This is a genomic window from Pseudomonas sp. AKS31 (assembly GCF_023634765.1).
Taxonomy (GTDB): Bacteria; Pseudomonadota; Gammaproteobacteria; order Pseudomonadales; family Pseudomonadaceae; genus Aquipseudomonas.
Genome location: NZ_JAMLFX010000003.1, coordinates 452,417 through 509,727, shown reverse-complemented (window position 1 = coordinate 509,727; position 57,311 = coordinate 452,417). Strand labels below are relative to the sequence as shown.

Sequence of the window (57,311 nt, the reverse complement as noted above, 5' to 3'; positions counted from 1 at the left end):
GACGACTTCGGCGAACTGCTTGCGCAGCACTTCGCTCGGGTTGGTGTAAACCTCGCCGCGTGTGCCGTCGACGATCATTTCGATGCCGTCGACCTTGGCGTACGGCAGGTCGACCAGACCCATGACCGTCGGAATGCCCATCGCACGGGCGAGGATCGCGACGTGGGAGTTACCCGAGCCGAGTACCGAAACCAGACCGACCAGCGTGCCTTCCGGCACCTCGCCGAGCATCGCCGGCGTCAGCTCTTCGCTGACCAGAATGGTTTTTTCCGGGTAGACCAGGTTCTGCTGGCGCTCTTCCTGCAAATAGGCGAGCAGGCGGCGACCCAGGTCTTTGACGTCTGAGGCACGCTCACGCAGGTAGGCGTCGTCCATCAGTTCGAAACGGTTGACGTGCTCAGTGACCACCTGACGCAGCGCGCCCTGCGCCCACTGGCCGGTCTTGATCACGGTGGTGATTTCGCTGCCGAGCGAGGCATCGTCGAGCATCATCAGGTAGACGTCGAACAGCGCGCGCTCTTCCGGGCGCAACTGGGTCGCGAGCTTGGCGGACAACGCGCGCATGTCGGCGCGCACGCCTTCGATGGCGGTCTTGAACAGCGCCAGCTCAGCGTCGATGTCGGTGATGGTCTTGTCCGGCACCACGTCGAGATCGGCCGGCGGCAGCATGACCACGGCGGTACCGACGGCGGCACCCGGCGAACCCGGCACGCCAACGAACTTGGCTTCCTGAATCCCTTTGCCCTGACGGCCCAGACCACGGATCGAACCGGTGGCCTCGGCGTGGGCGATAACCCCGGCGAGCTGCGCGCTCATGGTCACGAGGAAGGCTTCTTCACCTTCGTCGAACTGGCGGCGTTCTTTTTGCTGGATGACCAACACGCCGACGACGCGGCGGTGGTGAATGATCGGTGCGCCGAGGAACGAGGCGTAACGCTCTTCACCGGTTTCGGCGAAGTAGCGGTAGCGCGGGTGATCCGCGGCGTTTTCGAGGTTCAGGGGTTCTTCACGCGTGCCGACCAGACCGACCAGACCTTCGTTGGGTGCCATGCTGACCTTGCCGATCGAGCGCTTGTTCAAGCCCTCGGTAGCCATCAGGACGAAGCGGTTGGTCTCGGGATCAAGCAGGTAGACCGAGCAGACCTGGCTGCCCATGGCCTCTTTGACGCGCAACACAATAATCCCCAACGCCGCCTTGAGATCCTTGGCGGAGTTAACTTCCTGGACGATCTTGCGCAGCGTATTGAGCATGGCTCGGGGTCGAACTCCGTCGTCAGTCGCGCGCTAAAAGGCGCGGGGCAAGCTCTTTGAGGGCGCGGCGATACACCTCGCGCTTGAATGTCACCACCTGGCCCAACGGATACCAATAGCTGACCCAGCGCCAGCCATCGAACTCCGGTTTACCGGTCAAATCCATCCGCACCCGCTGCTCGTTGGAGATCAGGCGCAGGAGAAACCATTTCTGTTTCTGGCCGATGCACAGCGGTTGGCTGTGCGTACGCACCAGACGTTGCGGCAAACGATAGCGCAACCAGCCCCGGGTACAGGCCAGTATTTCAACATCTTCACGTTCCAGGCCAACTTCTTCGTTCAGCTCGCGGTACAAGGCGTCTTCCGGCGTCTCTTCAGGGTTGATTCCCCCTTGCGGAAACTGCCAGGCATCTTGATTGATACGGCGAGCCCATAGCACCTGGCCGGCGTCATTCGTCAGAATGATCCCGACATTGGGGCGGAAACCATCGGGGTCGATCACGGCAACAACCTCGCAAACGCATGTCGCCGCATTGTTCCACAAAGGTTGATAAGGCGGCAACGAGGCTTCCTACCTTATGTGCACTCTTGTGAAAAGACCGTATTCTTGTCGCCTTTTTACTGACTTTTCAGCGGGTAACTGCAATGCGCCTGGCTCTATTCGATTTGGACAACACCCTTCTGGGCGGCGACAGCGATCACGCCTGGGGCGACTATCTTTGTGAACGCGGCTTCCTCGACCCGGTTGCGTACAAGGCGCGCAACGACGAGTTCTATCAGGATTACCTGGCCGGCCAACTGGATAACGCCGCGTACCTGAACTTCTGCCTGGAGATCCTCGGCCGCACCGAAATGGCCGTGCTCGAGCAATGGCACAACGATTACATGCGCGACTGCATCGAACCGATCGTGCTGCCGAAGGCGCTGGAACTGCTGAAACAACACCGCGATGCCGGCGACAAACTGGTGATCATCACCGCGACCAACCGCTTCGTCACCGCGCCGATTGCCGTGCGCCTGGGCGTTGAAACCCTGATCGCCACCGAATGCGAAATGATCGACGGCCGCTACAGCGGACGCAGCACCGATGTCCCGTGCTTCCGCGAAGGCAAGGTAACGCGCCTGAACCGTTGGCTGGACGAGACCGGGCATTCGCTGGATGACAGCTATTTCTACAGCGATTCGATGAATGATTTGCCGCTGCTGGAGCAGGTGGCGAATCCCGTCGCGGTTGATCCGGATCCGAATTTGCGTGCCGAAGCCGAAAAGCGTGGCTGGCCGGTGATCAGTCTGCGCAACTGATTACGCCATCGCTGGCAAGCCAGCTCCCACAGGTTTCGCGGGCGTTCACAAAATCTGTGCTCACCGAAAAGCCCTGTGGGAGCTGGCTTGCCAGCGATTGGAGCAAATCGGTCTCAAGCCTTAAACAGGCTTGGCCCCCATCAACGCCGCAACGGCGAGAAATCCGACGCCGCTGACAATCGCCAGTGCCAGATTGAATTTCCGATTGCCGACCCCGCTCGTCCACAGCCGATTCAGCCGAACCAGCAGCCAGACCGCACTGAACGTGGCCACGGCATAGATCACGCTGGAACCCAGAATCCACAACTGCCCCAATGGCCAGCCAATCAGATGCACCAACCACCAGCCGGTGAAGGGCATGCTGAACATGCCGATCAGCATCAAACACCAGATAAACAGCCAGGGACGCTGCATCGTGCTGGCCGGCCCTTCGCTGCGATTACGCCAGGTCAGGGCGGCGAGCCCCAGCCCGCTCGCGAGGATCACCACGGTCGCCGCGACGTGAAGGACTTTCAGGGTGGTCAGGGTTTCCATGTGTTCGTCTTCCTTGGGCCATGCCCATCAGCGTAGCCGCTCAGCCAAGAAACAGCTGATAGGCCGGGTTCTCGCTTTCGTCCCAGTACGGGTAGCCGATTTCCTCAAGCGCTGCCGGCACCAGATGACGCTCATCGTGCGGGACTTGCAGACCGGCGACCACGCGGCCATCGGCAGCACCGTGGTTGCGGTAGTGAAACATCGAGATATTCCAGCGCCCACCGAGCTTGTTGAGGAAGTTAAAGAGCGCGCCCGGACGCTCCGGGAACTCGAAGCGGAACACCACTTCGTCAATCACGTGCGCCGCGTGGCCGCCGACCATGTGGCGGATGTGCAGCTTGGCCAGTTCGTTGTCGGTCAGGTCGAGCACCGGGAAACCCTGTTCGGTGAGGCTCGCCAGCAATGCACTGCGCGGGTCGTTTTCCGGGTGGGTCTGCACGCCAACGAAGATGTGCGCTTCGCTGCCGGTGTTGTAGCGGTAGTTGAATTCGGTGATCTGGCGCTTGCCGATCGCTTCGCAGAATGCCTTGAAGCTGCCGGCCTTCTCGGGGATGGTCACGGCAATGATCGCTTCGCGGCCCTCGCCCAGTTCGGCGCGCTCGGCGACGTGGCGCAGGCGGTCGAAGTTGACGTTGGCGCCGGAATCGATGGCTACGAAGGTCTGGCCGCTGACGCCGCGCAACTCGACGTATTTCTTGATCCCGGCCACGCCCAAGGCGCCGGCAGGTTCGGTGATCGAGCGGGTATCGTCGTAGATATCCTTGATCGCTGCGCAGATCTCGTCGGTGCTGACGGTGATCACTTCATCGACGTAGTCTTTGCAGATATCGAAGGTGTGCTGGCCGATCTGCGCCACTGCTACGCCGTCCGCGAAGATGCCCACGGTCGGCAGCACCACGCGCTCGCCGGCAGCCATCGCCGCTTGCAGGCAGTTGGAATCATCCGGTTCAACGCCGATGACTTTGATGTCCGGGCGCAGGTATTTCACATACGCAGCGATGCCGGCGATCAGACCACCGCCGCCGACCGGAACGAAAATCGCGTCCAGCGGCTGCGGGTGCTGGCGCAGAATCTCCATCGCCACGGTGCCCTGCCCGGCAATGGTGTGCGGATCATCGTATGGGTGGATGTAGACGTAGCCTTTTTCATCGACCAGTTTCAGCGAATAAGCCAGGGCTTCCGGGAAGGAATCACCGTGCAGCACCACCTTGCCACCACGCGAACGCACGCCTTCGACTTTGATCTCCGGGGTGGTCTTGGGCATGACGATGGTGGCTTTGACGCCCAGCACTTTCGCCGCCAGGGCCAGACCTTGCGCATGGTTGCCCGCCGACGCGGTGACCACGCCACGGGCGCGCTCTTCGTCAGTCAGTTGGGTCAGCTTGTTGTAGGCGCCGCGAATCTTGAACGAGAACACCGGCTGCAAGTCTTCACGCTTGAGCCAAATGTCATTGCCCAGCCGCTCGGAGAGCTGACGAGCGTTCTGCAACGGGGTTTCTACGGCAACGTCATAAACGCGCGAGGTGAGGATCTTCTTGACGTACTGTTCGAGCATCGGAAAGCATCACTGAGCGGGTTGGGCAGGGCCAAGGAGTCTAACCCGGCTTTTGCCCGGACGACCACACGAATCCAGAGGTTTTAGCCGCGCTTGCGGCTATAATGCCGGCCTTTCCGTTATCACCTTGCCCGCTTCCGGAGCCCGCATGACCCAGGATCAACTCAAACAGGCAGTGGCTCAGGCCGCCGTCGACTTCATCCTTCCGAAACTCGACGACAAGAGCATCGTTGGGGTCGGCACCGGCTCCACCGCCAACTGCTTCATCGACGCGCTGGCCCAGCACAAGGGCGCATTCGATGGCGCCGTCGCCAGTTCCGAAGCCACCGCCGCGCGCCTCAAGGGTCACGGAATTCCGGTGTATGAACTGAACACCGTCAGCGACCTGGAGTTCTACGTCGACGGCGCTGACGAAAGCGACGCGCACCTGAACCTGATCAAGGGCGGCGGCGCCGCATTGACCCGCGAGAAGATCGTTGCCGCCGTGGCCAAGACCTTCATCTGCATCGCCGACGCCAGCAAACTGGTGCCGGTACTGGGCGAGTTCCCGCTGCCGGTCGAAGTGATCCCGATGGCCCGCAGCCACGTTGCCCGCCAACTGGTGAAACTGGGCGGCGATCCGGTGTACCGCGAAGGCGTGCTGACGGACAACGGCAACATCATCCTGGACGTGTTCAACCTGCAGATCACCAACCCGGTGGAGCTGGAAGCGCAGATCAATGCAATCGTCGGCGTGGTGACCAACGGGCTGTTCGCGGCGCGTCCGGCGGACCTGTTGTTGCTGGGTACCAGTGAAGGTGTGAAAACCCTCAAGGCTGAGTAAGCCCAGACTGCCCACCCTTTATTGGCAGACGAATAAACCTGTGGGAGCTGCGGTGCGACGATTCGACTTGCCAGCGATGAGGCCGTCAGATTCAACAACAATGTTGACTGACAGACCGCCATCGCTGGCAAGCCAGCTCCCACAGTTTTTTGTATTGTTGGTTAGTTCGGGGCTGGTTTTTTGAAGACGTAAAACAGGTTCGGCTCACTCACCAGATACAACGCTCCGTCATCATCCATCGCAATGCCTTCGGCCTGCGGCACGGTTTTCTTCAAACCCTGCCGGCCGCCACTGATGGACATGGTGCTCAACGGGCGCCCGTCAACATCCAGTTCCAGAATCAGCCGTGACTCATCCGACAGCGCCAGCAGATGCCCGCTGCGCTCGTCGTACTGCAGACTCGACAGATCGCGCACAAACATCCCGGCGTCACGCTTTGGATCGTTGATCACATGCACCGCGTAAGACTTCTCCGGATTGAAGTGCGGAAAACCGTGCACTTCGTAGATCAGCATCGGATTACGCTCTTTCGCAACAAACAGACGCTTGCCCACCGAGTCGTAAGCCAGGCCTTCGAAGCCCTTGTTGCCGGCCATGTGCACGCCGAGGGTCATCTGCTCGGCGTCCGCCGCGTCGAGGAAGGTGGTGTCGTCCTCCAGGTGAATCTTGATCAGCCGCTGCTGACGCTCGTCAGTGATCACGTAAGTGTCAGCGCTGATGTACTCGACCGCCTCAGGATCGCCGAAGCCAATCAGGGCGATGCGCCGCAGGATCTTGCCTTCCAGCGACAACTCGACCAGCTCGGCATTCTTGTTGGTCACGGTGAACAGGCTTTTGCGCACCGGATCGAAGGTCAGCGCCGAAACATCGGCCTCCAGCCCATCGATCACCCGTGCTTCGATGTCTACCCGATATTGATCCAGGCCGATGGCCTGACTGTTCAGCGGCTGCCACAGAGTATGCAGGTTGAACCAGGCGCGCTCGAAAAGGCGCATGTATTGGCCGATCGCGATCAACGCGATCAGGGCAATCACCGACAGGATGATAATCAAAGGCTTGGGGCGGGCAAGTCGACGCATTCGGGCGGGCTCGGAATCAAAACAGGCGGATGAAATATCACGCCTGTCTGAACTGAAGCTTAATGGCCACTTGCCTGTCAGGACAATCAGACTTGTCTGAAATTGCCGCGAGGACAGTTATTGCTGTTTTTCGAAGCGATAAAACAAGTTCGGCTCGCTGACCATGTACAGCGTGCCCGCCTCGTCCATGGTCACGCCTTCGGCGCGGGGGATGGTGTTTTTCAGACCGTTGAAGCCACCGAGCAGGGTCATGAAGCTGACCTGCTCGCCCTTCTCGTCCAGTTCCAGCAGCAAGTGCGAATCAGCAGACAGCACCAGCGTATGACGCGTGCGCGGATCGATTTCCAGCGCCGAGAGGTTGCGAATATCCAGTTCATCACTGGCGAGTTTTTGCTTGTCGCCCTTGAGGATCTGGCTGCCATCGCTTTTCCAGGTAAACAGCGCTGGTGGCCGCTCCTCACCCAGCAGTAATTGCTGGTTGTGCGAATCCCAGGTAATTGCCTCGAAGGCCTTGTTCTGATCTTTCGAAGGGCCGAGATCGTATTTCGGGAAATCGGCGATGTTCAATTCGCGGGTGTCAGCGTCGACCTTGACGATCGACAGCATGTGCTGACGCTCATCGACGATGGCCATCAGGCCATTTTCCATGACGGTCAGGCCTTCCGGATTGCTCCAGCCCACCAGCGGCATCTTGCGCAACACCTCGCCTTGCAGCGTCAGCTCGGCGAGAAACGGGTTTTTACCCATCACCGAAAACAGTGTTTTGGTCTGCGGGTTGTACGACAGATCCGAGGCTTCGTCCTTCTCCATACCCGTCAACGGCTTGGCATCGATCACTACCCGGTAGTCCGGCAGCCAGATGCTGTCTTTCTGCTCGGCCTGGCTTTCGAAGCGCTCCTGCAGCCACAACACACCGCGATCATCCCAATGCATGGCAAACGCCAGGGCATAGGCGGCGGCAAGCACCAGCAATAGCCAGACATACCAACGCAGGGCGAAACGTGAACGGCGGGTGGGCTTGAGCTGAGTTTGAGATGACATCGATGGACGCGTTCCGAAAATTCAGGCTATGGGTAATAGCACAAAGAGGCCGGCTCAGACGCCAGAATGAGAGGAATTATCCGTACACGATGTGAAAAAAACGGCAAATGGCGGGATTGTCGTGTGTTGCCCGCCATCTTCAGGGCATCACAAAACAATGTGGGAGCGAGCCTGCTCGCGAAGGCAGAGTGTCAGTCAACGATGATGTCGACTGACCTGACGCTTTCGCGAGCAGGCTCGCTCCCACAGGGGATTTGCAGTGTGGCGATTAGCGCACGCTGCTGGTGAAGCTGCTCGCGCCGACCAGTTCGAGGACGATGTCATCACCAACGTTCAGCGGGCCGACACCCACTGGCGTGCCGGTGAGGATCACGTCACCGGCCTGCAGCGAGAAGCAACCCGCCATGTGCTGGATCATCGGCACGATCGGGTTGAGCATCGCGCTGCTGTTGCCGTCCTGACGCACTTCGCCGTTGATGGTCAAGCGAATGCCAATGTCGGTCAGGTCAGCGAAGGTGCTGCCGACCACGAACGGGGCAAGCACCGCCGCGCCGTCGAACGACTTGGCGATTTCCCACGGCAGGCCTTTGGCTTTCAGTTCGGCTTGCTTGTCACGCAGGGTCAGGTCGAGCGCCGGGGCGAAACCGGAAATAGCGTCGAGCACTTCTTCACGGCTCGGCCTGGTCGACAACGGTTTGCCGATCAACACGGCGATTTCCGCTTCGTAGTGCACAGAACCGCGTTCGGTCGGAATGCTGAAACCACCTTCAAGCGGCACCACGCAACTGCCCGGCTTGATGAACAGCAGAGGTTCGGTAGGCACCGGGTTGTCCAGTTCCTTGGCGTGTTCGGCGTAATTGCGGCCAATGCACACGACTTTCCCGATCGGGAAGTGAATGCGCGTGCCGTCGACGTACTGGTGCTGATAGCTCATTTACCGACTCCTGCCTTCATTGATTCATCAAAGATTGCCGATCAAACCGCGAAAATCTTGCCCGGGTTCATGATGCCGTTCGGGTCGAACACCGCTTTCACCGCTTTCATGTACTCGATCTCGACCGGGGAGCGGCTGTAGGTCAAGTAATCGCGCTTGGTCATGCCGACACCGTGTTCGGCGGAGATCGAGCCGTTGTACTTCTCAACGGTTTCGAACACCCACTTGTTGACGGTCGCGCACTTGGCGAAGAACTCGTCCTTGCTCAGGTTATCCGGCTTGAGGATGTTCAAGTGCAGGTTGCCGTCGCCGATGTGGCCGAACCAGACGATCTCGAAATCCGGATAGTGCTCACCGACGATCGCGTCGATTTCCTGCAAGAACGCTGGCACTTTCGACACGGTGACCGAGATGTCGTTCTTGTACGGGGTCCAGTGCGAGATGGTTTCAGAGATGTACTCGCGCAGCTTCCACAGGTTCTGCAACTGGGTTTCGCTCTGGCTCATCACGCCGTCCAGCACCCAGCCCTGCTCGACGCAATGCTCGAAGGTTTCCAGTGCGCTGTTGGCCACTTCTTCAGTAGTCGCTTCAAATTCCAGCAGCGCGTAGAACGGGCAGTCGGTTTCGAATGGCGCCGGTACGTCGCCACGGCCCATGACCTTGGCCAGTGCCTTGTCGGAGAAGAATTCAAACGCGGTCAGGTCGAGCTTGCCCTGGAACGCGTGCAGCACCGGCATGATCGAGTCGAAATCAGCGGTGCCGAGCACCATGGCAGTGAGGTTTTTCGGCGCGCGATCCAGGCGCATGGTCGCTTCGACGACAAAACCGAGGGTGCCTTCGGCGCCGATGAACAACTGACGCAGGTCGTAACCGGTGGCGTTCTTGATCAGGTCTTTGTTCAGTTCCAGCACATCGCCTTTGCCGGTGACGACTTTCATGCCGGCGACCCAGTTGCGGGTCATGCCGTAGCGAATCACTTTGATCCCGCCGGCATTGGTGCCGATATTGCCGCCAATCTGGCTGGAACCTGCCGAAGCGAAGTCCACCGGGTAGTACAGGCCGTTTTCTTCGGCGACATTCTGCAAATGCTCGGTGACCACGCCCGGCTGACAAACGGCGGTGCGGTCGGTGAGGTTCACGTCGAGAATCTGATTCATGTAGTCGAACGAGACGACCACTTCGCCGTTGGCCGCCACCGCAGCGGCGGAAAGGCCGGTGCGCCCGCCCGATGGCACCAGCGCAATCTTGTGGGTGTTGGCCCAGCGGACCACGGCCTGCACCTGCTCGATGGTCTTGGGAAATACGATGGCACTCGGCGCCGGGGCGAAGTGTTTGGTCCAATCCTTGCCGTACGCATTCAGGGAGTCGGCGTCGGTCAGGACCTTGCCAGGCTCGACCAGGGTCTTCAGTTCATCAATCAGGGCAGGATTGGTCATCGACAGAACTCTCGAACAATTCATGGTCATCCTGAGAACGCTTCACGTCGCAGGAATGAGTGTTTAGCAGGGCGGCTATGCTAGCATACCGACCCCGCAGGCCAGTGCCCAAGGCCAGTTCTGCGGTAACGGCTTTCCTGCCGTTTGGGTCAGCTCCAGGCTGCTCCCCTCCCTGCCATTTTTCTCCGGGATACAGGTTTACGCAGATGAGCAAGACTTCTCTCGATAAGAGCAAGATCAAGTTCCTTCTTCTCGAAGGCGTCCACCAATCGGCTGTCGACGTCCTCAAGGCGGCGGGCTACACCAGCATCGAATACCTGACAGGTTCCTTGCCGGAAGCCCAGCTCAAGGAAAAGATCGCTGACGCTCACTTCATCGGCATTCGTTCGCGCACCCAACTGACCGAAGAGATCTTCGATCACGCGAAGAAGCTGGTCGCGGTCGGCTGTTTCTGCATCGGCACCAACCAGGTTGACCTGAGTGCTGCCCGTGAGCGCGGCATCGCCGTGTTCAACGCGCCGTACTCCAACACCCGCTCCGTAGCGGAACTGGTGCTGGCCGAAGCGATCCTGCTGCTGCGCGGCATCCCTGAGAAAAACGCTTCCTGCCACCGTGGCGGCTGGATCAAGTCCGCAGCCAACTCCTTCGAGATCCGTGGCAAGAAACTCGGCATCGTCGGCTATGGCTCGATCGGTACGCAGCTGTCGGTTCTGGCGGAAGGTCTGGGCATGCAGGTGTTCTTCTACGACACCGTGACCAAGCTGCCACTGGGCAACGCCACGCAGGTCGGCAACCTGCACGAGCTGCTGGGCATGTCCGACATCGTCACCCTGCACGTTCCGGAAACCGCTGCGACCCAGTGGATGATCGGCGAGAAGGAAATCCGCGCCATCAAGAAGGGCGGCATTCTGATCAACGCGGCGCGCGGCACCGTGGTCGAACTGGACGCCCTGGCGGACGCGATCAAGGACAAGCACCTGATCGGCGCGGCCATCGACGTATTCCCGGTGGAGCCACGCTCCAACGACGAGGAGTTCGAAAGCCCGCTGCGTGGCCTCGACAACGTCATCCTGACCCCGCACATCGGTGGTTCGACCGCCGAAGCGCAAGCCAACATCGGTCTGGAAGTGGCGGAAAAACTGGTCAAGTACAGCGACAACGGCACCTCCGTTTCGTCGGTGAACTTCCCGGAAGTGGCCCTGCCGGCTCACCCTGGCAAGCACCGCCTGCTGCACATCCACGAAAACATCCCGGGTGTGATGAGCGAGATCAACAAGGTCTTCGCCGAAAACGGCATCAACATCTCCGGTCAATTCCTGCAGACCAACGAGAAGGTTGGCTACGTGGTGATCGACGTCGACGCCGAGTACTCGGACCTGGCGCAAGAGAAGCTGCAGCACATCAACGGCACCATCCGTAGCCGGGTTCTTTTTTAAGAACTGCTACAAGCCTCAAGTTACAAGCGGCAAGTGATGTTTGCTTTTACTTGAAGCTTTCAGCTTGAAGCTTGCAGCGATAAAAAAGGGAGCCCCGAAGGGCTCCCTTTTTTATTCCACGTTGACGGTGATTTTCTTCGAGACGATTGGCGGATCGAACGGCATGTGGCCGCTGTCGCCCAGCTCCAGTTGCAGGGTGTGCTTGCCGGGTGCCAGCTTGACGTCGGCCTGGGTTTGCGCCTTGCCGAAGTGCATGTGGTTGGCATCATTCGGAATCGGAGCGCCGGCCGCTGGCAGCTTGTCGACGTCGATCAGCAGGTGGTGGTGACCGGTGTTTTTGGTGACATCACCGGCCGGTGCCAGTGCAACGTCCTTGGTACCGAACTTGACGGTGAAGGTCTGCGAAACCGTGGCCCCGTCTTCGGGAGAAACGATGAACACTTCGGCGCCTTTAGGGGCCGGTGTCGCCGCACTGGCCAGCACCGAAACACCCATCAACACACCCGCCAACGCTGCACGTGACATAAAGCTTTTCATTTTCTTCTCCAGTTTTTCCGTAAAATCCGTATGGTCATGACAACTTCACGACCATTCGTTGTCGAAGGCACTCGACAACCATAGCAAAGCGAGCCTGACTCAGAGCGTCGCGATAATGATTTCAAAGGAGTGACCATGCGTTTTCTGCCTGGCCTGATCTGCCTGCTACCCCTTCTGAGCCCTTTGGCTCATGCCGAACTGATTGATGACGTCAACGACCGTGGCGAGCTGCGCATAGCCCTTGAGGCTAATACACCGCCCTTCAACTTCAAGGAAGGCGACACACTCACGGGGTTCGAGGTCGAGCTTGGGCAACTGCTGGCCAACGAGCTGGATGTGCGCGCCGACTTCATCGTCACGGATGAGGCCGACCTGCTCCAGGGCGTTGAAAGCGGCAAGTACGACGTCGCGCTCAACCACATAGCACTGACACCCGAACTCAAGGATCGTTTCGACTTCAGCGAGTCTTACGGCAAGGTCGATGCGCAATTGCTGGCGAAGAAAGATGAGCAGCCACGGCCGATGGTGCTGGTGCAGGCGTTGACGGAAGAGAAGCCGAAAGCGACAGAGCCGGTGGATTTGGCGATTCCGTTTCAGAAGGGCAATCCGGCGTTTCAGGCCAGCCTTGCGAGCGCGATGCAGCGGATCAAGGCGGATGGGCGCCTGGCAGCGCTGACCGAGAAGTGGTTGAAACCTTAGAAGCCCCTCACTAGCCCTCTCCCGGAGGGAGAGGGGACTGATTTGGGGTTGCTTTAGAGATACGCCGACCTGGGATGGCTATACCGAATCCGAAATCGACTGGTCATGGCTTTGTCGAATCCATAGTCGATCGGTCATGGCTGTGTCGAATCCATAGTCGATCGGTCATGGCTGTGTCGAAGCCATAATCGCCAAGGTCTTTCAGGTCGATGGACAGCGCCAGACACTTCGGTCGGCCCCCTCTCCCTCCGGGAGAGGGCTGGGGTGAGGGTAACGATTCAGGATCAGTCCAAAGCAGCCAGTGCCAGCGCGGCCTGCGGCAATTCCAGTTCACTGAACACCTGCACACCATGGCGCTTGAGCAACGCGGCCGTCACCCCTTCGCCACTGACTTTGACGCCACTGAACGTCCCGTCGTAAGTCAGTAGATTGCCGCAAGAGGGACTGTTGGCCTTGAGCACCGCCACCCGAATGCCGTGCTTCTGCACCAGCGCCAACGCCTGCCGCGCACCGTCGAGAAACTGCGCACTGACATCCTCCCCCTCGGTGGTTATAACCGAGGCGACACCATCAAGCACTTCACCACCCTGCCCGCCCGGAATCTCCGCCGCCGCCCGTGGCGTCGGCAATCCCCCCGCGACCTCCGGGCACAACGGCACCACCCGCCCTTCGGCAATCCACTGCTCGAGCACATCAAAAGGCCCACTCGCACCACCGTCATAACGCACGCGATGGCCCAACAGGCAACGGCTGACCAGAATCTTCTGCATATCAGAACGGCTCGTTGCCACGGCGACGGAACCAGCCGGTCAGCGACAGGCGCTCGCGGTTCGCCGGCAGCACTTCGTGGGGCACTTCACCGGAGAGAAACACCACCAGACAACCGCCAACAGGCAGCACGTCGTGCACACGGTCGTCTTTCAGATACATGCGCAACTGACCGCCATCTTCCGGCAGCCACGCGTCATTGAGGTAGACCACCACCGAGACCATGCGCTTGTCGTCGTCGCGAAAACGGTCGACGTGCTTGCGATAAAAAGCACCCGGCGGATACAGCGCGAAATGGCATTCAAAGTCCTCAAGACCAAGAAACAAGTCTCGGTTGAGCGCCTCGCGCAGGCTCTCCATCAGATTCAGATAGCGGTCGCTGGAATCGGCCTGGCCTGGGTCGATCCACTGAATGTGGTCGCCGCGAATACCCTCGCGAATCTCTGAAAACGGCCCACGGCCCACCGCCGCCGGCGCCAGTTCACCCTCGGCTTCACGTTTGCGGCACTCGGCCGCCAGCTCGCGGGTCAAACCGGCGGGCAGGAATATGTTCTGCTGCGACCAGCCGTGTTCGGCCAGGTCGTCGACAATGCGTAACAGCAGTGGGTGTTCAGAGGATATTTGCATGGCGCGCATAGTATGTCGGCGGCAAGAAATCCGACAGAGCCACGCGGCGGCTTGCTACGAATTCTCGACAAGTACCGGCACCGCACGGAGAATAGTCCGCTGCTGACAGGAGTCCCTATGCGCCGTTTGCTTTTTTCACTGTTGATGTTCTGCGTTTTGCCCGCCTGGGCGGACGGCCACGATCAGTTGTACAAGATCGCCGGCTGGCCAGATCAACGTGCGCATTTCAATGACGCCCTGAGTGCCGCGCAGCAGCGCTATCAGAACAGCCTGCCGCCCGCCGTGTTTCAAGCGCTGGTGAACAACAGCAACCAGCGCTTTGCCCCCCAGGCCATGGATCAACGTGCCGAGGCGCAACTGCGACAGAACCTCGCCGATCCGAAACCGTCCCTGACTTTCTTTCAATCGCCGCTGGGCAAGAAAATCGTCGCTGCCGAATTGCTCGCGACCCGCCGCGATCAACTGGCAAAGAACGCCAAAGGCCTGCCCAAGATGCAGGCCAGCGACAGCCGTCTGCTGATCATCGGCCACCTCGCCCAGGCCTTGCCGGCCCGTGAGGCTGGCGCCGAAGTGAGCCTGGCGATTGCGGGAGTGGCGGCGGACAGCTTGAGTTCGATGATCCCGGGACTGCTTGGCGGCGGTCAGGCGCAAGGCATGCTCAATGGTCAGCGCCAGCGCTTGATGGATCAGATCGGCGCGGACATGAACAACACGCTGCTCTACGTCTATCGCGATCTGTCGGATGAAGAGCTGGAAGAGTTTGCGACGTTTGCCGAATCGGCTGAGGGCAAGGCCTATTACCAGGCCGCGCTGGCAGCGATTCGCGCAGGGTTGGCGGTCGGGCAATGATCTTCAGCGCCTGACCGGCCGCCATCGCTGGCAAGCCTGCTCCCACAGGGTTTTACGTCGATCACAAATAATGTGAACACCAGAGAAACCTGTGGGAGCTGGCTTGCCAGCGATGGGGCCTTAAAATCCACTACAGGTTTCGGCCCCTGATCCGCTTGCTCAAGAACTCGAAATACTCCTCGCGCATCTCCACCGTTTCATTCGCCAGATGATGCCGCGCCTCGGCCAGCAGCAAGATCTGTGGCCGGTCGAACTTCCACTTCAACACCTGCAAATTGTGCTGCCAGTCCACCGTCATGTCCGCCTGCCCCTGAATGATCAGCGGCCGTCGCGGACTTTTTTTCGCGTGTTCGACGCGGATGATCCAGCGTGACAGCGCGCCCACCCACTGGGTCGGCAAGCGCCGTGGCTGCAATGGATCGGCCTGCAGAAACGGCAGGAAATCCGGATCGTTGGAGTTCTCGCTGAAGCGCCGCGTGACCCCTCTGACAAAGGGTCTGAGCAAGTAATAACTCAGTTGCGACCAGCCCCACGCCCGTGGCCGCACCAGTGGCGCCAGCAAAATCACCTGGCCCTGCGCCGGGCTGTTTTCACCATGGTTGAGCAGATGATCGACCACAATCGCCCCGCCGGTGCTCTGCCCGCACAGATGCCACGGCTGCGGCAGCGCGATCGACTGTGCCTCGGCGAACAAACCCTGCAAGACATCCTGATACTCGGAGAAATCACGGATGCTCGCGCGCGGCCCGCTCGACAGGCCATGCCCCGGCAAGTCGCAGGCGATCACTGCGAAGTCCTGATCCAGTGCCCACTCGATCACGTGCCGATACAACCCGGTGTGATCGTAGTAACCGTGCAGCAGAAACAGCGTCGCCTTGACCTTTTCCGGCCACCAGCAATGACTGACCAGTTCATAACCATCGACCTCGAAACGGCCCATGCCACGCCAGACATCCCGCTCGGGAAAGTCGGTTTGGTAAAAGCGCTGATAGGCCTTGGCCTCGTCCGACAACGGCTGCCACTCGGCCAATGGCTTGAGGCTGGCGCGTAAATGATCGGGATCGAAAGTGGCAGGCATGCGGGAATTCCAAAGCGGTAAACAGACTTTATCGGCCTGCGATATTCATCTGTAGAGGCAGACATGGCAAGCTAGCCCGCCTCTGAGGAACCAAATCCATGCGTTCGCCCTACCGCACCGCACTGTTTGCCAGCCTGCTCGCGCTGATTTGCGCCGGGGTGTTGTGGGCGGCGTACGACTGGTTTCAGGGGCGTTATCTGCGCGCATTCAGCGAACACACGGCGGTGTTTTCCGGTGATCCGCTGCGTCTGCCGGACAATCTCGCCGGTCCCGGCAAAATCCGTCTGGTGCATTTCTGGGACCCGGCCTGCCCGTGCAACGTCGGCAACCAACAGCACCTGACCGAGATGGTCGAGCAGTTCAGCGCCAAAGGCGTTGAGTTCTTCGCCGTGCAAAAAGCCGGCAGCCACGGCCAGTTACCCGCGACCCTCAGCAGCCTGAAAACCATCACGCTATTGCCCGGCTCCGAACAGGTTCCGGCCAGCCCGGCTGTGGCGATCTGGGACCGCAGCGGCAAACTGGCGTACTTCGGCCCCTACAGCGAAGGCCTGACCTGCAACTCCAGCAACAGTTTTATCGAACCGATTTTGAATGCCCTGACGGAAGATCGTCCGGTCAATGCCACGCACACCCTGGCGGTCGGTTGTTACTGCCCGTGGCCGGTGGAAACGCCGTAAGGCATTCCGGACTTTTCAAGGACAGCGCAGCACAGCACGGAAGGTCTGTGCTAATTGTTTGCAGTCCGACGGGCGGCAATCCCGCTTGCACAAGGAGTCACCATGAAGCGTGTGTTCACCGTTCTTGCCTTGCTCATCGTTGTGCTGCTTGCCGGCGTCGGCGGGTATATCTACAGCAAACAACCCACGCGCCAGGGCCAGGTCGAACTGCGCAACCTGCAGGGATCGGTGACCGTGCGCTACGACGAGCGCGGCGTGCCACACATTCGTGCCGAGAACGAAACCGACCTGTACCGCGCCCTCGGTTATGTGCATGCCCAGGATCGCCTGTTCCAGATGGAAGCCATGCGCCGCCTCGCTCGCGGCGAACTGGCCGAAGTGCTCGGGCCGAAACTGCTCGACACCGACAAACTGTTCCGCAGCCTGCGCATCCGTGAGCGCGCCACCAGTTACGTCGCCAGCCTCGACAAGCAGTCACCGGCGTGGAAGGGTCTGCAAGCCTATCTGGATGGCATTAACCAGTATCAGGACACCCACGCCGCGCCAATCGAGTTTGACGTGCTGGGCATCCCCAAACGGCCGTTCACCGCAGAAGACAGCATCAGCGTCGCCGGCTATATGGCCTACAGCTTTGCTGCGGCGTTTCGCACCGAGCCGTTGCTGACTTATGTGCGCGATCAACTCGGCGCCGATTACCTCAAGGTCTTCGATCTCGACTGGCAACCCAACGGGGTGCTGACCAGCCGTCACGCCAAGCCAGCGCCGGCCCTCGCCGCCGGCGACTGGAAAGACCTCAACGCCCTCGCCCGCCTTAGCGAACAGGCGTTGATCGATCATGGCCTGCCACAATTCGAAGGCAGCAACGCCTGGGTCATCGCCGGCAGCCGCAGCCAGAGCGGCAAGCCTCTGCTGGCAGGTGATCCGCACATTCGTTTCTCGGTGCCGTCGGTGTGGTACGAGGCGCAATTGTCGGCGCCGGGCTTTGAGTTGTACGGTCATCATCAGGCGCTGGTGCCGTTCGCGTTTTTAGGACACAACCTGGATTTCGGCTGGAGCCTGACCATGTTCCAGAACGACGATCTGGACTTGATCGCCGAGAAGGTCAATCCGGATAACCCGAATCAGGTCTGGTATCGCGGCCAGTGGACCGACATGCTCGTCACGCAGCAGCAGATCAATGTAAAGGGCGAGCCACCGGTGACCCTCACCCTGCGCCAATCGCCCCACGGCCCGATCGTCAACGATGCACTGGGGACTGCTGCCGGGAAAACGCCGATTGCGATGTGGTGGGCCTTCCTCGAAACGCCGAACCCGATCCTTGAGGGCTTCTACCAACTCAATCGCGCCGACACCCTGGCCAAGGCCCGCGCCGCAGCGGCGAAAGTCCAGGCGCCGGGGCTGAACCTGGTTTACGCCAACGCCAAGGGCGATATCGCCTGGTGGGCCTCGGCGCTGCTGCCCAAGCGTCCGGCCGGGGTGCGCCCGGAATTCATTCTCGACGGCAGCAGCAATCAGGCGGACAAGGACGGCTTCTACCCGTTCAGCGCCAACCCGCAGGAAGAGAACCCGGCACGCGGCTACATCGTCTCGGCCAACTTCCAGCCCGTGTCGCCGACCGGGATGGAGATTCCCGGCTACTACAACCTCGCCGATCGCGGCCAGCAACTCAATCGCCAGCTCAGCGACAAGAGCGTGAAGTGGACCAACGAGGCCAATCAGAAGCTGCAACTGGGCACCGCCACCGATTACGGCCCGCGCTTGCTCGCGCCGTTGCTGCGAGTATTGCGTGAAGTCGTCAGCGATCCGGCGCAACTGAAACTGGTCGAGCAACTGGCGCAGTGGCCGGGCGACTATCCGCTCGACTCAGTCAGCGCGACGCTGTTCAACCAGTTCCTCTACGACCTCGCCGATGCGGCAATGCGCGATGAGTTGGGCAACGACTTCTTCGAGACATTGCTGTCGACGCGGGTGATCGATGCGGCGCTGCCGAAACTGGCGGCGAATGCCGATTCGCCATGGTGGGATAACCGCAGCACACCGAACAAGGAGACCCGCGCCGATATCGTCCGCACGGCGTGGCAGGCGAGCATGCAGCACCTGAAGCTGACCCTCGGCGACAACACTGCGGAGTGGAAGTGGGGCGTGGCACATACCCTGACCCATGGCCATCCGCTGGGGCAGCAGAAGCCGCTGGATCAGGTTTTCAATGTCGGTCCGTTTGCGGCGCCGGGCAGTCATGAAGTGCCGAACAACCTCTCGGCGAAGATCGGTCCCGCGCCGTGGCCGGTGACGTATGGGCCGTCGACGCGGCGCTTGGTGGATTTTGCCGATCCGGCGCATGGCCTGACGATCAACCCGGTCGGTCAGAGCGGTGTGCCGTTCGACAGTCACTATGATGATCAGGCTGAAGCGTATGTCGACGGGATGTATGTGCAGGCGCATTTCACTGCCGAAGAGGTGACGGCGAATACGCGCAGTACCTTGAAGCTGTTGCCGGCGCGGGCTGCGCCTTAAGAGCCCCTCACCCTAGCCCTCTCCCAGAGGGAGAGGGGACTGACCGAGGTGTCTTTCGCTATGCACCGACCTGAGATATCGAGTCGATTATGGATTCGGTACAGCAACATCACTTCGGCGTATCTCCCCAATATCCCCGAATCGGCCCCCTCTCCCTCTGGGAGAGGGCTGGGGTGAGGGTCACAGCCTCAACGCAAAATTCAGCCGAAACTGCTGCGGCGTCACCCCCAGCCGGCGGTTGAACACAGTGCGCATATGTTGCGCATCACGAAACCCGCACTGATACGCCACGGTCTTCAACGGCGCCGCCGTGCTTTCCAGCATCACCCGCGCCGCATCCACTCGCGCCCGCTCGACAAACTCCGCCGGCGTCACCTTGGCCTCCCGAGCAAACACCCGCGAGAAATTGCGCGCACTCATGTTCGCCGCATTGGCCAGATCGGCAATCGTCAGATCACCCGTCAGATTCGCCAGCACATACAACTGCACCAGTGCCACCGCCGAAGTCGGTTCCGCGTGCGGCGTGAGGAACGGGCTGAACTGCGACTGGCCACCCGAACGCTGGGTGAACACCACCAACCGTTTGGCCACACTCAGCGCCACTTCAGCGCCGTGATCCCGCGCCAGCAGGTACAGCGACAGATCAATCCCCGCTGTGACCCCGGCCGAGGTGTAGAGCGTGCCGTCCTCGACATACAGGCGATCCGCTTCGACCTGCGTTGTCGGGCACAACTGCGCCAGCGCCTCGGCATCGTTCCAGTGCGTGGTGACGGTGCGCCCGGCGAGCAATCCGGCCCGCGCGAGCATGAACGCGCCATTGCAGATCGAACCGAAGCGCTGCGCCCGTGCACAGGTCCCGCGCAGCCAATCATCAAACGTCGCGCCAAAATCCATGAATGGCAGTTGCGGGCCGCCAGCGACCAGCAACAGGTCGTAGGCGTCGAGTGCTTCGCTGAAATGCCGATGGGCATTCAGGGTCAAACCGTTGGAACAGGCCATCGGCCCGTGCTCGACGCCGATTACGTCGAGCCGATAGTGAGCCTCGGGCGCCAGGAAGCGATTGGCCTCGGCGAACACATCCATCGGGCCGCTGACGTCCAGCGACTGCACGCCTGGGAACACGACGATGGCGACGGTTTTGGTCATGACTGTGGATTCCCTTTCAAGAGCAAAAGATCGCGGCCTTCGGCAGCTCCTACAGGGGAATGCGGGCTTCTGTAAGAGCTGCCGCAGGCTGCGATCTTTTAGCTTGGCACGATTTGCAGGCGGATTGGCAAGGATCGCAGCCATGGATCGATTGTCCGCATCCAGCGTCGGGAACAGACTTTTCCCATCAGCGCCACCACGGCGTTTCAGTGAGGAAACTTGCCATGACCACGACCATCGCCGGCATCAAAATCCCCGACAGCGCCCTCGCCCGGGCCACCACCGAGTACATCCGCGACATCGAATCCGACCTGCTCTATCACCACTCGCGCCGGGTCTTTCTGTTCGGCGCACTGAGCGGCGAGCGCCAGCAACTGGCTTACGATCCGGAGTTGCTCTACGTCGGCGCAATGTTCCACGACCTCGGTCTGGTCGAAGGCCACCGCAGTGATGACGAGCGTTTTGAAGTCGACGGTGCCAATGCAGCGGCGGCGTTTCTCAAACCGTACGGGGTGAGTGATGACGACATCGAACAAGTCTGGCTGTCGATTGCCCTGCACACCACGCCCGGCGTGCCGAAGCATCTGCGTCCGACCGTGGCGCTGGTGACCGCTGGTGTGGAAATGGATGTGCTGGGCATGGACTACGCAGCGTTCAGCACCGTGCAGCGTGAGGCAGTGGTGCATGCGCATCCGCGTGGGGACGGTTTCAAGGAGTGCATCATCTGCGCGTTTGCCGACGGCTTGCGCCATCGTCCGCAGACCACGTTCGGCAATGTGAAGACCGATGTGCTGAAGGATCAGCAGCCGGGGTTCAAGCCGATAAACTTTGTTGAAGTCATCCGCCAATCTCCCTGGACTGCATAAAACAAAATGTGGGAGCGAGCCTGCTCGCTCCCACATTGGGATTTGGGTTGGCCTAGAGATTGAGGCCAACCCGATATGGCTTACGCCGCTTCCGGCGCCGGTGCGCGACGCACGTCCGGCTGCTTCCACGAATCGGCTGCGCTTTCTTCGATGGCTTGCTGGATGGCTTTCTTGCGCGCTTCTTCGGCACGGCGACTGAAGAACCAGACCATGAAGGTCACGATCGACACCGCCAGCAGAATCAGACTGGCCACGGCATTGATCTCGGGCTTCACGCCCAGACGTACCGCCGAGAACACTTCCATCGGCAGGGTCGTCGACCCCGGACCGGAGACGAAGCTCGCCAGCACCAGGTCATCCAGCGACAGCGCGAACGACATCATGCCGCCCGCCGCCAGCGATGGCGCGATCATCGGGATGGTGATCAGGAAGAACACCTTCCACGGCCGTGCACCAAGGTCCATGGCCGCTTCTTCGATCGACAGGTCCAGCTCACGCAGACGCGCCGACACCACCACCGCCACATACGCCGCGCAGAACGTGGTGTGAGCGATCCAGATGGTGACGATGCCACGTTCCTGCGGCCAGCCGATCATCTGCGCCATGGCCACGAACAGCAGCAACAGCGACAGACCGGTGATCACTTCCGGCATCACCAACGGCGCCGTCACCAGACCGCCGAACAGCGTGCGGCCCTTGAAACGGGTGATGCGGGTCAGCACAAACGCTGCCAGCGTGCCCAGCGCCACCGCCGCGACGGCGGTGTAGCAGGCGATTTCCAGCGAGCGCAGCACCGAGCCCATCAGTTGCGTGTTGTCGAGCAGGCCGACGTACCACTTGATCGACCAGCCGCCCCACACCGTCACCAGTTTCGAGGCGTTGAACGAGTAGATCACCAGGATCAGCATCGGCAGGTAGATGAACAACAAACCCAGAACCAGCATCAGGCTGGAGAAACGGATGCGCTTCATTCTTTGCCCTCCATTTCTTTGGCCTGACTGCGGTTGAACAGAATGATCGGCACAATCAGGATCGCCAGCATCACCACCGCCAGCGCGGACGCCACCGGCCAGTCACGGTTGTTGAAGAACTCTTGCCAGAGCACTTTACCGATCATCAGGGTTTCCGGACCGCCGAGCAGTTCCGGGATCACGAACTCGCCCACCACCGGGATGAACACCAGCATGCAGCCGGCAATGATCCCGTTCTTGGACAGCGGAATAGTGATTTTCCAGAAGCTGTTGAAGGTACTCGAACCGAGGTCGGAAGCCGCTTCGAGCAGACTGTTGTCGTGCTTCACCAGGTTGGCGTACAGCGGCAGGATCATGAATGGCAGATACGAATAAACAACACCGATGTACACCGCGAGGTTGGTGTTGAGGATCTGCAGCGGCTCGTCGATCAAGCCCATGCTCATCAGGAAACCGTTGAGCAGGCCGTTGTTGCTGAGGATGCCCATCCACGCGTAAACGCGGATCAGGATCGCTGTCCAGGTCGGCATCATGATCAGCAGTACCAGCACCGTTTGCAGCTCTTTACGGGCGGTGGCAATGGCGTAGGCCATCGGGTAACCGATCAACAGGCACAACAGCGTGCTGATAAATGCCATTTTCAGCGAGCCGAGATAAGCGGCGATGTACAACTCGTCGCCCGCCAACATCGCGTAGTTGCCCAGGTTCAGCAGCAGTTGCAGCTTCTGCTCGGCGTACGTGTAGATCTCGGTGTACGGCGGGATGGCCACGTCGGCTTCGGCGAAGCTGATCTTCAGGACGATGAAGAACGGCAACATGAAGAACAGAAACAGCCAGATGAACGGAACCCCGATGACCAGTTGCCGGCCATTGGGGATTATTCGGTTGATGCGGCGTTTGAATTTGCGCATGTTCATGAGCGGAGTACCACGCCGCTGTCGTCTTCCCACCACACGTAAACCTGATCGCCCCAGGTCGGACGCGCGCCGCGACGTTCGGCGTTGGCGACGAACGACTGCACCAGCTTGCCGCTCGGCAATTCAACGTAGAACACCGAGTGCCCGCCGAGGTAGGCGATGTCGTGGACTTTGCCGCTCGACCAGTTGTATTCGCAGGTCGGCTGGTCGGCGGTGACCAGCAGCTTCTCCGGACGGATCGCGTAGGTTACGGACTTGTCCTGCACCGAGGTGCTGATGCCGTGGCCAACGTAGATCTGTCGGTCGAGGTCTTTGCAGGTGATGGTCGCGTGGCCTTCGGCGTCGTCGATCACTTCACCTTCGAAGATGTTGACGTTGCCGATGAATTCGCAGACCAGACGGCTGGTCGGGGTTTCGTAGATGTCGATCGGGCTGCCGATCTGGGCGATCCAGCCCAGGTGCATGATCGCGATGCGCTCGGCCATGGTCATGGCCTCTTCCTGGTCGTGGGTCACCATCACGCAGGTCACGCCGACGCGCTCGATGATTTCCACCAGTTCCAGCTGCATCTGCGAACGCAGTTTCTTGTCCAGTGCGCCCATCGGCTCATCGAGCAGCAGCAGCTTCGGCCGCTTGGCCAGCGAACGCGCCAGCGCCACCCGCTGACGCTGACCGCCAGACAGTTGGTGCGGCTTGCGCTTGGCGTACTGGCTCATCTGCACCAGCTTGAGCATCTCGGCCACACGAGCGTCGATCTCGGCCTTGGGGATTTTGTCCTGCTGCAGGCCGAAAGCGATGTTCTGCGCCACGGTCATGTGCGGGAACAAGGCGTACGACTGGAACATCATGTTGATCGGACGTTCGTACGGCGGCATGTCGGTGATGTCGACGCCGTCGAGAAAAATGCGCCCCTCCGTGGGCCGTTCGAACCCTGCCAGCATCCGCAACAGAGTGGATTTGCCCGATCCCGAACCGCCGAGCAGGGCGAAAATCTCGCCTTTCTTGATTTCCAGGGACACATCGTCCACGGCAATCGTCTCGTCGAACTTCTTCGTGACCCGGTCGATTTTGACCAACACCTGTTTAGGTGTCTGGTCGCCCTCGAGGGCTTTCTTATAGGCGCCGGAGGCAACTGCCATTTACGAAACTCCCAGAAAAAAAGAGTGCAGTTCGCCCAATGCGGACGAACCCAGGATAGTTGTGCCTTATTTGCCCGACTTGACCTTGGTCCAGCTGCGGGTCATCAAACGTTGAATATTGGGCGGCAACTCGGTCGACACGTAGGTCTTGTCGAGGACTGCTTGCGGTGGATAAACCGCTTCATCGGTGCGAATGGACTGTTCCATCAGCTTGTCCGAACCCGGGTTGGGGTTGGCGTACCCGACGTAATCACTGACCTGGGCAATCACCTCAGGTTTCAGCAAATAGTTGATGAAGGCGTGGGCCTCTTTGACGTTGGACGAATCCTTCGGAATCGCCAGCATGTCGAACCACAGCGCGCCGCCTTCTTTGGGGATCGAATAGGCGATGTTGACGCCCTTCTTGGCTTCCTCGGCGCGGTGCTTGGCCTGGAAGATGTCGCCGGAGAAACCGATGGCCACACAGATGTCGCCGTTGGCCAGATCGCCGATGTACTTGGACGAGTGGAAGTAGGTCACGTACGGACGCACGGCGAGCAGTTTGGCCGTGGCCTTTTCGTAGTCCTTGGTGTTGGTGCTGTTGGCGTTCAGGCCCATGTAGTTGAGCACGGTCGGCATCATTTCATCGGCCGAATCGAGGAACGCGACGCCGCAGCTGTGCAGTTTCTTGATGTTCTCGGGTTCGAACAGCACGCCCCAGGAATCGATCTTGTCGACGCCGAGCACTTCCTTGACCTTGTCGACGTTGTAACCGATGCCGTTGGTGCCCCACAGGTACGGCACGGCGTACAGGTTGCCCGGGTCGTTCTGTTCCAGACGCTTAAGCAGCACCGGGTCGAGGTTGGCATAGTTCGGCAGCTGCGACTTGTCGAGCTTCTGGAACGCACCCGCCTTGATCTGCTTGCCAAGGAAGTGGTTCGACGGCACGACCACGTCGTAACCGGTACGCCCGGCCAGCAGCTTGCCTTCCAGGGTTTCGTTGGAATCGAAGACGTCGTAGACCGGTTTGATCCCGGTTTCTTTCTGAAAATCGGCCAGCGTGGTCTCGCCGATGTAATCGGACCAGTTATAAATATGCACCGTACCGGCGGCCTGGGCTCCGACAGCGATCGTCAGGCCGGCAGTGGCCAGCAGGGCTTTGCGCAAAGAAGAAAAAATAGGCAAGTGGAGGTCCTCTAAATTAGTTGGGCCCAAGTTGCCCCGCGCTGCATGACAGCCATGACTGCCCGGCAACAAAACCGGCGCGCAACTTACCCTCGAAAAACCGTTCCTGCAAAACTTCCTGTCATTTAATTAATCCGCTGGCCGCCCTCGCGGGGAATGACGGCCAGCGGTTGTTGCATCAAACCGGCTTATTTACCGGATTTGATCTTGGTCCAGCTACGAGTGATCAGGCGCAGGGTCGCTGCGTCCAGGTCGCTGATCGCGTAGAGCTGTTTTTTCACTTCAGCCGACGGGTAGATGCTCGGATCGCTGGTGATGTCCTTATCCACCAGTGGCGTGGCAGCTTTGTTACCGTTCGGGAAACGCACGGCGTTGGTGATGCCCGCCATCACTTGCGGCTCAAGCAGGTAGTTCATGAACTTGTAGGCGGCTTCGACGTTTTCGGCATCCTTGGGAATGGCGACCATGTCGTAGAAAGTGCCAGCGCCTTCTTTTGGAATGGTGTAGGCCAGCTTGACCTTGTCACCGGCTTCCTGGGCGCGGGTCTTGGATTGTTCCAGGTCACCCGAGTAACCGACGGCGACGCAGATGTTGCCGTTGGCCAGGTCAGAGATGTACTTGGAGGAATGGAAGTAGGCAACCGAAGGACGAATCTTCAGGAACAGGTCTTCGGCGGCCTTCAGGTCAGCCTTGTCCTTGCTGTTGGTCGGTTTGCCCAGATAGTGCAACGCCGCCGGAATCATTTCGGTCGGCGCGTCGAGGAAGCTTACGCCGCAGCTTTTGAGCTTCTCGATGTTTTCAGGCTTGAACACCACGTCCCAGGAATCGATCTTGTCGATGCCCAGCGCTGCCTTGACCTTGGCCGGGTTGTAGCCGATGCCGATTGAGCCCCACATGTACGGGAATGCGTGCTTGTTGCCTTGGTCGCTGGCATCGCCAACAGCCTTGAGCAGGTCTTCGTCGAGGTTCTTCCAGTTCGGCAGCTTGGACTTGTCCAGCTCCTGGTAGACACCGGCCTTGATCTGCTTGGCGAGGAAGTTGTTGGAAGGCACCACAATGTCGTAACCGGACTTGCCGGCCAGCAACTTGGCTTCCAGGGTTTCGTTGCTGTCGAAGACGTCGTAGACGACTTTGATCCCGGTGGCTTTTTCGAAATTGGCCACGGTATCTGGCGCAATGTAGTCGGACCAGTTGTAGACGTGCAGTACCTTGTCGTCCGCGTGAACCGCACCCGCCATCATGCCCGCCACGGACAGCGCGAGAAGTGTCTTGCCAGCAAGCTTTTTACCTAATGCCTTCATGCGTCATGCTCCAAATTTTTCTTTTTTGAACCACTTTGTTCAGCGGCCGAACCCGGACAACTGGAACCGCGGCTAGTCTGGCAAGATCCGAGGCGGTCTTTCAAGAAAAGACCGGCCTTTCTGACAGCTTTGAGCGAGAGCGCCGCAGCTCCCCCGCTCAGAGCCTAGCACTTAGCCTTGCAACGCACTGAGGGTCAGGTCCAGACACTTGCGTGCCTTTGTAACCAGCTCATCGATCTCGGCTTTGCTGATCACCAGCGGCGGCGCGATGATCATGGTGTCGCCCACAGCGCGCATGATCAGGCCATTGTCGAAGCAGAACTGGCGGCAGATCATGCCGACGCCCTTGCCTTCGTAACGCTTGCGCGCGGCCTTGTCCTGCACCAGCTCGATCGCGCCCAACAGACCGACTCCGCGAACTTCACCCACCAACGGGTGATCGTTCAGTTCCCGCAGACGTTTCTGCAAATACGGTGCCGTTTCGTTGTGCACGTTCTCGATAATTTTTTCGTCGCGCAGGATGCGGATGTTTTCCAGACCCACCGCTGCCGCCACCGGATGACCGGAGTAAGTGAAGCCGTGGTTGAAATCGCCACCTTCATTGAGCACCGCCACCACCGAGTCGCGGACGATCAGGCCACCCATCGGGATGTAGCCGGAGGTCAGGCCTTTGGCGATGGTCATCATGTCCGGCTTGAGGTCGTAGAAATCGCTGCCGAACCACTCACCGGTGCGACCGAAACCGCAGATCACTTCGTCCGCCACGAACAGGATGTCGTACTTGGCGAGGATTTCCTTGATGCGCGGCCAGTAGCTGTCGGGCGGAATGATCACGCCACCGGCACCCTGGATCGGCTCGGCAATAAAGGCACCGACGTTGTCGACGCCGACTTCGAGAATCTTCTCTTCCAACTGATTGGCCGCCCAGATGCCGAACTCTTCCGGGGACATGTCGCCGCCCTCGGCGAACCAGTACGGCTGCGCGATGTGGACGATGCCCGGGATCGGCAAGTCGCCTTGTTCGTGCATATACGTCATGCCACCCAGGCTCGCGCCGGCCACGGTCGAACCGTGATAACCGTTCTTGCGGCTGATGATGACTTTCTTGTTCGGCTGGCCCTTGATCGCCCAGTAGTGGCGAACCATGCGCAGCATGGTGTCGTTGCCTTCGGAGCCGGAACCGGTGAAGAACACGTGGTTCATGCCTTCCGGCGCCACGTCGGCAATGGCCTTGGCCAGCTCCAGTGCCGGCGGGTGCGCGGTCTGGAAGAACAGGTTGTAGTACGGCAGTTCGCGCATCTGTTTGGCGGCCGCGTCGGCCAGCTCATCGCGACCGTAACCGATGGCCACGCACCACAGACCGGCCATGCCGTCGAGAATCTTGTTGCCTTCGCTGTCCCACAGGTAAACGCCCTTGGCGTTGGTGATGATCCGCGGGCCTTTCTCTTTCAGTTGCTTGAAGTCACTGAACGGGGCCAGGTGGTGATCATTGCTGAGTGCTTGCCACTCGCGGGTTTGCGGGTTGTTGCTGGTCATGCCAATTCTCCTTGTTATCGGTGAAGACGCGGCTGCTGCCAGCCGCGCCCGGCGTATCAGACGGCGAAGAGCAGGTACTCACGCTCCCAGGAACTGATCACGCGCTTGAAGTTTTCATGCTCGGCCCGTTTTACCGCGACGTAGCCAGTGATGAAGGTTTTGCCCAGGTACTTCTCGATGGTCGCGCTGTTTTCCATACGTTCCAGCGCATCTTCGATGGTCAGCGGCAGGCGCAGGTTGCGGCGTTCGTAACCACGACCAACCACTGGCGCACTCGGGTTGAGGCCTTCGACCATGCCGATGTAACCGCAGAGCAGGCTCGCGGCAATCGCCAGGTACGGGTTGGCGTCGGCACCCGGCAGGCGGTTTTCCACGCGGCGGTTCTGCGGGCCGGCATCCGGTACGCGCAGGCCCACAGTACGGTTTTCTTCGCCCCACTCAACGTTCACCGGCGCTGAGGTGTCCGGCAGGAAGCGGCGGAACGAGTTGACGTTCGGTGCGAACAGCGGCAGCAATTCCGGGATCAGTTTCTGCAGGCCACCGATGTGGTGCAGGAACAGCTGGCTCATGGTCCCGTCTTCATTAGAGAAGACGTTCTTGCCGGTTTCGATGTCGATGATGCTCTGGTGCAAGTGCATGGCACTGCCCGGCTCGCCGGTCATTGGCTTGGCCATGAAGGTCGCGGCCACGTCGTGTTTGAGCGCGGCTTCACGCATGGTGCGTTTGAACACCAGAATCTGGTCGGCCAGCGACAGGGCGTCGCCGTGACGGAAGTTGATTTCCATCTGCGCCGTGCCGTCCTCGTGGATCAGCGTGTCGAGATCCAGCTCCTGCAGTTCGCACCAGTCGTAGACGTCTTCGAACAGCGGGTCGAATTCGTTCGCCGCTTCAATGGAGAACGACTGACGACCGATTTCCGGACGGCCCGAGCGACCAATCGGCGGCTGCAACGGATAGTCAGGGTCGTCGCTGCGCTTGGTCAGGTAGAACTCCATTTCCGGCGCCACGATCGGCTGCCAGCCCTTGTCGGCATAAAGCTTGAGGACTTTCTTGAGCACGTTGCGCGGCGACAGCTCGATCGGGTTGCCTTGCTTGTCGTAGGTATCGTGGATTACCTGAGCTGTTGGCTCGATAGCCCATGGCACCAGGTACACGGCGTTCTGGTCGGGACGACAGATCATGTCGATGTCGGCCGGGTCGAGCAGTTCGTAATAGATGTCGTCTTCGACGTAGTCGCCGGTCACGGTCTGCAACAGCACGCTTTCTGGCAGGCGCATGCCTTTTTCGGCGATGAACTTGTTGGTCGGCGAGATCTTGCCCCGGGTGATGCCGGTCAAGTCGCCGATCATGCATTCGACTTCTGTGATCTTGTGGTCTTTCAACCAATCGGTGAGCTGGTCGAGGTTGTTACTCATAAATGCCTCTGGGCTGAGTCTCCTGACGTGACGTCAGGCAAAGTGTGACGCCTGGGCGTCGCGTTAAGGGGGCTTGCTCGCGCAGTACCGGCTTACGCCTGGCACCGCGCATAGACAATGAAAGAGGAGCTTACCTGCCCTTTACGCTGGCGTTGCATTTCCTGTGCACACTGAAGGCGTGCAGAATCATGAGCACGACTGGAGAAGCGACACAGGCTTTGAGGGTGAAAGCGATCTATATTGGAAGGAGACGCCATAAACAGGATGCTTTCCCGTACGTCCAGAATATCGGACGCTGGCACTTGAACGGCCATGGACGGGAACATCGTCGCTAACGGGCGAGCCATGCTGGCTGCGCTACCGACGGATTTGTCGCCACTGATGTGATGAGCATGCAGACCGGACTGTTGCGAGCAGTCGGTGATGCCGATTAACGGCAGGCGAGACATGAAGCACCCCGGTATTATTGCTGTTATGGGTTTGATCGGAGCTTAGCCTTGTTCATTTTTTTACACAACACCCCCGTAAAAAATACAACACGGCCTGCTCAAGCCCGCGGGTGGCACGCCTCCCAAGGACAAAAAACCGCCCAAAAATGCCCCATAAATGCCCTCACAGCGCTTTTTTAGGGCAAAAAAGGCCTCGCTTGACTTCGGCAGGCCGTTCGGGTTGACTGAAACCAGAAAAGATCAATGATTGATATTTTTAACAACAAAGGTGTTGCATCATGTCGGTACCCCCGCGTGCCGTTCAGCTTAACGAAGCGAACGCGTTCCTTAAGGAACATCCTGAGGTTCTGTACGTTGACCTTCTGATTGCGGATATGAATGGTGTGGTGCGCGGCAAGCGCATCGAACGCACCAGCCTCCACAAGGTTTACGAGAAAGGCATCAACCTGCCGGCCTCTCTATTTGCTCTGGATATCAATGGCTCTACGGTGGAAAGCACCGGCCTGGGCCTGGACATCGGCGACGCCGATCGTATCTGCTATCCAATCCCCGACACCCTGTGCAACGAGCCATGGCAGAAGCGCCCCACCGCGCAACTGTTGATGACCATGCACGAACTCGAAGGCGACCCGTTCTTCGCCGATCCGCGCGAAGTGCTCCGTCAAGTTGTTGCAAAGTTTGACGAGCTGGGCCTGACCATCTGCGCAGCATTCGAACTCGAGTTCTACCTGATCGACCAGGAAAACGTGAACGGCCGTCCACAGCCGCCACGCTCGCCGATCTCCGGCAAACGTCCGCACTCGACACAGGTTTACCTGATCGACGACCTCGACGAATACGTCGATTGCCTCCAGGACATTCTGGAAGGTGCCAAAGAGCAAGGCATCCCGGCCGATGCCATCGTCAAGGAAAGTGCCCCGGCGCAGTTCGAAGTGAACCTGCACCACGTCGCCGACCCGATCAAGGCATGCGACTACGCCGTCCTGCTCAAGCGTCTGATCAAGAACATCGCCTACGACCATGAAATGGATACCACCTTCATGGCCAAGCCTTATCCAGGCCAGGCAGGCAACGGTTTGCACGTACACATTTCGATTCTGGACAAGGCCGGCAAGAATATTTTTGCCAGCGAGGATCCCGAGCAGAACGCCGCGCTGCGTCACGCGATCGGCGGTGTGCTCGAGACCCTGCCCGCGCAGATGGCTTTCCTCTGCCCGAACGTCAACTCCTACCGTCGTTTCGGCGCGCAGTTCTACGTGCCGAACTCGCCGTGCTGGGGGCTGGACAACCGCACCGTGGCGATTCGCGTACCGACCGGTTCTGCCGATGCCGTGCGGATCGAACACCGCGTAGCCGGTGCCGATGCCAACCCGTACCTGTTGATGGCTTCGGTTCTGGCGGGTGTGCACCACGGTCTGACCAACAAGATCGAGCCGGGCGCCCCGGTCGAAGGCAACAGCTACGAGCAGAACGAGCAAAGCCTGCCGAACAACTTGCGCGATGCCCTGCGCGAGCTGGACGACAGTGAGGTGATGGCCAAGTACATCGATCCGAAGTACATCGATATCTTCGTCGCCTGCAAGGAAAGCGAGCTGGAGGAGTTCGAACACTCCATTTCCGACCTTGAGTACAACTGGTATCTGCATACCGTTTAAGCGGATTGCAGCTTCAAAAAAACGCCGTTGGCTAATTCAGCCAGCGGCGTTTTTTTATGGCCGCCTGCGGCGGTTCGTTGGCAAGCCAGCGATGGCGGTCGACAAGACAACACGGAACCCGCCTCGTACAATGCCCGCTGCCCCGCAGGAGACTTCCATGACGCGACCCGCCCCCGTCCGCAAACCCCGTGCCCGCAGTCAGGCGCGCATCGACTCGATACTCGACGCCGCGCGCACACTGCTGGCGGCCGAGGGTGTGGCCAGTCTGTCGATCTACAGCGTCGCCGAGCGCGCGCAGATTCCGCCCTCCTCCGTGTACCACTTCTTCGCCAGCGTGCCGGCGTTGCTCGAAGCGCTGACCGCCGATGTGCACGCCGCGTTCCGCGCCTGCCTGCAAGCGCCGATCGATCACGAGGCCCTGCGTGACTGGCGTGATCTGTCGCGACTGGTCGAGCAAAGGATGCTGGAGATCTACGACGAAGACGCGGCGGCTCGGCAGTTGATCCTCGCGCAACATGGTCTGACCGAAGTGACTCAGGCTGATCGGCAACACGACATCGAACTGGGCGCCTTGATGCACAAGTTGTTCGACCATCACTTCGAGCTGCCGAGGTTGCCGGAGGATGTCGACGTATTTGCCCTGGCGATGGAATTGGGTGACCGGGTTTATGCGCGTTCGGTGCAGCAGCATGGGCAAATCACACCGCGCATGGCCGAAGAAGGGATGCGGGTGTTTGATGCCTATATCGGGTTGTATCTGCCGCCGTATCTACCCAAGCGCTGAGACATGATCGTTCCCACGCTCTGCGTGGGAACGATCGCCAGGCACAAAAAACCCCGAAGGGCTCACGCCTTTCGGGGTTGTTTTTTACTCACAGGCTTACAACTTGGCGATCGACACCTCGGTGGATTTCACAAAGGCGATCACTTCGCTGCCCACCGCCAGTTCCAGCTCCTTGACCGAACGCGTGGTGATCACCGAAGTGACGATACCCGAAGCGGTCTGCACGTCGATTTCCGACAGCACGTCGCCGAGGACGATTTCCTTGATCGAGCCTTTGAACTGGTTACGGACGTTGATGGCTTTGATAGTCATGGCAATGATTCCTGTCGTTTGCTTGAGTTATTGAGCCCAACGCAGTTGCGTAGGCAGTGGTGAAACAGGTTCCGGCGCCGGCGGCTCGCCGGGCAGGGACAGAACACGGTTGAGCACTTCGGTTTCCAGCGCCGCCAGGCGATGCGAACCGCGTACCCGCGGGCGCGGCAGTTCGACCTGCAGGTCGAGGCCGACTTCGCCGTCCTCGATCAGAATCACCCGGTCGGCAATCGCCACCGCTTCGCTGACGTCGTGGGTCACCAGCAGCACCGTGAAGCCATGTTGCTGCCAGAGACGTTCGATCAGTTGCTGCATTTCAATGCGGGTCAGCGCGTCCAGCGCGCCGAGCGGTTCGTCGAGCAACAGCAGGCGCGGTTGATGGATCAGTGCCCGTGCCAGCGCAACACGCTGTTTCTGTCCACCGGACAGCGTTGCCGGCCACTCATTGGCACGATCCGCCAGCCCTACCGCTTCCAGCGCTGCCAATGCTTGCGGGCGCCAGTGGCCTGTGAGGCCGAGGCCGACGTTGTCGATGATCTTCTTCCACGGCAGCAAACGTGCTTCCTGGAACATCAATCGGGTGTCTTCCCGCGCATCGCTCAGGGGCGCAGCACCAGCCAGCAGGTCGCCCCCAGTCGGTTGATCGAGGCCGGCGAGCAAGCGCAGCAAGGTACTTTTGCCGCAACCGCTACGCCCGACCACGGCGACGAATTGCCCCGCTGGAATGTGCAGATCGATGGCGCGCAGCACCTGCCGCGCACCGAAGGTTTTCTGCAGATTGCGCACCACCAGCGGAATCCCGCGCAGCAGGCGTGGAGGTTGTTGAGCGGTCATGCCGCACCTCCTTTGGCAACCTGATAAGCCGGATGCCAGCGCAACCACACACGCTCAAGTCCACGGGCGGCGAGGTCGGCGAGTTTGCCGAGTACCGCGTAAAGCAGGATCGCCAGCACCACCACGTCGGTCTGCAAGAACTCGCGAGCATTCATCGCCAGATAGCCGATGCCGGAGCTGGCGGAAATGGTTTCGGCGACGATCAGCGTCAGCCACATAAAGCCCAGGGCGAAGCGCACACCGACCAGAATCGAAGGCAACGCACCCGGCAGAATCACCTGCCAGAACAGGCTGAAACCGCTCAGGCCATAACTGCGCGCCATCTCCACCAGCGCCGGGTCGACGTTGCGAATGCCGTGATAGGTATTCAGGTAAATCGGGAACAACGTGCCCAGTGCCACCAGAAAAATCTTCGCCGACTCGTCAATGCCGAACCACAGAATCACCAGCGGAATCAGCGCCAGGTGCGGCACGTTTCGGATCATCTGCACCGAGCTGTCGAGCAGGCGCTCGCCCCATTTCGACAGGCCGGTGATGAAACCCAAAACCAGACCGATGCCGCCGCCGATGGTGAAACCGAGGGCCGCACGCCAGCCACTGATCGCCAGATGCGTCCAGATTTCACCACTGCGCACCAGGCTCACGCCGGCTTCGATCACCGCCACCGGTGCCGGCAGAATCCGTGTCGACAACCAACCCGCCGACACCGACAACTGCCACACCGCCAACAGCAACACCGGCAATGCCCAGGGTGCGAGGCTGTGGATGATTTTGTTCATGGCGCGCCTCAGCTCTGCGACGCGGCTTTGGGAAGAATGTCGTTGGCGACCATCTCGCCAAACGGACTGACGTAACCGGCGCTTTTCGGCAGTTCCGGGCGCTCGACATCGAGGTGCGGGAACAGCAGCTCAGCGACGCGATACGACTCTTCGAGGTGTGGATAACCGGAGAAGATGAAAGTGTCGATGCCCAGATCGGCGTATTCCTTCACGCGCGCCGCCACGGTCGGACCATCGCCGACCAGCGCGGTCCCGGCACCGCCACGCACCAGACCGACACCGGCCCAGAGGTTCGGACTGACTTCGAGATTGTCGCGGCTGCCGCCATGCAGAGCAGCCATGCGTTGCTGGCCGACCGAATCGAAACGCGCCAGCGAAGCTTGGGCACGGGCGATGGTGTCGTCGTCCAGGTGCGAGATCAAACGATCCGCCGCTTGCCACGCTTCAGCGTTGGTTTCACGGACGATCACGTGCAGACGAATGCCGAAGCGCACGGTGCGGCCGAGCTTGGCGGCTTTGGCGCGCACCTGTTCGATCTTCTCCGCTACTGCTGCGGGCGGCTCACCCCAGGTCAGGACCATTTCCACTTGCTCGGCGGCCAAGTCCTGTGCGGCTTCCGACGAGCCACCGAAGTACAACGGCGGACGCGGTTGCTGGATTGGCGGATAGAGCAGCTTGGCCCCCTTCACGCTGATGTGTTCGCCGTCGTAATCAACGGTTTCGCCTTCGAGTACACGACGCCAGATACGGGTGAATTCCACCGAGGCCTGATAGCGCTCTTCGTGGCTGAGGAACAGACCGTCGCCGGCCAATTCTTCCGGGTCACCGCCGGTGACCAGATTGAACAGCGCACGACCGCCGGACAGACGATCCAGCGTAGCCGCCTGACGCGCCGCGACCGTCGGGGAAATGATCCCGGGGCGCAGGGCAACGAGGAACTTCAGACGCTGGGTCACCGGAATCAGCGATGCTGCCACCAGCCACGAGTCTTCGCAGGAGCGCCCGGTAGGGATCAGCACACCGCCAAAGCCCAGACGATCCGCCGCTTGCGCGACCTGTTGCAGATAACCGTGGTCGACGGCACGAGCGCCTTCGGCGGTGCCAAGGTAATGGCCGTCGCCGTGGGTAGGCAGGAACCAGAAGATATTGAGGCTCATGGAGTGGTCTCCTTGGGGATTCGAATTACTGCGCCTTGGCCACAGCGGCCGGTGGTGTCCAGATCACGTCCTTGATGCTCAGCGGCTTGGGAATCAGCTTGAGCTGGAAGAACGTGTCAGCGATTTTCTGTTGTGCGGCGACCACTTCCGGGGTCAGGAACAGCGCGCCGTAGCCTTGGCGTTTGACCGAAGTCAGGGTGATGTCCGCCGGCAGGCCGAGCAGTGGCGCGACTTGCTGGGTCACGTCTTCAGGGTTGGCCTTCGACCACTCGCCGACTGCGCGCACTTCCTCGACGAGGGTCTTGATCACCTCGGGATTTTTCTGCGCATAAGGCTTGGTCGCGAGATAGAACTGGTGGTTGTCGACGATGCCTTTGCCGTCGCGCAGGGTGTGCGCTTGCAGTTGTTTCTCGGCGGCCGCCTGGTACGGATCCCAGATCACCCAGGCGTCGACGCTGCCCCGTTCGAACGCGGCGCGAGCATCGGCGGGCGGCAGGAATACAGTTTGAATGTCAGAGTATTTGAGGCCGGCGTCTTCGAGTGCACGCACCAGCAGGTAGTGGACATTGGAGCCTTTGTTCAGGACGACTTTCTTGCCCTTGAGATCGGCCACCGATTTGATCGGCGAGTCTTTCGGCACGAGGATCGCTTCACTGTTCGGTGCTGGCGGTTCGTAGGCGACGTAAAGCAGATCGGCGCCGGCCGCTTGAGCGAAGACTGGCGGGGTTTCGCCGGTGACGCCAAAGTCGATCGAGCCGACGTTCAGGCCTTCAAGCAGCTGCGGGCCGCCGGGGAATTCAGTCCATTGCACGTCGACGCCTTGAGCGGCAAGACGCTTTTCCAGCGTGCCTTTGGCTTTGAGCAGCACCAGTGTGCCGTACTTCTGATAACCGATCCGAAGGGTCTCGGCTTGAGCTTGAGTGATGGCGCCGAAGGTGACAGCCGCAGCAAACAGAGCGACCAGACCACGACGCAAAAATACAGTGCGCATAGCGCTCTCCTTTTTGCTGTTGGGTTTTGGCTGCACCTGCTTGCCCGTTAGCGGGCGAGTAAGGCCAGTACTTCAAATTTCGATGAGGCTTAAATGCTCCAGCGAGCACTCAACAAACGTTCGTTCAACAGGCCCGGCTCCAGCGGTTTCGGCCGGCGGGCCATGGCGCTGACAAACTGATCCAGCGCTTCATACAGTCGCTGCTCCAGCGCCGGTGCCAATTGCGCCGCAGCACTGCCTTCGCCGTAAGCGATCTGGCTGTCCTCGGCAAAAATCCCCTGAAGCATTTCCTGGGCTTTCAGCGCCGACAGCACCGGTTTGAGTGCGTAATCGACCACAAGCATGTGGGCGATGCTGCCGCCGGTGGCCATTGGCAAGACAATCTTGTGGTTCAAGGCGCGCTCCGGGAGCAGATCCAGCAGCGTCTTCAACGCGCCGGAAAACGAAGCCTTGTACACCGGTGTGGCGATCAACAGGCCGTCCGCGTTTTCGATCTGTTGCAGCAGGTCGAGTACTTTCGGGCTGTCGAAGCGGGCATGGAGCAAATCTTCGGCCGGGAAGTCCCGCACCTGATAACTCACCACTTCCACGCCTTGCTGCTGCAACCAACGTTGCGAGCGCTCCAGCAGCACCCCGGAGCGGGAGCGCAGGCTGGGACTGCCACCAAGTGAGACGACCAGCATTGAGACTATTCCTTAAGCGTTACAGGCGATTCGCAGGTTGCGATCTCGCTTCGATGGGAGTGACCTTACCAGCTGATTTATATATCCATAAATCATATTTATTCATTTGGTTATGCGTTTTGGAGATATACGGATCAGGTTATTCAAGACGAAAAAAAAGGCCGTCGAAACGGCCTGAAATCCCCTGCTATGTGGATGCCTCGAAAAGATCGCAGCCTTCGGCAGCTCCTACACGGACCGAAATCCCCCTGTAGGAGCTGCCGCAGGCTGCGATCTTTTGATCTTAACGATTCGGCTGTGGCGTCAGGCGCAGGTACGGTTTCACCGCGCGATAGCCCTTCGGAAAGCGCTTTTTGATTTCGTCTTCATCCTTGAGCGACGGCACGATCACCACCTCTTCACCGTCCTGCCAGTTGGCCGGGGTGGCCACCTTGTAGTTGTCGGTGAGTTGCAGCGAATCGATCACCCGCAGAATCTCGTGGAAGTTGCGCCCGGTGCTTGCCGGGTAAGTGATGGTCAGGCGAATCTTCTTGTTCGGATCGATGACGAACAGCGAACGCACGGTCAGCGTGTCGTTGGCGTTCGGGTGAATCAGGTCATACAGATCCGAAACCTTGCGATCGGCATCGGCCAGGATCGGGAAGTTGACGACGGTGTTCTGGGTTTCGTTGATGTCTTCGATCCACTTATGGTGTGAGTCCACCGGGTCGACCGACAGCGCGATGGCTTTGACGCCGCGTTTGCTGAACTCATCCTTGAGCTTGGCGGTGAAGCCCAGCTCCGTGGTGCACACCGGGGTGAAGTCCGCCGGGTGGGAGAACAGCACGCCCCAGCTATCGCCCAGCCATTCGTGGAAACGAATCTTGCCGGCGCTGGAATCCTGTTCGAAATCGGGGGCGATGTCGCCGAGTCTGAGGCTCATGGTCCTGCTCCTGATGAGTTGTTCGAGACCTCAACTCTAGCCCGGGTTTTGCCATCGTGAAAAAGAATAAATAAATAGATATTTAGATCATTAGTGAATATTAAACTTCTGTTCACTGGACGCTGGCAGGCATCCCGACGAACATCGGTCGCAAGGTTCGAGAAGGCCTTGAGTTGCTGTAAAGAGGGAAATCTCGAGGAGGGCTTACGGGGGTGAGCCTGACTCGAAAACGCAAAAGCCCCGTCCGGCGCGATGCCGGACGGGGCTTTTTTACATCAGGCTTTTTACATCAGATACAGGAGCGCGCTATTACAACAGCGGGATCGAGTAGCTGACGATCAGGCGGTTTTCGTCCTGGTCACGCTGACCTGGGATGTCGTTGCGCCACATAGCGTTTTTCCACATCACGCCAACGTTTTTCAGCGGGCCTTCAGGTACTACGTAACCAACGGTGATGTCGCGTTCCCACTCGGAACGGCCGGTCGCGTTGGTGCTGACTTGACGGTCGCCGACTTTACCGGTGGTGTCGATGTTATCGCCACGCAGGTAAACCACGCCGGCGGTCAGGCCTGGTACGCCAACTTTGGCGAAGTCGTACGAGTAGCGAGCTTGCCAGGTACGTTCACCTGCGCGAGCGAACTTGGCGATCTGCATGTCGGTGGTGATGTAAGCCGACGAGCCGTCACCCTGGTTCAGCCAAGGGAAGTCGCTGTTGCCGTTGCTGACCTGATAACCGCCACCGAAGGTGTGACCTTCAACGGTGTACAGGAACAAGCCGCTGTACAGGTTGTTGTCTACCTTGCCTTTGGTGATGCCAGTGCCGTAGTCACCGGTGGTGTAGTAGGCAGGGTCGTTACCGTTGGCGCCATCGTCACGGCTGTTGAAGTAACGGAAGTCAGACTTCAATACACCCGGGCCGATTGCCCAGTTGTGCACCAGACCCAGGAAGTGCTGCTTGTAGTAATCCTGCAGATTGCCGTAGTAGTACTGGGCAGTCAGGTCTTTGGTGATTTTGTAGTCGCCACCACCGTAGATGAACTTGTTGCTGTCACGACCGGCAGCGGTGTGAGCGTTGGAGCCAGCAATCGACAACTCTTCGTTGTTGCTGGAGTTACGGCCCTTGGCGTGCTCGATTTGACCAGCAACCAGCGTCAGATCCTTGATCTCGCTCGAAGTGATCTGGCCACCCTGGAAGGTTTGCGGCAGCATACGACCGTCGTTGGTCACGATGACCGGCAGTTTTGGCTGCAGGGTGCCCAATTTCAGTTCGGTCTGAGAGATCTTGGCTTTGGCAGTCAAACCCAGGCTGGAGAAGTTGTCGACCGCTTCACCGTTGGACTTGCTCGGGAATACAGTACCGCCATAGGAGGTCGACGTAGCACCGTTGGTGCCGCCACCCGAGTCCAGACGCACGCCCACCAGGCCGATGGCGTCGATACCGAAGCCTACGGTGCCTTGGGTGTAACCGGAGATGAAACGCAGATCGAAGCCTTGGCCCCATTCTTCTTGCTTGTTCTGAGCCTTGGCAGCTTTGGTATCGCCATCACGGTTATCAGTGTTGATGTAGAAGTTACGCAGCCCCAAAGTAGCTTTGCTGTCTTCGATGAAACCGGCGGCGCCTGCCTGCTGCGCCATAACCCCTACGGCCACAGCCAGGGCCAAGGTGGACTTGTTCATGTATCGCTCCTCTCGTTTCTAATTTTTTGCTTTTTTTACGGTCGGTTCCGGATCTATTGCCCGAAATCCTCAACGCTTGATCGCGACGGACCATTACCCCCAGTCAAAGCCGCGAAAGGATACCTCGGCATAGTCTTGAAAAGAATTGTTTCACTCTTTTTCAGAGCATCCAGGCATATATAAAGGCAACGCAGACTGGAGGTATCGGCTTCAACACCGATTCCTGAACCCTTCAGATTGTCGAGGGACAAAAATGCCAAAACACCGCAGCGTCTTTTGAATGCTGGACGGGTCTACTTTAGGCTTTCGCCGAAGAACATAAAAAGAATAAAAAGAGCAATAAGGCTTAGATTTTGGAATATAGAAAAAAGCGCAAAAAAAACCTTGCCGAGCGGCAAGGTTTTTTCAGGACTTGTTACAGGAAGCTGTAGGTGTAGTTGAAGATCAGGCGAGTCTGATCCTGATCGGCAATATTGATTTCGCTGCCGCGATAAACACCATTGCGCAAAGTCACACCAAAACCTTTGAGAGCACCCTGCTGAATGGTGTAATCGATACGCATGTCCCGTTCCCACTCGGACATATCGCTGCCGGTGCCATTCGTTGCCTTGATGTTGTCGCCATACAGGTAAGCGATCGAAGCTTTGAGGCCCGGTACACCCAGACCTGCGAAGTCGTAGGAGTACTGACCGAAGGTGGTGTTTTCACCGGCACGAACGAAACCGTTGATCATGGAGTCGGTGAACAGGTAGAAACTGGCGCCACCGGCACCTTCAGGGCGACCGTTGCCATCGACCACGTTGCCTTGGTTCAGGTAGACGAAACCACCGTCATCGTTGACGCGTTGATGGCCAAGCAAGAAGGCATTGCCACCCAAGGTATAGGTGAACATGGCGCTCCAGGTCTTGTTATCGACCTCGCCCGGGGTCTTGGCATAACCACCGTTGTTATTGAAGCGGTAGCCTGCGTCCCCGTTCTTGCCATCGGAGCTGCTGTCGAAATAGCGGATATCGGTCTTGAACGACTGGTTGGTGCCGATCGGAAGCACATGTACCAGACCAAAGAAGTTCTGCTTGTAATAATCCTGCAGGTTCGAATGGTAGTACTGCAGGGTCAGGTCTTTGGTGACCTTCCAGTCAGCACCGGCATAGCGGAACTGGTTGCTGTCCTGCGTCCCCCCGGCCACAGCGAGGCCGGTGCTGTTTGTCGAGGCGCGACCCACAGCGTGCTCGAGCTGACCAGCATTGAAGGTAACGTTGTCGATTTCCTTGGAGGTGATCGTGCCACCCTCGAAGGTTTGAGGCAGCAGACGACTATCGTTCGCAACCAGAATCGGCAAGCTAGATTGCAGAGCGCCACCCAGGTGAGCTTCGGTCTTGGACAGACGAGCCTTGACGTTACCCGCTACGCGGCTCCAGGACTGCGTTGCTGAACCGTCGGAATCACTTGGGCTGAACGAGTTATTGTCTGGGTGGTGCCCACGACCACCATCCAGGTGAATGCCGCTGAGCGCCTGCACATCAAGACCAAACCCGACCGTGCCCTGAGTGAAGCCGGACAGGTAATCAAACTTGAAGCCCTGCGCGGCTTCTCTCTGATCTGCGCCGCCATCACGGTTGTCGTTGTTGAAATACATGGTGCGGGAACTGATAGAAGCCTTGCTGTCTTCGATGAAACCCGCGGCACCTGCCTGCTGCGCCAATACCCCAAAGGCCACAGCCACGGCCAAGGTGGACTTATTCATTGTTAAGCTCCTCTCGTTTCTAATTCTTGTTGACCTGGCCCGGATCGATGCCCGGGTTCCAAAGGTTTGCGATTAGCGCCAGAGCGTGACCCACAAGTCAATCGTAACTTTGTGTGTCTACGACCAAGGTCTAATCAGCGGTTTTTTGGTCCATGCAGATTCATGAGTTCGTCATGAATCTGAAAAGAATGGATGCCTTCTTTTCTAATACCCTTTAGGAATTTAAAGCCCGTATTTGCACGCTCTGGTGCTCCCCCCAACAACGCGCCGATCAATTCCTGAAGAGTATTAAGCTGCCCTGTCTGAACGGATTTGCCCTGAAACAATCCTGTAACAGTTTCATCACCCAGCAGCCAACCCAGCGCACTATCCGGATCAATTGTTACAGTTTGTGTATCGGGAGATTTTTTTCACGCACGGCGCTGCCGCCGTCCCTGCCGGAATGCACAAAGTCATTTCAGGCGGGGATTTCAGCGGAGGGAATCAGAAGGAGAGGTTGAGACAGGAATGCACAACAGGTGCAGCGATGTGGGGACTTTAGCCTGCCACACTCGCCACACACTGATTAATCAAAGGGTCTTTTCGAAGATCTTCGAATTGCGCTGATAGTTGTACAGCGACGCCCGCGCCGCTGGCAGGCGTTCAACGCTGCTCGGTTCGAAGCCACGCTCGCGGAACCAGTGCGCGGTACGGGTAGTGAGGACGAACAGTGTCTTCAAGCCCTGCGCCCGTGCGCGGGTTTCGATGCGTTCCAGCAGCTCATCACCGCGACCGCCATGGCGATACTCCGGATTCACCGCCAGGCACGCCAGTTCACCAGCGTCGGAATCGGCAATCTGATACAACGCCGCGCAAGCGATGATCATGCCTTCACGCTCGACCACGCTGAACTGCTCGATCTCGCGCTCCAGCACTTCACGCGAGCGACGCACCAGAATCCCCTGCTCTTCCAGCGGGCTGATCAGGTCGAGCAAGCCGCCGACGTCTTCAATCGCCGCTTCGCGCACCAGTTCGAATTGTTCTTGAGCGACCAGCGTACCGCCACCGTCACGGGTGAACAGTTCGGTCAGCAGCGCGCCGTCTTCGGCGTAACTGACGATATGGCTGCGCGCCACACCGCCACGGCAGGCCTCGGCGGCGGCATCGAGCAGTTCCGCCTGATAATTGCTGCTGCCCAGACGCTGCAAATGCGCCGGTACTTGCTGTGGACGCAACTCGCGCACCAGTTTGCCGTTCTCGTCGATCAGACCGAGGTCAGCACCGAACAGCAGCAGTTTGTCCGCGCCCAGATCGATGGCGGCGCGGGTGGCGACGTCTTCGCAGGCGAGGTTGAAGATTTCACCGGTCGGCGAGTAGCCCAGCGGCGACAGCAGGACGATCGAGCGTTCGTCGAGCAGGCGATTGATGCCCTTGCGGTCGACCCGGCGCACTTCGCCAGTGTGGTGATAGTCAACGCCTTCCAGCACGCCAATCGGCCGCGCGGTAACGAGGTTGCCGCTGGCCACGCGCAGACGCGAGCCCTGCATCGGCGACGACGCCATGTCCATCGACAAACGCGCTTCGATGGCGATGCGCAATTGGCCAACCGCATCGATCACACATTCCAGGGTCGCGGCATCGGTGATGCGCATGCCGTGGTGGTAATGCGGGGTCAGGCCACGGGCGGCGAGACGGGTTTCAATCTGCGGGCGCGAACCGTGCACCAGCACCAGGCGCACGCCGAGGCTGTGCAGCAGGACGATGTCGTGGACGATGTTGCCGAAATTCGGATGCTCCACGCCGTCGCCGGGCAGCATGACGACGAAAGTGCAGTCGCGGTGGGCATTGATGTACGGGGACGCGTGACGAAGCCAATTGACGTATTCGGGCATGAACCTGGGCCTGTAATAAATAGCAGCCGAAAAAGGGGCGAAACGGAAAACGCACAGCGGGCTGATGGTTATCGTCGGAACAGGCTTGGCGACACGCGCGCTCTCCTCATGAATACGGGGTGGATTACCACTAATTTAACGGCTCACCCCTGTAGGAGCTGCCGAAGGCTGCGATCTTTTGATCTTCAAAACAAAATCAAAAGATCGCAGCCTTCGGCAGCTCCTACAAGGGATGCGTTCAATTCTTCAGGCAGTAATGTTCAATCAGTTGCCGTAATAGATGCACGGTAGGCTGCAAACGTGACATTTCAAGGTACTCGCCGGGCTGATGCGCACAGGCAATGTCACCGGGGCCGAGCACGATGGTTTCGCAGCCAAGGCGCTGAAGATAAGGCGCTTCGGTGCCGAACGCTACTGCTTCGGCGCAGTGGCCGGTGAGCTTTTCGGCGATGCGCACCAGTTCGGCATCTTCAGACTGCTCGAACGACGGCACTTCCGGGAACAAAGGTTTGTAGTCGATCTTCACCTGATGCCGCTCAGCCACCGGGTTGAGTTTGCGCAGAATCTCCGCACGCAGGACTTTCGGGTCCATACCCGGCAATGGCCGCAGATCGAACTCCAGCGAACACTGGCCGCAGATACGGTTGGGATTGTCGCCGCCGTGGATGCAGCCGAAGTTCATCGTCGGTTGCGGCACGCTGAACTGCGGATTGTTGAATTCACGCTGCCACAGCAGACGCAGGCCGCGCAGTTCGCCGATCGCATCGTGCATGGCTTCGAGCGCGCTATGGCCCAGACGCGGATCCGACGAATGGCCGCTCTGCCCGAGAATGTCGATGCGCTCCATCATGATGCCTTTGTGCATGCGGATCGGCTTGAGCCCGGTCGGCTCGCCGATCACCGCCGCACGGCCCAGCGGGCGCCCGGCCTCGGCCAGAGCACGGGCACCGGACATCGAGCTTTCTTCATCGCAGGTGGCGAGGATCAGCAGCGGTTGCTTGAACGGTTGATCAAGCAGTGGCTGCACCGCTTCGATGATCAAGGCAAAAAAGCCCTTCATGTCGCAACTGCCCAAGCCGACCCAGCGGCCATCGACTTCGGTGAGCTTCAGCGGATCGGTCTGCCACAACGCATCGTCGTACGGCACCGTGTCGCTGTGCCCTGCCAGCACCAGCCCGCCGGGGCCGCTGCCGAAACTGGCGAGCAGGTTGAATTTGCCGGGGCTGACCTGCTGGATATCGCAGCTGAAACCCAGGTCACCCAGCCAACCGGCGAGCAAATCGATCACCGCACGGTTGGACTGGTCGAGGTTCGGTTGGGTGCAGCTGACCGATGGCGCGGCGATCAGCGCAGCGAACTGGTCTTGCATCGACGGCAAAGGCATCGCTGACTCCAACTCCCGAATTGAAGTCCATCATAGAACCATCCGGCGTCAGGAATAAACCGCCGCAGGGCGTAGGAAGTTTGAGTCCTGTACACTGCACGGCCTTGGCAGCCACATATTCCCCGGCTGCGCTCCCGATCCTGGATTTTCCGGCCATGCAGAAAGAAACCGAAATCAAACTCCGCGTCAGCCGCGAAACCCTCGCCGCCCTGCGCGAGCACCCGCTACTGAAAAAACGCAACAAAAGTGGCTGGGAACGCCGTGAGTTGATGAACCAGTACTTCGACACCCCCGAGCGCGATCTGGCCCAGGCCAAAGTCGCCCTGCGCCTGCGCAAGGACGGTGACGAAGTGATTCAGACCCTCAAGACCCGTGGCCAGAGCGTTGCCGGTCTGTCCGAACGCAATGAATACGACTGGAAATTGCCGAAAGCCAAGCTCGACGTGAAAAAACTCGACGGCGAATGCTGGCCCGAGTCGCTGGCCGAGCTGGACAAGAAAACCCTCAAGCCGATCTTCACCACCGATTTCGTCCGCGAACGCGCCGAAATCGCCTGGGGTCGTGGCAAAACCAAAGTGGTCATTGAAGCCGCGCTGGACCTCGGTCACGTGGTAGTCGGCAAGCAGAAAGAAGAAATCTGCGAGCTGGAACTCGAGCTGCGCGAAGGCGAGCCTGCCGCGCTGCTGGAACTGGCTGCCGAACTGGCTGAAACCCTGGCGTTGATGCCGTGTGACATCAGCAAGGCTGAGCGTGGCTATCGTCTATACGACGCCAACAGCTACTCGCTGAGCCTGCCGGCGCCGGAACTGACCCCGGAAACCCAACTCGACGACGCCTTCGCCGCGCTGAGCTGGCACTTGCTCGGCAGCAGCCAGCGTCTGGCCGAACAGTACCGTTTCAACGGCCACTGGCGCCTGTTGCTCGACTGGGTCGAAAACCTCGCGGAAATGCGCGCCCTGCTCAGCAGCCTCGGCCAGGCCGCGCCGCGTCAGTCGACTCACGATTTGCGCGTCGCGCTGGATGCGTTGCTGGAAGACTGGCGTCCGCTGGTGCAAGCCGGTATCGAAGATGAAGACGTACGCAAGGCTGCGCCGGAGCAGTTCCTGGAAGAACTCGAAGATCCGCGCTGGGGCCTGTTCTCGCTGAGCACGTCGCGCTGGCTGCTGGCTCGCACCTGGACCGCCGACCGCAACGTTCGTGGTAACCGTCAGGGCGGCGCGCAGTTGCACAGCTGGTTGCCACGCCTGTTGGGCGAAGAAGCCACGGCGCTGCAATTGCAGCGTTATCAGCAGCAGCCGGAAGATCTGGCTGAACAACTGCCGCGTATCGAGCGCATTCAGGTCTGGCTGCACCACGCACGTAATGTGCTGGATATCGCGGAAATGGATCGCCTGTACGGCGAGCTGAACAAACTGGCGCAACTGGCCAACGAGCCGACGATCACTGATGAACTGCTCGATGCACGCAAGCAGCAGGCGATTACGGTTTACCAGAATCGCGCATGGAAAATGCTCCTGCGCATGTGACACCTCTGTGATGATCGTTCCCACGCTCCGCGTGGGTACGATCAGTCAGTCTTTTGCTTTTCTGCTAGACCGGCAGGCTGGTGGTGGACTTGATCTCCGACAGCGCCACAATCGAATTCACTTCCTGAATCCCCGGCACCAGCGAAAGTTTCTCAAAGAAGAACCGCTCATACGCCTCGATGTCCGCCGCGACAATCCGCAGCAAAAAATCCACCGCGCCCATCAGCACATAACACTCCAGCACTTCCGGAAAGCCGCGAATCGCCTCGGTAAACTCGGTGAAGTTCGAACGCCCGTGGGCATTGAGTTTGATCTCGGCGAAGATCTGCGTGTTCAGGCCAATCTTCTTGCGATCAAGCAAGGTCACCTGGCCACGAATGATCCCCTCCTCCTTCATCCTCTGAATCCGCCGCCAGCAAGGCGATTGCGACAGGCCGACTTGCTCGGCGATCTGCGCACTCGAGAGCGATGCGTCCTCTTGCAGCAGGGCGAGAATCTTGCGGTCGTAACTGTCCAGCTCGCTGTGCATAGATAAACCTTAATAACCGGGTTATGCGAATTGATCTTTTCAACAAGACGCCAATAACGCCGATCATAGCCAAGAAATACCCAGCACCGAATGTAAAAATTCCTCCAGAAATTTTGGAGACTCACCATGCCGCACCTCGAAGCCGTCACCACCGCGCCAACCCGCGCCGATGTCTGGAATGTCAGCAACGCTCATTGCCTGGCGCAGTATCAGATCCTCGCCGAGGCCGAGCCGGATCTGCTGGTGCGGGTGCTCAACCTGTTCGCGCTGCAGTTCCTCACGCCCGAGCAGGTCAATGTGCAGCGCATGGATGATCTGCTGTCGATCGACCTGGTCATGGGCGGGCTGAGCTGGCATCGCGCGCAGGTGATCGCGGAAAAACTTCGTAATCTGGTCAGCGTCTGTTCGGTGAACCTGCAAAACGCCGACAGTGCTTGGGAAGCGCCAGCGCAAGCGGCCGGCTGACAAATCCGGCAACGGCTTCGTCGGGTAGTGGCCCAACGGTCTGCAGGGCCGCGACTATCCTTTTGCGCACTGTCGTTCAAAAGGAAGCCCGCATGTCCGTTCAATTTGCCACTCAGGACCGCTGGCTGGATCTCAACGAGGTGTTGCGTGAACTGGTCGCCCAAGGCTTTATCGGCCAGGACGCGGCCGAGCAGGCGCTGAATGCCCGCCGTCGCCATGCCGCTCACGGCCAGAAGCATCCACTGGAGTTCATCGCCAGCCAGCAACTCGACGACCTCAGCCGGCCAGGCAAATACCTCGACCTGGAAAGCCTGACCCTGTGGCTGGCCCAGCAGGCCGGCCAACCGTACCTGCGCATCGACCCGCTGAAGATCAACGTCGCCGCCATCACGCCGTTGATGTCTTACGCCTTTGCGCAGCGACACAAGATTCTCGCCGTGGCGGTCGACCGCGATTCGGTCACCGTGGCCAGCGCCCAGCCTTACGTCACCGGTTGGGAGGCCGATCTCACCCACGTATTGAAGCTGCCGATCAGACGGGTGGTGGCCAACCCGGCGGATATCCAGCGCTTCAGCGTCGAGTTCTTCCGCCTGGCCAAATCGGTCAGTGGCGCCAGCAATGCCGATGCCCAGAGCGGCAACCTCGGCAACTTCGAACAGCTGCTCAACCTCGGCGCCAGCGATCAGGAGCCGGACGCCAACGACGCGCACATCGTCAACATCGTCGACTGGCTGTTCCAGTACGCCTTCCAGCAGCGCGCCAGTGATATCCACATCGAACCGCGGCGCGAACAAGGCACCGTGCGCTTTCGCATCGACGGCGTGCTGCACAACGTCTATCAATTCCCGCCGCAGGTGACCATGGCGATTGTCAGTCGCCTGAAAAGCCTCGGGCGGATGAACGTCGCCGAGAAGCGCAAACCCCAGGACGGCCGGGTCAAGACCAAGACCCCGGACGGCGGCGAAGTCGAGTTACGGCTTTCAACGCTGCCCACCGCGTTTGGCGAAAAAATGGTCATGCGGATTTTCGACCCGGAAGTGCTGCTCAAGGATTTCGATCAACTGGGTTTCAGCGCCGACGATTTGCGCCGCTGGCAAGACATGACCCGCCAGCCCAACGGCATCATTCTGGTCACCGGGCCGACCGGTTCGGGCAAGACCACCACGCTGTACACCACGCTGAAAAAACTGGCGACGCCGGAGGTCAACCTCTGCACCATCGAAGACCCGATCGAAATGGTCGAACCGGCGTTCAACCAGATGCAGGTGCAGCACAATATCGACCTGAGCTTCGCCGCCGGGGTTCGCGCGCTGATGCGGCAAGACCCGGACATCATCATGATCGGCGAGATCCGCGACCTGGAAACCGCTGAAATGGCGATTCAAGCAGCGCTCACCGGGCACCTGGTGTTGTCGACTCTGCACACCAACGACGCCCCCAGCGCCATCAGCCGTCTGCTCGAACTCGGCGTGCCGCATTACCTGATAAAAGCCACCGTGCTCGGCGTCATGGCCCAGCGCCTGGTGCGTACCTTGTGTCCGCATTGCAAGGCACCGCTGACGCTCGAAGACGAAGACTGGCAAACTCTGACCCGCCCGTGGCAAGCACCGTTGCCGGGTAATGCGCAACGGGCCATCGGTTGCGTGGAATGTCGCGACACCGGTTATCGTGGCCGCGCCGGGGTCTACGAGATCATGCAACTGAGCGACAGCCTCAAGGCGTTCATCACCCCGGACGCCGACCTCACGGCGATTCGTCGGCAGGCGTTCAAGGAAGGCATGCGCAGTTTGCGATTGTCTGGGGCGCAGAAAGTCGCGGCGGGGCTGACGACGGTGGAAGAAGTGCTGCGGGTGACGCCGCAAAGCGAGCAGAAATAGGCCGCCACGGAACCGGATCGGGGAAATGGCGATCCAAGGCCCTAGTTAACCCCCAGGAGTCATCTCATCATGCGTCTCAAACTTGCTGTCGCCACTCTGGCCTTGCTGTCCCTTCCCGTTGGTTCGGCCATGGCGGACAGCTTTTGGCGTAACGTCATCTCGTCCGGTGCCACCACCGGTTCGACTTACCTGACCTTCAAGGATCACAAGCTGATCATCGCCGCACAGGACGATGCCGGCAGTTTCGTTGCCAGTGATGGCGGCATTCGCGGGCCATATCTGGAAGCCGCAATGCAGAAAGTCCGCGCCGACAATCCGGGCCTGCAGGCGACCGATATGGAATTGGCGAATGCGATCCTGGCGAAGAACGCGGTGGCTTCCGAGTAAGCCTGGCCCCAACAAAAATGCCGCTCGATCGAGCGGCATTTTTTTAAAGCAAAATCAAAAGATCGCAGCCTTCGGCAGCTCCTACAAGGATCAGGGTAGGAGCTGCCGAAGGCTGCGATCTTTTGATCTTCAGCGGTAATCGTCCACCGGGACACAGGCGCAAAACAGGTTGCGATCGCCGTAAACGTTATCCACCCGATTCACCGCCGGCCAATACTTGTGCACCTTGGTGTGCGCGTCGGGGGTGATGCCTTGTTCAATGCTGTAAGGCCGCTCCCAAACCCCGGTGACATCCGCCAGGGTATGCGGTGCCCGTTTCAACGGGTTGTCCTCGGCCGGCCAGTTGCCATTCTGCACTTCGGTGATTTCTGCGCGAATACTCAGCATGGCGCCGATAAAACGATCCAGTTCCGCTTTCGACTCGCTCTCGGTCGGCTCGACCATCAAGGTGCCCGGCACCGGGAAGGACATGGTCGGCGCATGAAAGCCGTAATCCATCAAACGCTTGGCAACGTCTTCTTCGCTGATCCCGGTCAGGGCCTTCAAGGGCCGCAGGTCGAGAATGCATTCGTGAGCGACCCGCCCGTTGCGACCGGTGTACAGCACCGGGAACGCGCCGGATAAATGCTGCGCCAGGTAGTTTGCCGCCAGAATCGCCACTTCGCTGGCATCCGCCAGTTGCGGGCCCATCATGGCGATGTACATCCAGCTGATTGGCAAAATGCTCGCACTGCCCCAGGGCGCCGCGCTGACCGCGCCGTTCTGCGCCAGTGGCCCGTCGATCGGCACCACCGGGTGATTGGCGACGAACGGCGCCAGATGCGCACGAACACCGATCGGCCCCATGCCTGGCCCACCGCCGCCATGGGGGATGCAGAAGGTCTTGTGCAAATTCATGTGCGACACATCAGCGCCGATGTCCGCCGGCCGCGCCAGCCCGACCTGCGCATTGAGGTTGGCGCCGTCCATGTAGACCTGACCGCCATGCTTGTGGATAACCTCGCAGATCTCGCTGATGCCCTCCTCGTACACACCGTGGGTCGACGGATAGGTCGCCATCAGGCATGACAACTTATCCCCAGCCTCGGCGGCTTTCGCTTTCAGATCCTCCAGATCGACGTTGCCCGCCTCGTCGCACTCGACGATCACTACGCGCATCCCGGCCATTTGCGCCGAGGCCGGGTTGGTGCCATGGGCCGAGGACGGAATCAGGCAGATCTCCCGCGCCCCCTGCTGACGGCTCTCGTGGTATTTGCGGATCGCCAGCAGCCCGGCGTACTCACCCTGAGCGCCGGAGTTGGGCTGCATGCAGATCGCATCGAACCCGGTGATTGCGCACAGCCAACGCTCCAGCTCCTCGATCATCAGCGTATAACCGACTGCCTGCTCACGCGGCACGAACGGATGCAGGTTGGCGAACTGCGGCCAGGTGATCGGGATCATTTCGCTGGTGGCGTTGAGTTTCATGGTGCAAGAACCCAACGGAATCATCGATTGATTGAGCGCCAGATCCTTGTTTTCCAGTTGTTTGAGATAGCGCAGCATCTCGGTTTCGCTGTGATGGGCGTTGAACACCGGGTGGCGCAGGTACAGTGTGTTGCGCTGGAGGTTGTCGGGGATGCCCGAAGTCAGGGGTTCCCCGTCGAGTTCCTCGACGTTCAACCCATGATCGGCGCCGAGCAGCACATCGAACAGCTTGGCCACGGTGCGTTCATCGCAGGTCTCATCGAGGCTCAGCCCGACCCGACCGCGCCCGAGAATCCGCAGGTTGATCTGCGCAGCCTGGGCGCTTTCGATGATCGCCGTTTGCGCCCCGCCGACCTCCAGCGTCAGCGTATCGAAGAACTGCACATTGACCCGACTGATGCCCTTGCGCTCAAGCCCAGCGGCCAGAATGCAGGTCAGCCGATGCACGCGTTGGGCGATGCGTTTTAAACCTTCCGGCCCGTGATACACCGCGTAAAAACTGGCGATGTTGGCCAGCAGCACCTGGGCGGTGCAGATGTTCGAGTTGGCCTTCTCGCGGCGGATATGTTGCTCGCGGGTTTGCAACGCCATGCGCAACGCGACGTTGCCCCGGGCATCTTTCGACACGCCGATGATCCGCCCCGGAATCGCCCGTTTGTATTCCTCGCGACTGGCAAAGAACGCCGCGTGCGGGCCGCCATACCCCATCGGCACGCCAAAGCGCTGCGATGAACCGAACACCACATCGGCGCCCAACTCACCCGGCGGCGTCAGCAATAGCAAACTGAGCAAATCCGTGGCGACGCAGGCCAGCGCTTGCTGCGCATGCAAGTGATCGATCAGCGGGCGCAGATCACGCACCTCGCCATGGGTATCGGGATACTGCAACAGCGCACCGAACACCTGGTGCTGTTTGAGGTTATCCACAGCATCGACGATCAATTCGAAGCCGAAACCTTCGGCTCGGGTCTGCACCACCGAAATGGTTTGTGGATGGCAGTTTTCATCGACGAAGAACAGATTGCTCTTCGCCTTCGCTACGCGCTTGGCCAGCGCCATGGCTTCCGCCGCCGCCGTGGCCTCATCGAGCAAAGACGCGTTGGCCAGTTCCAGACCGGTGAGGTCGATGGTCAGTTGCTGGAAATTCAGCAGGGCTTCGAGCCGGCCCTGGGCGATCTCCGGTTGATACGGGGTGTACGCGGTGTACCAGCCGGGATTTTCCAGGACGTTGCGCAAGATGACCGTGGGCGTGAGTGTGCCGTGATAGCCCATGCCGATCAGGCTGGTCCAGACCTGATTCTGCTCGGCGTAACCGCGCAGTTTGGCCAGCGCCGCTTGTTCGTCGAGGGCCGGTGGCAGATCCAGTGCGCGGTTAAGGCGGATGGCCGGCGGTACCGTCTGTTCGATAAGCTCAACCCGACTGCCAAGGCCGAGGCTGTCGAGCATCGCCTGCTGTTCGGCGGCATCGGGGCCGAGGTGACGGCGCAGGAAGGCATCGGGATCGCGTAACTGGCTCAGGGATGGCAACTGGGACATGACGGGCTCTCTCTAGGCTGGCGCTCGGCGTCAATGCAACACGGTCAAACCAGCATAGCAGCCCGTGTCTAACGCAAATTTCAAGAACAGACCCCATTCCCTGTGGGAGCGAGCAGGCTCGCTCCCGCAAGGGATTTTTCATCGCCCATGAAAAAGCCCCGACAGGTCGGGGCTTTGCGGTGTTGCTCAAAGCTTACTCGCCGATGGCAGCCTTGTAGCCGGCAGCGTCGAGCAGTTTTTCCAGGTCGGCGGCGTTTGCTGGCTTGAGTTTGAAGATCCACGCACCGTACGGATCGGAGTTCAGCAGTTCCGGAGAAGCACTCAGCTCTTCGTTGACGGCGATGACTTCACCAGCGATCGGCGAGTAGATGTCGGAAGCGGCTTTCACCGACTCAACCACACCTGCCTGATCTTCAGCGGCGAATTTGTTACCCACTTCAGTCAACTCGACGAACACCACATCGCCCAGCGCTTCCTGCGCGTGATCGCTGATGCCCACGGTGACGGTGCCGTCGGCTTCCAGACGGGCCCATTCATGACTTTCGGCAAAACGCAGTTCAGCGGGGATATTGCTCATCTTCGGTGTCCTCGGAATTGGGTCAGCGGTCATGCCCGCCGGAAAAAGGTTAGATCAAAGTTTTGCCATGGCGTACGAAGGTCGGTTTGACCACCCGTACCGGGTACCACTTGCCACGGATTTCCACTTCGGCGCGGTCGGCGGTTGCCATCGGAACACGCGCCAGGGCAATCGATTTGCTCAGCGTAGGAGAGAAACTACCACTGGTGATCTCCCCTTCGCCAACATCGGCGATGCGAACCACTTGATGGGCGCGCAAAACACCACGTTCTTCCAGCACCAGACCGACCAGTTTGTGCGCGACGCCGGCGGCTTTTTCCGCCTCCAGCGCAGCACGGCCGATGAACTGGCGCGAGGCCGGTTCCCAGGCAATGCTCCAGGCCATGTTCGAGGCCAGTGGCGAAACGTCCTGATGAATGTCCTGACCGTACAGGTTCATCCCGGCTTCAACCCGCAAGGTATCGCGGGCACCGAGGCCGATCGGGGAAATGCCGGCGCCAACCAGGTCGTTGAAGAACCCCGGCGCCTGATTGGCCGGCAGGCAGATTTCCAGACCATCTTCACCGGTATAACCGGTACGCGCGATGAACCAGTCACCGTCGGTGTAGCCTTCGAAGGGTTTGAGGTGCTGGATCAGCGTGGCGCGGGACTGGGTCACCAGTTCGGCAATCTTGTGCCGGGCCTGCGGGCCCTGAATGGCGAGCATCGCCAGCTCGGAGCGCTCGTGCAGTTGCACGTCAAAACCGTCGCGCTGCGCGTTCATCCAGGCCAGATCCTGATCGCGGGTGGAGGCGTTGACCACCAGACGATAAGCGTCATCGAGGCGGTAGACGATCATGTCGTCAACAATGCCGCCGCGCTCGTTGAGCATGGTGCTGTACAACGCACGGCCGGGGCGGTGCAGACGATCGACGTCATTGGCCAGCAAATGCTGCAGCCAGGCCTTGGCCTGGGTGCCGGTGACATCGATCACGGTCATGTGGGATACATCGAACACCCCGCAGTCGCGGCGCACTTCGTGGTGCTCCTCGACCTGCGAGCCGTAATGCAGTGGCATGTCCCAACCGCCAAAATCGACCATCTTCGCGCCGAGGGCGAGATGCAGGTCATACAGAGGCGTACGCTGTCCCATGGGTTTCTCCTTCCGGGCGTGGCGAAGGTGCGGACAGCCGCTGTACGGGGTGAAAGCCGCGAAATAGAAGGCTTTCAGCCGATTTCAGCGAACGGGTCTGTCAGACGAACCGCACCGAATGCCGCGCATTGTAGCCGCATGATTCAGGACTGACGACTAAGTGTTTCGGTGCGCCGAGCGGCGGATCAATCCGATAACCGGCAATAAGCCGACCAGAACCAGCGTCAGCGCCGGCAACGATGCCCTCGCCCATTCGCCCTCGCTGGTCATTTCAAAGATCCGCACCGCTAGCGTGTCCCAGCCAAACGGGCGCATCAGCAGGGTCGCGGGCATTTCCTTGAGCACATCGACAAACACCAGTAACGCCGCACTCAACGTGCCGGGCAGCAACAGCGGCAGATACACTTTGAAAAACAGTCGCGGCCCACTGACACCCAGGCTACGTGCTGCTTCGGGCAAAGAGGGCCGTATACGCGCCAGACTGCTTTCCAGCGGCCCATAAGCCACGGCAATAAAGCGCACCAGATAGGCCATCAGCAACGCCGCCAGACTGCCCAGCAGCAAAGGCTTGCCCGCACCACCGAACCAAGCGGAGAGCGGAATCACCAGTTCGCGATCCAGATAACTGAACGCCAGCATGATCGACACGGCCAGCACCGAACCCGGCAAGGCGTAGCCCAGGTTGGCCAGACCAACACCCGAGTTGATCGCCTGTGTCGGCGCCAGCCGCCGGGCAAACGCCAGCAGCAGCGCAACACTGACGGTAATCAGCGCTGCCATGCCGCCCAGATACAGGGTGTGCAGGATCAGCCCGGCGTAGCGCTCATCCAGATCGAAACGGCCGCGCTGCCAGAACCATACGATCAGTTGCAGCAGCGGAATGACGAAGGCGCAGGCGAACACCAGGCCGCACCAGCTCATCGCCGCGAACGCCTTGAGCCCGTGCAAGTGATACAGCGCTTTCACCCGTGGCCGCTCGGTGCTTGCCCGGTTGGCGCCGCGTGCTCGACGCTCGCCGTAGAGCACCAGCATCACCACCAGCAGCAACAGGCTGGCCAGTTGCGCCGCGCTCGACAGGCTGAAGAAGCCGTACCAGGTTTTGTAGATCGCCGTGGTGAAGGTGTCGAAGTTGAACACCGACACCGCGCCGAAATCCGCCAGGGTTTCCATCAGCGCCAACGCCACGCCGGCACCAATGGCCGGACGCGCCATCGGCAACGCGACACGCCAAAAGGCCTGCCATGGCGACTGGCCGAGCACCCGCGCCGCTTCCATCAGGCCCTTGCCCTGGGCAAGGAATGCAGTGCGCGCCAACAGGTAAACGTAGGGATAGAAAACCAGCACCAACACCACAATCACCCCGCCGGTGGAGCGCACCCGTGGCAGCCGCAGGCCCGTGCCGAACCATTCGCGCAGCAGGGTTTGCACCGGGCCGGCAAAATCCAGCAGGCCGACGAAAACGAAGGCCAGCACATAGGCGGGAATGGCAAAGGGCAGCATCAACGCCCAATCGAGCCAGCGCCGACCGGGGAACTCGCAGAGGCTGGTAAGCCAGGCGAGGCTGACACCCAGCAGCGTCACACCGACACCGACGCCAACGACCAGCGTCAGGGTGTTGCCGAGCAGACGCGGCATCTGGGTTTGCCACAAGTGCGACCAGATTTGCTGGTCGATGGTCTGCCAGGAGAGCAGCAGAACGCTCAGGGGCAACAGCACCAGCGCGGCGATGGCGAAGACGATGGGGTACCAGCGGCGTTGGGCGGGGTGGGCCACTTCGAAGGTCTCGCGGGAAAATCGTGGAGTTTAGGGAAAAAAGCAAAAAGATCGCAGCCTTCGCCAGCTCCTACAGGTGATCTCATGTAGGAGCTGCCGAAGGCTGCGATCTTTTGCTCTCTACAGCAGCAGACTCAGTTCCAGCCCGCCCGATCCATCATCCGGATCGCCTCAGCCTGACGCTTGCCCGCCACTTCCACCGGCAAGGTATCAGCGACAAACTTGCCCCACGCCGCCACTTCTTCCGAAGGTGCCACCGCCGGGTTGGCCGGGAACTCCTGGTTCACGTCAGCGAAAATCTTCTGCGCCTCAGGCGTGGTCATCCATTCAACCAAAGCCTTGGCTGCTTCCGGGTGCGGAGCGTGCTTGGTCAGGCCAATGCCCGACAGGTTCACGTGCACGCCACGATCGGCCTGATTCGGCCAGAACAGTTTCACCGGCAGCTCTGGCTTTTGCTTGTGCAGACGACCGTAGTAGTAGGTGTTGACGATGCCGACATCGCACTGCCCGGCGTTGATCGCTTCAAGCACTGCAACGTCATCGGAGAACACGTCGGTGGACAGGTTGTTGACCCAGCCCTTGAGAATCTTCTCGGTCTTCTCGGCGCCATGGACTTCGATCATGGTCGCGGTCAGCGACTGGTTATAGACCTTCTTCGCGGTGCGCAGACACAGGCGACCTTCCCAGTTTTTGTCGGCCAACGCTTCGTAGGTGGTCAGCTCACCCGGCTTCACGCGTTCGGTGGAGTAGGCGATGGTCCGCGCGCGCAGGCTCAGGCCGGTCCAGGCGTGAGTGGACGAGCGATATTGCAGCGGAATGTTGGCGTCGATGGTTTTCGAGGTGAACGGCTGAAGGATGCCCATCTGCTCGGCCTGCCAGAGGTTGCCGGCGTCAACGGTGAGCAACAGGTCGGCAGTAGCGTTTTCACCTTCGGCCTTGATGCGCTGCATCAGCGGCGCTTCCTTGTCGGTGATGAACTTGATCTTCACCCCGGTTTTCGCGGTGTAAGCATCGAACACTGGTTTGATCAGCTCATCGATGCGCGACGAGTAAACCACCACTTCATCAGCGGCCTGGGCCGTTGTGCTGCCGATCAGGGTCAAGGCCAGTGCGGTCAGAAGACGCTTGGGTGCCAACATGGGAGTGGTCTCTCGGTCGGAAAATGTGGGCCAAATGATAAGGACTCACATTTACCAGCTCAATCG

At 59.8% G+C, this 57,311-nt stretch carries 51 protein-coding genes (1 of these 51 cut by a window edge); 14 read left to right on the top strand and 37 right to left on the bottom strand.

The window, feature by feature from the left end:
* Both ptsP and M9827_RS13320 read right to left on the bottom strand, forming a co-directional pair.
* On the bottom strand, positions 1–1,251 hold the 5' portion of the coding sequence (gene ptsP, locus M9827_RS13325) for a phosphoenolpyruvate--protein phosphotransferase (RefSeq protein ID WP_250605775.1). Its footprint begins 1,029 nt before the window's first position; only the first 1,251 of its 2,280 coding nucleotides appear in the window; it begins with the start codon at positions 1,249–1,251; the stop codon falls past the left edge of the window.
* A gap of 22 nt (positions 1,252–1,273) precedes the next feature.
* Positions 1,274–1,753: an RNA pyrophosphohydrolase gene (locus M9827_RS13320; RefSeq protein WP_003229203.1), complete on the bottom strand. Its 480-nt coding sequence runs from the start codon at positions 1,751–1,753 to the stop codon at positions 1,274–1,276.
* Positions 1,754–1,896: 143 nt separating this feature from the next.
* Between M9827_RS13320 and M9827_RS13315 the strand changes: the two genes are divergently transcribed.
* A complete protein-coding gene (locus M9827_RS13315; RefSeq protein ID WP_250605774.1) occupies positions 1,897–2,553 on the top strand; it encodes a histidinol-phosphatase in 657 nt (218 codons plus the stop codon).
* 120 nt (positions 2,554–2,673) lie between these two features.
* Here M9827_RS13315 and M9827_RS13310 read toward each other — a convergent pair whose 3' ends face one another.
* Positions 2,674–3,087 (bottom strand): DUF2269 family protein, encoded by a 414-nt coding sequence (locus tag M9827_RS13310; RefSeq protein WP_250605773.1) that lies wholly within the window; start codon positions 3,085–3,087, stop codon positions 2,674–2,676.
* Positions 3,088–3,127: 40 nt separating this feature from the next.
* Positions 3,128–4,642, bottom strand: coding sequence for a threonine ammonia-lyase, biosynthetic (gene ilvA / locus M9827_RS13305; RefSeq protein WP_041072159.1), 1,515 nt, complete (start codon positions 4,640–4,642; stop codon positions 3,128–3,130).
* Between the two features lie 148 nt (positions 4,643–4,790).
* Here ilvA and rpiA point away from each other — a divergent pair, with 148 nt between their 5' ends.
* Positions 4,791–5,465: a ribose-5-phosphate isomerase RpiA gene (gene rpiA, locus M9827_RS13300; RefSeq protein ID WP_007913886.1), complete on the top strand. Its 675-nt coding sequence runs from the start codon at positions 4,791–4,793 to the stop codon at positions 5,463–5,465.
* A gap of 161 nt (positions 5,466–5,626) precedes the next feature.
* Here rpiA and M9827_RS13295 read toward each other — a convergent pair whose 3' ends face one another.
* The 4 genes from M9827_RS13295 to M9827_RS13275 form a co-directional block, all read right to left on the bottom strand.
* Entirely contained in the window at positions 5,627–6,544 is a 918-nt protein-coding gene (locus M9827_RS13295) for an SdiA-regulated domain-containing protein (RefSeq protein WP_250605772.1), read from the bottom strand.
* A 117-nt stretch (positions 6,545–6,661) separates the two neighbouring features.
* A complete protein-coding gene (locus M9827_RS13290; protein ID WP_250605771.1) occupies positions 6,662–7,585 on the bottom strand; it encodes an SdiA-regulated domain-containing protein in 924 nt (307 codons plus the stop codon).
* Positions 7,586–7,853: 268 nt separating this feature from the next.
* Complete coding sequence (locus M9827_RS13280) at positions 7,854–8,519, bottom strand: fumarylacetoacetate hydrolase family protein (RefSeq protein WP_250605770.1); 666 nt, start codon at positions 8,517–8,519, stop codon at positions 7,854–7,856.
* Between the two features lie 41 nt (positions 8,520–8,560).
* Positions 8,561–9,955: a D-2-hydroxyglutarate dehydrogenase gene (locus M9827_RS13275; RefSeq protein WP_250605769.1), complete on the bottom strand. Its 1,395-nt coding sequence runs from the start codon at positions 9,953–9,955 to the stop codon at positions 8,561–8,563.
* Between the two features lie 206 nt (positions 9,956–10,161).
* Between M9827_RS13275 and serA the strand changes: the two genes are divergently transcribed.
* Positions 10,162–11,391: a phosphoglycerate dehydrogenase gene (gene serA, locus M9827_RS13270; protein ID WP_064116317.1), complete on the top strand. Its 1,230-nt coding sequence runs from the start codon at positions 10,162–10,164 to the stop codon at positions 11,389–11,391.
* Positions 11,392–11,502: 111 nt separating this feature from the next.
* Here the strand turns inward: serA and M9827_RS13265 are convergent, their stop codons facing one another.
* Entirely contained in the window at positions 11,503–11,928 is a 426-nt protein-coding gene (locus M9827_RS13265; protein WP_093429790.1) for a DUF4399 domain-containing protein, read from the bottom strand.
* Between the two features lie 135 nt (positions 11,929–12,063).
* Here M9827_RS13265 and M9827_RS13260 point away from each other — a divergent pair, with 135 nt between their 5' ends.
* Positions 12,064–12,627: a transporter substrate-binding domain-containing protein gene (locus tag M9827_RS13260; RefSeq protein WP_250605768.1), complete on the top strand. Its 564-nt coding sequence runs from the start codon at positions 12,064–12,066 to the stop codon at positions 12,625–12,627.
* Between the two features lie 284 nt (positions 12,628–12,911).
* Here the strand turns inward: M9827_RS13260 and M9827_RS13255 are convergent, their stop codons facing one another.
* Positions 12,912–13,397, bottom strand: coding sequence for a 2-thiouracil desulfurase family protein (locus M9827_RS13255; protein ID WP_250605767.1), 486 nt, complete (start codon positions 13,395–13,397; stop codon positions 12,912–12,914).
* Position 13,398: 1 nt separating this feature from the next.
* Complete coding sequence (locus tag M9827_RS13250; RefSeq protein WP_250605766.1) at positions 13,399–14,031, bottom strand: 2OG-Fe(II) oxygenase; 633 nt, start codon at positions 14,029–14,031, stop codon at positions 13,399–13,401.
* A gap of 108 nt (positions 14,032–14,139) precedes the next feature.
* Between M9827_RS13250 and M9827_RS13245 the strand changes: the two genes are divergently transcribed.
* Positions 14,140–14,871 carry a DUF2059 domain-containing protein gene (locus M9827_RS13245; RefSeq protein ID WP_250605765.1) on the top strand — a complete coding sequence of 244 codons (732 nt, stop codon included), beginning with the start codon at positions 14,140–14,142 and terminating at the stop codon, positions 14,869–14,871.
* 130 nt (positions 14,872–15,001) lie between these two features.
* Here the strand turns inward: M9827_RS13245 and bipL are convergent, their stop codons facing one another.
* Positions 15,002–15,949 carry a phospholipase BipL gene (gene bipL / locus M9827_RS13240; RefSeq protein WP_250605764.1) on the bottom strand — a complete coding sequence of 316 codons (948 nt, stop codon included), beginning with the start codon at positions 15,947–15,949 and terminating at the stop codon, positions 15,002–15,004.
* Between the two features lie 98 nt (positions 15,950–16,047).
* Between bipL and M9827_RS13235 the strand changes: the two genes are divergently transcribed.
* Positions 16,048–16,626: a DUF6436 domain-containing protein gene (locus M9827_RS13235; RefSeq protein ID WP_250605763.1), complete on the top strand. Its 579-nt coding sequence runs from the start codon at positions 16,048–16,050 to the stop codon at positions 16,624–16,626.
* Positions 16,627–16,728: 102 nt separating this feature from the next.
* On the top strand, positions 16,729–19,140 hold the full coding sequence (locus M9827_RS13230) for a penicillin acylase family protein (protein ID WP_250605762.1): 2,412 nt from the start codon (positions 16,729–16,731) through the stop codon (positions 19,138–19,140).
* Between the two features lie 180 nt (positions 19,141–19,320).
* Here the strand turns inward: M9827_RS13230 and M9827_RS13225 are convergent, their stop codons facing one another.
* The gene (locus M9827_RS13225; protein ID WP_250605761.1) at positions 19,321–20,286 is read right to left on the bottom strand and encodes a GlxA family transcriptional regulator; all 966 of its coding nucleotides are present in this window, start codon (positions 20,284–20,286) and stop codon (positions 19,321–19,323) included.
* A 224-nt stretch (positions 20,287–20,510) separates the two neighbouring features.
* On the opposite strand from M9827_RS13225, the gene M9827_RS13220 reads away from it, so the two are divergent.
* Complete coding sequence (locus M9827_RS13220) at positions 20,511–21,152, top strand: HD domain-containing protein (protein WP_250605760.1); 642 nt, start codon at positions 20,511–20,513, stop codon at positions 21,150–21,152.
* 80 nt (positions 21,153–21,232) lie between these two features.
* Here M9827_RS13220 and M9827_RS13215 read toward each other — a convergent pair whose 3' ends face one another.
* The 7 genes from M9827_RS13215 to M9827_RS13185 all read right to left on the bottom strand — a co-directional run bounded on the left by M9827_RS13215 (position 21,233) and on the right by M9827_RS13185 (position 29,595).
* A complete protein-coding gene (locus tag M9827_RS13215) occupies positions 21,233–22,123 on the bottom strand; it encodes an ABC transporter permease subunit (RefSeq protein WP_123454437.1) in 891 nt (296 codons plus the stop codon).
* Positions 22,120–23,001 (bottom strand): ABC transporter permease subunit, encoded by an 882-nt coding sequence (locus M9827_RS13210; protein ID WP_185036840.1) that lies wholly within the window; start codon positions 22,999–23,001, stop codon positions 22,120–22,122. The genes M9827_RS13215 and M9827_RS13210 overlap by 4 nt, the downstream gene beginning before the upstream one ends.
* A 35-nt stretch (positions 23,002–23,036) precedes the next feature.
* Entirely contained in the window at positions 23,037–24,179 is a 1,143-nt protein-coding gene (locus tag M9827_RS13205) for an ABC transporter ATP-binding protein (RefSeq protein WP_103302476.1), read from the bottom strand.
* A gap of 66 nt (positions 24,180–24,245) precedes the next feature.
* Positions 24,246–25,343, bottom strand: coding sequence for a polyamine ABC transporter substrate-binding protein (locus tag M9827_RS13200; protein WP_284676849.1), 1,098 nt, complete (start codon positions 25,341–25,343; stop codon positions 24,246–24,248).
* A gap of 188 nt (positions 25,344–25,531) precedes the next feature.
* Positions 25,532–26,644 (bottom strand): polyamine ABC transporter substrate-binding protein, encoded by a 1,113-nt coding sequence (locus M9827_RS13195; RefSeq protein WP_090287291.1) that lies wholly within the window; start codon positions 26,642–26,644, stop codon positions 25,532–25,534.
* A gap of 171 nt (positions 26,645–26,815) precedes the next feature.
* The gene (locus M9827_RS13190) at positions 26,816–28,180 is read right to left on the bottom strand and encodes an aspartate aminotransferase family protein (protein ID WP_250605759.1); all 1,365 of its coding nucleotides are present in this window, start codon (positions 28,178–28,180) and stop codon (positions 26,816–26,818) included.
* A 56-nt stretch (positions 28,181–28,236) separates the two neighbouring features.
* Positions 28,237–29,595 (bottom strand): glutamine synthetase family protein, encoded by a 1,359-nt coding sequence (locus tag M9827_RS13185; protein WP_007967993.1) that lies wholly within the window; start codon positions 29,593–29,595, stop codon positions 28,237–28,239.
* A 727-nt stretch (positions 29,596–30,322) separates the two neighbouring features.
* On the opposite strand from M9827_RS13185, the gene M9827_RS13180 reads away from it, so the two are divergent.
* On the top strand, positions 30,323–31,699 hold the full coding sequence (locus M9827_RS13180; RefSeq protein WP_123454445.1) for a glutamine synthetase family protein: 1,377 nt from the start codon (positions 30,323–30,325) through the stop codon (positions 31,697–31,699).
* 157 nt (positions 31,700–31,856) lie between these two features.
* Entirely contained in the window at positions 31,857–32,483 is a 627-nt protein-coding gene (locus M9827_RS13175) for a TetR/AcrR family transcriptional regulator (RefSeq protein ID WP_250605758.1), read from the top strand.
* 96 nt (positions 32,484–32,579) lie between these two features.
* Here M9827_RS13175 and M9827_RS13170 read toward each other — a convergent pair whose 3' ends face one another.
* The 11 genes from M9827_RS13170 to argE form a co-directional block, all read right to left on the bottom strand.
* Positions 32,580–32,795, bottom strand: coding sequence for a TOBE domain-containing protein (locus M9827_RS13170; protein ID WP_007967989.1), 216 nt, complete (start codon positions 32,793–32,795; stop codon positions 32,580–32,582).
* A gap of 27 nt (positions 32,796–32,822) precedes the next feature.
* Positions 32,823–33,629 carry an aliphatic sulfonates ABC transporter ATP-binding protein gene (ssuB, locus tag M9827_RS13165; RefSeq protein WP_250605757.1) on the bottom strand — a complete coding sequence of 269 codons (807 nt, stop codon included), beginning with the start codon at positions 33,627–33,629 and terminating at the stop codon, positions 32,823–32,825.
* Positions 33,626–34,408: an aliphatic sulfonate ABC transporter permease SsuC gene (gene ssuC, locus M9827_RS13160; protein ID WP_250605756.1), complete on the bottom strand. Its 783-nt coding sequence runs from the start codon at positions 34,406–34,408 to the stop codon at positions 33,626–33,628. Before ssuC ends, ssuB begins: the two co-directional genes overlap by 4 nt.
* 8 nt (positions 34,409–34,416) lie before the next feature.
* A complete protein-coding gene (gene ssuD / locus M9827_RS13155) occupies positions 34,417–35,565 on the bottom strand; it encodes an FMNH2-dependent alkanesulfonate monooxygenase (protein ID WP_250605755.1) in 1,149 nt (382 codons plus the stop codon).
* A 25-nt stretch (positions 35,566–35,590) separates the two neighbouring features.
* Entirely contained in the window at positions 35,591–36,556 is a 966-nt protein-coding gene (locus M9827_RS13150) for a sulfonate ABC transporter substrate-binding protein (protein ID WP_250605754.1), read from the bottom strand.
* 89 nt (positions 36,557–36,645) lie between these two features.
* Positions 36,646–37,239, bottom strand: a complete 594-nt coding sequence (ssuE, locus tag M9827_RS13145) for an NADPH-dependent FMN reductase (RefSeq protein WP_250605753.1) — start codon at positions 37,237–37,239, stop codon at positions 36,646–36,648.
* Between the two features lie 283 nt (positions 37,240–37,522).
* Positions 37,523–38,161 (bottom strand): peroxiredoxin, encoded by a 639-nt coding sequence (locus M9827_RS13140; protein WP_134176025.1) that lies wholly within the window; start codon positions 38,159–38,161, stop codon positions 37,523–37,525.
* Positions 38,162–38,470: 309 nt separating this feature from the next.
* Positions 38,471–39,838, bottom strand: a complete 1,368-nt coding sequence (locus M9827_RS13135) for an OprD family porin (protein WP_250605752.1) — start codon at positions 39,836–39,838, stop codon at positions 38,471–38,473.
* 415 nt (positions 39,839–40,253) lie between these two features.
* Positions 40,254–41,582, bottom strand: coding sequence for an OprD family porin (locus M9827_RS13130; protein ID WP_250605751.1), 1,329 nt, complete (start codon positions 41,580–41,582; stop codon positions 40,254–40,256).
* Positions 41,583–42,151: 569 nt separating this feature from the next.
* A complete protein-coding gene (argA, locus tag M9827_RS13125) occupies positions 42,152–43,453 on the bottom strand; it encodes an amino-acid N-acetyltransferase (protein ID WP_103302491.1) in 1,302 nt (433 codons plus the stop codon).
* A gap of 238 nt (positions 43,454–43,691) precedes the next feature.
* The gene (argE, locus tag M9827_RS13120; RefSeq protein ID WP_250605750.1) at positions 43,692–44,837 is read right to left on the bottom strand and encodes an acetylornithine deacetylase; all 1,146 of its coding nucleotides are present in this window, start codon (positions 44,835–44,837) and stop codon (positions 43,692–43,694) included.
* Between the two features lie 155 nt (positions 44,838–44,992).
* Here argE and M9827_RS13115 point away from each other — a divergent pair, with 155 nt between their 5' ends.
* A complete protein-coding gene (locus M9827_RS13115) occupies positions 44,993–46,363 on the top strand; it encodes a CYTH domain-containing protein (protein WP_250605749.1) in 1,371 nt (456 codons plus the stop codon).
* A gap of 64 nt (positions 46,364–46,427) precedes the next feature.
* On the opposite strand, the gene M9827_RS13110 is transcribed toward M9827_RS13115, so the two are convergent.
* Positions 46,428–46,892: an Lrp/AsnC family transcriptional regulator gene (locus tag M9827_RS13110; RefSeq protein WP_016983809.1), complete on the bottom strand. Its 465-nt coding sequence runs from the start codon at positions 46,890–46,892 to the stop codon at positions 46,428–46,430.
* Between the two features lie 126 nt (positions 46,893–47,018).
* On the opposite strand from M9827_RS13110, the gene M9827_RS13105 reads away from it, so the two are divergent.
* The 3 genes from M9827_RS13105 to M9827_RS13095 all read left to right on the top strand — a co-directional run bounded on the left by M9827_RS13105 (position 47,019) and on the right by M9827_RS13095 (position 49,621).
* A complete protein-coding gene (locus M9827_RS13105; protein ID WP_250605748.1) occupies positions 47,019–47,357 on the top strand; it encodes an ACT-like domain-containing protein in 339 nt (112 codons plus the stop codon).
* A 92-nt stretch (positions 47,358–47,449) separates the two neighbouring features.
* Positions 47,450–49,234: a type IV pilus assembly ATPase TfpB gene (tfpB, locus tag M9827_RS13100; RefSeq protein ID WP_250605747.1), complete on the top strand. Its 1,785-nt coding sequence runs from the start codon at positions 47,450–47,452 to the stop codon at positions 49,232–49,234.
* Between the two features lie 66 nt (positions 49,235–49,300).
* Entirely contained in the window at positions 49,301–49,621 is a 321-nt protein-coding gene (locus M9827_RS13095; RefSeq protein ID WP_171057234.1) for a DUF2388 domain-containing protein, read from the top strand.
* Positions 49,622–49,750: 129 nt separating this feature from the next.
* On the opposite strand, the gene gcvP is transcribed toward M9827_RS13095, so the two are convergent.
* The 5 genes from gcvP to M9827_RS13070 all read right to left on the bottom strand — a co-directional run bounded on the left by gcvP (position 49,751) and on the right by M9827_RS13070 (position 57,245).
* On the bottom strand, positions 49,751–52,624 hold the full coding sequence (gene gcvP / locus M9827_RS13090; protein ID WP_250605746.1) for an aminomethyl-transferring glycine dehydrogenase: 2,874 nt from the start codon (positions 52,622–52,624) through the stop codon (positions 49,751–49,753).
* Between the two features lie 193 nt (positions 52,625–52,817).
* Positions 52,818–53,201 (bottom strand): glycine cleavage system protein GcvH, encoded by a 384-nt coding sequence (gene gcvH / locus M9827_RS13085; RefSeq protein WP_123454475.1) that lies wholly within the window; start codon positions 53,199–53,201, stop codon positions 52,818–52,820.
* A 49-nt stretch (positions 53,202–53,250) separates the two neighbouring features.
* Positions 53,251–54,333 (bottom strand): glycine cleavage system aminomethyltransferase GcvT, encoded by a 1,083-nt coding sequence (gene gcvT, locus M9827_RS13080; RefSeq protein ID WP_250605745.1) that lies wholly within the window; start codon positions 54,331–54,333, stop codon positions 53,251–53,253.
* A gap of 156 nt (positions 54,334–54,489) precedes the next feature.
* Positions 54,490–56,106 carry an ABC transporter permease gene (locus M9827_RS13075; RefSeq protein ID WP_250605744.1) on the bottom strand — a complete coding sequence of 539 codons (1,617 nt, stop codon included), beginning with the start codon at positions 56,104–56,106 and terminating at the stop codon, positions 54,490–54,492.
* Between the two features lie 134 nt (positions 56,107–56,240).
* Complete coding sequence (locus tag M9827_RS13070) at positions 56,241–57,245, bottom strand: extracellular solute-binding protein (RefSeq protein WP_024014737.1); 1,005 nt, start codon at positions 57,243–57,245, stop codon at positions 56,241–56,243.
* Positions 57,246–57,311 lie beyond the last annotated feature (66 nt).

What these genes read in the sequence shown, in the direction of transcription:
- M9827_RS13245 (WP_250605765.1), top strand. Translation starts at nt 14,140, where the DNA reads ATGCGCCGTTTGCTTTTTTCACTGTTGATGTTCTGCGTTTTGCCCGCC.
- M9827_RS13150 (WP_250605754.1), bottom strand. Translation starts at nt 36,556, where the DNA reads ATGCGCACTGTATTTTTGCGTCGTGGTCTGGTCGCTCTGTTTGCTGCG.
- M9827_RS13220 (WP_250605760.1), top strand. Translation starts at nt 20,511, where the DNA reads ATGACCACGACCATCGCCGGCATCAAAATCCCCGACAGCGCCCTCGCC.
- M9827_RS13215 (WP_123454437.1), bottom strand. Translation starts at nt 22,123, where the DNA reads ATGAAGCGCATCCGTTTCTCCAGCCTGATGCTGGTTCTGGGTTTGTTG.
- M9827_RS13280 (WP_250605770.1), bottom strand. Translation starts at nt 8,519, where the DNA reads ATGAGCTATCAGCACCAGTACGTCGACGGCACGCGCATTCACTTCCCG.
- ilvA (WP_041072159.1), bottom strand. Translation starts at nt 4,642, where the DNA reads ATGCTCGAACAGTACGTCAAGAAGATCCTCACCTCGCGCGTTTATGAC.
- bipL (WP_250605764.1), bottom strand. Translation starts at nt 15,949, where the DNA reads ATGCCTGCCACTTTCGATCCCGATCATTTACGCGCCAGCCTCAAGCCA.
- M9827_RS13180 (WP_123454445.1), top strand. Translation starts at nt 30,323, where the DNA reads ATGTCGGTACCCCCGCGTGCCGTTCAGCTTAACGAAGCGAACGCGTTC.
- M9827_RS13140 (WP_134176025.1), bottom strand. Translation starts at nt 38,161, where the DNA reads ATGAGCCTCAGACTCGGCGACATCGCCCCCGATTTCGAACAGGATTCC.
- M9827_RS13230 (WP_250605762.1), top strand. Translation starts at nt 16,729, where the DNA reads ATGAAGCGTGTGTTCACCGTTCTTGCCTTGCTCATCGTTGTGCTGCTT.
- M9827_RS13105 (WP_250605748.1), top strand. Translation starts at nt 47,019, where the DNA reads ATGCCGCACCTCGAAGCCGTCACCACCGCGCCAACCCGCGCCGATGTC.
- gcvH (WP_123454475.1), bottom strand. Translation starts at nt 53,201, where the DNA reads ATGAGCAATATCCCCGCTGAACTGCGTTTTGCCGAAAGTCATGAATGG.
- M9827_RS13070 (WP_024014737.1), bottom strand. Translation starts at nt 57,245, where the DNA reads ATGTTGGCACCCAAGCGTCTTCTGACCGCACTGGCCTTGACCCTGATC.
- ssuC (WP_250605756.1), bottom strand. Translation starts at nt 34,408, where the DNA reads ATGAACAAAATCATCCACAGCCTCGCACCCTGGGCATTGCCGGTGTTG.
- M9827_RS13225 (WP_250605761.1), bottom strand. Translation starts at nt 20,286, where the DNA reads ATGACCAAAACCGTCGCCATCGTCGTGTTCCCAGGCGTGCAGTCGCTG.
- argE (WP_250605750.1), bottom strand. Translation starts at nt 44,837, where the DNA reads ATGCCTTTGCCGTCGATGCAAGACCAGTTCGCTGCGCTGATCGCCGCG.
- M9827_RS13110 (WP_016983809.1), bottom strand. Translation starts at nt 46,892, where the DNA reads ATGCACAGCGAGCTGGACAGTTACGACCGCAAGATTCTCGCCCTGCTG.
- M9827_RS13130 (WP_250605751.1), bottom strand. Translation starts at nt 41,582, where the DNA reads ATGAATAAGTCCACCTTGGCCGTGGCTGTGGCCTTTGGGGTATTGGCG.
- M9827_RS13310 (WP_250605773.1), bottom strand. Translation starts at nt 3,087, where the DNA reads ATGGAAACCCTGACCACCCTGAAAGTCCTTCACGTCGCGGCGACCGTG.
- M9827_RS13250 (WP_250605766.1), bottom strand. Translation starts at nt 14,031, where the DNA reads ATGCGCGCCATGCAAATATCCTCTGAACACCCACTGCTGTTACGCATT.
- M9827_RS13185 (WP_007967993.1), bottom strand. Translation starts at nt 29,595, where the DNA reads ATGAGTAACAACCTCGACCAGCTCACCGATTGGTTGAAAGACCACAAG.
- gcvP (WP_250605746.1), bottom strand. Translation starts at nt 52,624, where the DNA reads ATGTCCCAGTTGCCATCCCTGAGCCAGTTACGCGATCCCGATGCCTTC.
- M9827_RS13115 (WP_250605749.1), top strand. Translation starts at nt 44,993, where the DNA reads ATGCAGAAAGAAACCGAAATCAAACTCCGCGTCAGCCGCGAAACCCTC.
- argA (WP_103302491.1), bottom strand. Translation starts at nt 43,453, where the DNA reads ATGCCCGAATACGTCAATTGGCTTCGTCACGCGTCCCCGTACATCAAT.
- M9827_RS13235 (WP_250605763.1), top strand. Translation starts at nt 16,048, where the DNA reads ATGCGTTCGCCCTACCGCACCGCACTGTTTGCCAGCCTGCTCGCGCTG.
- ssuE (WP_250605753.1), bottom strand. Translation starts at nt 37,239, where the DNA reads ATGCTGGTCGTCTCACTTGGTGGCAGTCCCAGCCTGCGCTCCCGCTCC.
- M9827_RS13290 (WP_250605771.1), bottom strand. Translation starts at nt 7,585, where the DNA reads ATGTCATCTCAAACTCAGCTCAAGCCCACCCGCCGTTCACGTTTCGCC.
- ssuD (WP_250605755.1), bottom strand. Translation starts at nt 35,565, where the DNA reads ATGAGCCTCAATATCTTCTGGTTCCTGCCTACCCACGGCGACGGCCAT.
- M9827_RS13190 (WP_250605759.1), bottom strand. Translation starts at nt 28,180, where the DNA reads ATGACCAGCAACAACCCGCAAACCCGCGAGTGGCAAGCACTCAGCAAT.
- M9827_RS13195 (WP_090287291.1), bottom strand. Translation starts at nt 26,644, where the DNA reads ATGAAGGCATTAGGTAAAAAGCTTGCTGGCAAGACACTTCTCGCGCTG.
- M9827_RS13255 (WP_250605767.1), bottom strand. Translation starts at nt 13,397, where the DNA reads ATGCAGAAGATTCTGGTCAGCCGTTGCCTGTTGGGCCATCGCGTGCGT.
- tfpB (WP_250605747.1), top strand. Translation starts at nt 47,450, where the DNA reads ATGTCCGTTCAATTTGCCACTCAGGACCGCTGGCTGGATCTCAACGAG.
- M9827_RS13275 (WP_250605769.1), bottom strand. Translation starts at nt 9,955, where the DNA reads ATGACCAATCCTGCCCTGATTGATGAACTGAAGACCCTGGTCGAGCCT.
- M9827_RS13175 (WP_250605758.1), top strand. Translation starts at nt 31,857, where the DNA reads ATGACGCGACCCGCCCCCGTCCGCAAACCCCGTGCCCGCAGTCAGGCG.
- serA (WP_064116317.1), top strand. Translation starts at nt 10,162, where the DNA reads ATGAGCAAGACTTCTCTCGATAAGAGCAAGATCAAGTTCCTTCTTCTC.
- M9827_RS13260 (WP_250605768.1), top strand. Translation starts at nt 12,064, where the DNA reads ATGCGTTTTCTGCCTGGCCTGATCTGCCTGCTACCCCTTCTGAGCCCT.
- M9827_RS13315 (WP_250605774.1), top strand. Translation starts at nt 1,897, where the DNA reads ATGCGCCTGGCTCTATTCGATTTGGACAACACCCTTCTGGGCGGCGAC.
- M9827_RS13265 (WP_093429790.1), bottom strand. Translation starts at nt 11,928, where the DNA reads ATGAAAAGCTTTATGTCACGTGCAGCGTTGGCGGGTGTGTTGATGGGT.
- ssuB (WP_250605757.1), bottom strand. Translation starts at nt 33,629, where the DNA reads ATGACCGCTCAACAACCTCCACGCCTGCTGCGCGGGATTCCGCTGGTG.
- gcvT (WP_250605745.1), bottom strand. Translation starts at nt 54,333, where the DNA reads ATGGGACAGCGTACGCCTCTGTATGACCTGCATCTCGCCCTCGGCGCG.
- M9827_RS13295 (WP_250605772.1), bottom strand. Translation starts at nt 6,544, where the DNA reads ATGCGTCGACTTGCCCGCCCCAAGCCTTTGATTATCATCCTGTCGGTG.
- M9827_RS13205 (WP_103302476.1), bottom strand. Translation starts at nt 24,179, where the DNA reads ATGGCAGTTGCCTCCGGCGCCTATAAGAAAGCCCTCGAGGGCGACCAG.
- M9827_RS13170 (WP_007967989.1), bottom strand. Translation starts at nt 32,795, where the DNA reads ATGACTATCAAAGCCATCAACGTCCGTAACCAGTTCAAAGGCTCGATC.
- rpiA (WP_007913886.1), top strand. Translation starts at nt 4,791, where the DNA reads ATGACCCAGGATCAACTCAAACAGGCAGTGGCTCAGGCCGCCGTCGAC.
- M9827_RS13135 (WP_250605752.1), bottom strand. Translation starts at nt 39,838, where the DNA reads ATGAACAAGTCCACCTTGGCCCTGGCTGTGGCCGTAGGGGTTATGGCG.